Annotated in this window: 49 protein-coding genes, 1 tRNA gene and 1 pseudogene (1 of these 51 cut by a window edge); 27 read left to right on the top strand and 24 right to left on the bottom strand. The window is 66.0% G+C overall.

Translation table 11 applies throughout. The features are described 5' to 3' along the window. Positions 1-94: 94 nt before the first annotated feature. From MAAFP003_RS20605 to MAAFP003_RS20585, 5 genes are read right to left on the bottom strand one after another with little or no spacing between them, the layout of a single operon-like run. The gene (locus tag MAAFP003_RS20605) at positions 95-529 is read right to left on the bottom strand and encodes a DUF6262 family protein (RefSeq protein WP_011782546.1); all 435 of its coding nucleotides are present in this window, start codon (positions 527-529) and stop codon (positions 95-97) included. Next, complete coding sequence (locus tag MAAFP003_RS20600) at positions 526-2,751, bottom strand: tyrosine-type recombinase/integrase (protein WP_011777823.1); 2,226 nt, start codon at positions 2,749-2,751, stop codon at positions 526-528. Before MAAFP003_RS20600 ends, MAAFP003_RS20605 begins: the two co-directional genes overlap by 4 nt. Before the next feature lie 8 nt (positions 2,752-2,759). Beyond that, positions 2,760-3,959 (bottom strand): tyrosine-type recombinase/integrase, encoded by a 1,200-nt coding sequence (locus MAAFP003_RS20595; protein WP_011777822.1) that lies wholly within the window; start codon positions 3,957-3,959, stop codon positions 2,760-2,762. A 22-nt stretch (positions 3,960-3,981) separates the two neighbouring features. Next, on the bottom strand, positions 3,982-5,229 hold the full coding sequence (locus tag MAAFP003_RS20590; RefSeq protein WP_308212981.1) for an ImmA/IrrE family metallo-endopeptidase: 1,248 nt from the start codon (positions 5,227-5,229) through the stop codon (positions 3,982-3,984). 46 nt (positions 5,230-5,275) lie between these two features. Beyond that, complete coding sequence (locus tag MAAFP003_RS20585) at positions 5,276-5,998, bottom strand: hypothetical protein (RefSeq protein WP_011777820.1); 723 nt, start codon at positions 5,996-5,998, stop codon at positions 5,276-5,278. Positions 5,999-6,298: 300 nt separating this feature from the next. On the opposite strand from MAAFP003_RS20585, the gene MAAFP003_RS29965 reads away from it, so the two are divergent. Continuing rightward, positions 6,299-6,424 carry a hypothetical protein gene (locus tag MAAFP003_RS29965; protein ID WP_279304521.1) on the top strand — a complete coding sequence of 42 codons (126 nt, stop codon included), beginning with the start codon at positions 6,299-6,301 and terminating at the stop codon, positions 6,422-6,424. Here the strand turns inward: MAAFP003_RS29965 and MAAFP003_RS20580 are convergent. From MAAFP003_RS20580 to MAAFP003_RS20570, 3 genes are read right to left on the bottom strand one after another with little or no spacing between them, the layout of a single operon-like run. Beyond that, positions 6,421-6,828, bottom strand: coding sequence for a hypothetical protein (locus MAAFP003_RS20580; RefSeq protein WP_011777819.1), 408 nt, complete (start codon positions 6,826-6,828; stop codon positions 6,421-6,423). The two genes, MAAFP003_RS29965 and MAAFP003_RS20580, sit on opposite strands and share 4 nt — an antisense overlap. Positions 6,829-6,840: 12 nt before the next feature. Beyond that, entirely contained in the window at positions 6,841-7,620 is a 780-nt protein-coding gene (locus MAAFP003_RS20575) for a hypothetical protein (RefSeq protein WP_011777818.1), read from the bottom strand. Between the two features lie 5 nt (positions 7,621-7,625). Then, positions 7,626-7,889 carry an SHOCT domain-containing protein gene (locus MAAFP003_RS20570; RefSeq protein WP_011777817.1) on the bottom strand — a complete coding sequence of 88 codons (264 nt, stop codon included), beginning with the start codon at positions 7,887-7,889 and terminating at the stop codon, positions 7,626-7,628. A gap of 154 nt (positions 7,890-8,043) precedes the next feature. Between MAAFP003_RS20570 and MAAFP003_RS20565 the strand changes: the two genes are divergently transcribed. From MAAFP003_RS20565 to MAAFP003_RS29710, 4 genes are all read left to right on the top strand, one after another. Then, entirely contained in the window at positions 8,044-8,421 is a 378-nt protein-coding gene (locus MAAFP003_RS20565) for an ArsR/SmtB family transcription factor (RefSeq protein WP_011782545.1), read from the top strand. Continuing rightward, the gene (locus MAAFP003_RS20560) at positions 8,414-10,396 is read left to right on the top strand and encodes a heavy metal translocating P-type ATPase (protein WP_011777815.1); all 1,983 of its coding nucleotides are present in this window, start codon (positions 8,414-8,416) and stop codon (positions 10,394-10,396) included. The genes MAAFP003_RS20565 and MAAFP003_RS20560 overlap by 8 nt, the downstream gene beginning before the upstream one ends. A gap of 17 nt (positions 10,397-10,413) precedes the next feature. Continuing rightward, positions 10,414-10,821, top strand: a complete 408-nt coding sequence (locus MAAFP003_RS20555; RefSeq protein WP_011777814.1) for a DUF302 domain-containing protein — start codon at positions 10,414-10,416, stop codon at positions 10,819-10,821. A 176-nt stretch (positions 10,822-10,997) separates the two neighbouring features. Continuing rightward, positions 10,998-11,228: a hypothetical protein gene (locus tag MAAFP003_RS29710; RefSeq protein ID WP_233209490.1), complete on the top strand. Its 231-nt coding sequence runs from the start codon at positions 10,998-11,000 to the stop codon at positions 11,226-11,228. A gap of 73 nt (positions 11,229-11,301) precedes the next feature. Here the strand turns inward: MAAFP003_RS29710 and MAAFP003_RS20545 are convergent, their stop codons facing one another. Next, entirely contained in the window at positions 11,302-11,805 is a 504-nt protein-coding gene (locus tag MAAFP003_RS20545; protein ID WP_096289598.1) for a hypothetical protein, read from the bottom strand. A 479-nt stretch (positions 11,806-12,284) separates the two neighbouring features. Here MAAFP003_RS20545 and cysD point away from each other — a divergent pair. The 3 genes and pseudogenes from cysD to MAAFP003_RS20525 all read left to right on the top strand — a co-directional run. Then, positions 12,285-13,022 (top strand): annotated as a pseudogene (cysD, locus tag MAAFP003_RS20535) (sulfate adenylyltransferase subunit CysD); the annotation flags it as partial. After that, the gene (cysC, locus tag MAAFP003_RS20530; protein WP_096289597.1) at positions 13,022-14,875 is read left to right on the top strand and encodes an adenylyl-sulfate kinase; all 1,854 of its coding nucleotides are present in this window, start codon (positions 13,022-13,024) and stop codon (positions 14,873-14,875) included. The pseudogene cysD and the gene cysC, both read left to right, overlap by 1 nt. Positions 14,876-14,930: 55 nt before the next feature. Then, complete coding sequence (locus MAAFP003_RS20525) at positions 14,931-15,413, top strand: Rrf2 family transcriptional regulator (protein WP_096289596.1); 483 nt, start codon at positions 14,931-14,933, stop codon at positions 15,411-15,413. A 10-nt stretch (positions 15,414-15,423) separates the two neighbouring features. Here the strand turns inward: MAAFP003_RS20525 and MAAFP003_RS20520 are convergent, their stop codons facing one another. Both MAAFP003_RS20520 and MAAFP003_RS20515 read right to left on the bottom strand, forming a co-directional pair. After that, positions 15,424-15,813 (bottom strand): VOC family protein, encoded by a 390-nt coding sequence (locus MAAFP003_RS20520; RefSeq protein WP_096289595.1) that lies wholly within the window; start codon positions 15,811-15,813, stop codon positions 15,424-15,426. Between the two features lie 19 nt (positions 15,814-15,832). Beyond that, positions 15,833-16,246 (bottom strand): VOC family protein, encoded by a 414-nt coding sequence (locus MAAFP003_RS20515; RefSeq protein WP_096289594.1) that lies wholly within the window; start codon positions 16,244-16,246, stop codon positions 15,833-15,835. Between the two features lie 39 nt (positions 16,247-16,285). Between MAAFP003_RS20515 and MAAFP003_RS20510 the strand changes: the two genes are divergently transcribed. Further along, the gene (locus MAAFP003_RS20510; protein ID WP_096289593.1) at positions 16,286-17,164 is read left to right on the top strand and encodes an LLM class flavin-dependent oxidoreductase; all 879 of its coding nucleotides are present in this window, start codon (positions 16,286-16,288) and stop codon (positions 17,162-17,164) included. Here MAAFP003_RS20510 and MAAFP003_RS20505 read toward each other — a convergent pair. Both MAAFP003_RS20505 and MAAFP003_RS20500 read right to left on the bottom strand, forming a co-directional pair. After that, on the bottom strand, positions 17,161-18,885 hold the full coding sequence (locus MAAFP003_RS20505; RefSeq protein WP_096291296.1) for an NAD-binding protein: 1,725 nt from the start codon (positions 18,883-18,885) through the stop codon (positions 17,161-17,163). The genes MAAFP003_RS20510 and MAAFP003_RS20505 overlap by 4 nt on opposite strands. A 136-nt stretch (positions 18,886-19,021) precedes the next feature. Further along, positions 19,022-19,393 carry a nuclear transport factor 2 family protein gene (locus tag MAAFP003_RS20500; protein WP_096289592.1) on the bottom strand — a complete coding sequence of 124 codons (372 nt, stop codon included), beginning with the start codon at positions 19,391-19,393 and terminating at the stop codon, positions 19,022-19,024. Between MAAFP003_RS20500 and MAAFP003_RS20495 the strand changes: the two genes are divergently transcribed. Together MAAFP003_RS20495 and MAAFP003_RS20490 are read left to right on the top strand one after the other, a co-directional pair. Continuing rightward, a complete protein-coding gene (locus MAAFP003_RS20495) occupies positions 19,392-19,988 on the top strand; it encodes an NUDIX domain-containing protein (protein ID WP_207768561.1) in 597 nt (198 codons plus the stop codon). The two genes, MAAFP003_RS20500 and MAAFP003_RS20495, sit on opposite strands and share 2 nt — an antisense overlap. Positions 19,989-20,102: 114 nt before the next feature. Next, the gene (locus MAAFP003_RS20490; protein ID WP_207768560.1) at positions 20,103-20,612 is read left to right on the top strand and encodes an Rv2253 family sensor-like surface protein; all 510 of its coding nucleotides are present in this window, start codon (positions 20,103-20,105) and stop codon (positions 20,610-20,612) included. A gap of 19 nt (positions 20,613-20,631) precedes the next feature. Here MAAFP003_RS20490 and MAAFP003_RS20485 read toward each other — a convergent pair whose 3' ends face one another. Then, a complete protein-coding gene (locus MAAFP003_RS20485; protein ID WP_096289590.1) occupies positions 20,632-20,931 on the bottom strand; it encodes a DUF732 domain-containing protein in 300 nt (99 codons plus the stop codon). 405 nt (positions 20,932-21,336) lie between these two features. On the opposite strand from MAAFP003_RS20485, the gene MAAFP003_RS20480 reads away from it, so the two are divergent. Then, entirely contained in the window at positions 21,337-21,942 is a 606-nt protein-coding gene (locus MAAFP003_RS20480) for a DUF1345 domain-containing protein (protein ID WP_096291294.1), read from the top strand. A 16-nt stretch (positions 21,943-21,958) separates the two neighbouring features. Here MAAFP003_RS20480 and MAAFP003_RS20475 read toward each other — a convergent pair whose 3' ends face one another. The 4 genes from MAAFP003_RS20475 to MAAFP003_RS20460 all read right to left on the bottom strand — a co-directional run bounded on the left by MAAFP003_RS20475 (position 21,959) and on the right by MAAFP003_RS20460 (position 24,577). After that, positions 21,959-22,372 (bottom strand): hypothetical protein, encoded by a 414-nt coding sequence (locus tag MAAFP003_RS20475; protein ID WP_096289589.1) that lies wholly within the window; start codon positions 22,370-22,372, stop codon positions 21,959-21,961. A gap of 203 nt (positions 22,373-22,575) precedes the next feature. Continuing rightward, entirely contained in the window at positions 22,576-22,923 is a 348-nt protein-coding gene (locus tag MAAFP003_RS20470) for a DUF732 domain-containing protein (RefSeq protein WP_423790915.1), read from the bottom strand. Between the two features lie 74 nt (positions 22,924-22,997). Further along, on the bottom strand, positions 22,998-23,576 hold the full coding sequence (locus tag MAAFP003_RS20465) for a TetR/AcrR family transcriptional regulator (protein ID WP_096289588.1): 579 nt from the start codon (positions 23,574-23,576) through the stop codon (positions 22,998-23,000). 11 nt (positions 23,577-23,587) lie between these two features. Continuing rightward, positions 23,588-24,577, bottom strand: a complete 990-nt coding sequence (locus MAAFP003_RS20460; protein WP_096289587.1) for an NAD-dependent epimerase/dehydratase family protein — start codon at positions 24,575-24,577, stop codon at positions 23,588-23,590. Between the two features lie 93 nt (positions 24,578-24,670). Here MAAFP003_RS20460 and MAAFP003_RS20455 point away from each other — a divergent pair, with 93 nt between their 5' ends. Next, positions 24,671-25,483 carry an SDR family NAD(P)-dependent oxidoreductase gene (locus tag MAAFP003_RS20455; RefSeq protein WP_096289586.1) on the top strand — a complete coding sequence of 271 codons (813 nt, stop codon included), beginning with the start codon at positions 24,671-24,673 and terminating at the stop codon, positions 25,481-25,483. Between the two features lie 62 nt (positions 25,484-25,545). On the opposite strand, the gene MAAFP003_RS20450 is transcribed toward MAAFP003_RS20455, so the two are convergent. Continuing rightward, positions 25,546-26,334 carry an SDR family NAD(P)-dependent oxidoreductase gene (locus tag MAAFP003_RS20450; protein ID WP_096289585.1) on the bottom strand — a complete coding sequence of 263 codons (789 nt, stop codon included), beginning with the start codon at positions 26,332-26,334 and terminating at the stop codon, positions 25,546-25,548. A 45-nt stretch (positions 26,335-26,379) separates the two neighbouring features. Here MAAFP003_RS20450 and MAAFP003_RS20445 point away from each other — a divergent pair, with 45 nt between their 5' ends. Further along, positions 26,380-26,946 carry a carboxymuconolactone decarboxylase family protein gene (locus MAAFP003_RS20445; RefSeq protein ID WP_096289584.1) on the top strand — a complete coding sequence of 189 codons (567 nt, stop codon included), beginning with the start codon at positions 26,380-26,382 and terminating at the stop codon, positions 26,944-26,946. A 28-nt stretch (positions 26,947-26,974) separates the two neighbouring features. Here the strand turns inward: MAAFP003_RS20445 and MAAFP003_RS20440 are convergent, their stop codons facing one another. From MAAFP003_RS20440 to MAAFP003_RS20425, 3 genes are all read right to left on the bottom strand, one after another. After that, positions 26,975-27,550 (bottom strand): S1 family peptidase, encoded by a 576-nt coding sequence (locus MAAFP003_RS20440; RefSeq protein WP_243394161.1) that lies wholly within the window; start codon positions 27,548-27,550, stop codon positions 26,975-26,977. Positions 27,551-28,233: 683 nt separating this feature from the next. Further along, positions 28,234-28,902, bottom strand: a complete 669-nt coding sequence (locus tag MAAFP003_RS20430) for an aspartyl/asparaginyl beta-hydroxylase domain-containing protein (protein ID WP_165796445.1) — start codon at positions 28,900-28,902, stop codon at positions 28,234-28,236. 120 nt (positions 28,903-29,022) lie between these two features. Then, entirely contained in the window at positions 29,023-29,790 is a 768-nt protein-coding gene (locus tag MAAFP003_RS20425; RefSeq protein ID WP_243394133.1) for an aspartyl/asparaginyl beta-hydroxylase domain-containing protein, read from the bottom strand. A 517-nt stretch (positions 29,791-30,307) separates the two neighbouring features. On the opposite strand from MAAFP003_RS20425, the gene MAAFP003_RS20420 reads away from it, so the two are divergent. After that, positions 30,308-30,715, top strand: coding sequence for a hypothetical protein (locus tag MAAFP003_RS20420; protein WP_096289580.1), 408 nt, complete (start codon positions 30,308-30,310; stop codon positions 30,713-30,715). 152 nt (positions 30,716-30,867) lie between these two features. Further along, positions 30,868-31,779, top strand: a complete 912-nt coding sequence (locus tag MAAFP003_RS20415) for a fatty acid desaturase (RefSeq protein WP_207768559.1) — start codon at positions 30,868-30,870, stop codon at positions 31,777-31,779. A gap of 236 nt (positions 31,780-32,015) precedes the next feature. On the opposite strand, the gene MAAFP003_RS20410 is transcribed toward MAAFP003_RS20415, so the two are convergent. After that, complete coding sequence (locus MAAFP003_RS20410; protein ID WP_096289578.1) at positions 32,016-32,795, bottom strand: alpha/beta fold hydrolase; 780 nt, start codon at positions 32,793-32,795, stop codon at positions 32,016-32,018. Positions 32,796-32,875: 80 nt separating this feature from the next. Between MAAFP003_RS20410 and MAAFP003_RS20405 the strand changes: the two genes are divergently transcribed. After that, positions 32,876-34,642, top strand: coding sequence for a GNAT family N-acetyltransferase (locus tag MAAFP003_RS20405; protein WP_096289577.1), 1,767 nt, complete (start codon positions 32,876-32,878; stop codon positions 34,640-34,642). A gap of 46 nt (positions 34,643-34,688) precedes the next feature. Here MAAFP003_RS20405 and MAAFP003_RS20400 read toward each other — a convergent pair. Next, positions 34,689-34,764, bottom strand: a tRNA-Arg gene (locus MAAFP003_RS20400). Positions 34,765-34,888: 124 nt separating this feature from the next. Here MAAFP003_RS20400 and argS point away from each other — a divergent pair. The 10 genes from argS to MAAFP003_RS20345 all read left to right on the top strand — a co-directional run. Next, positions 34,889-36,553 (top strand): arginine--tRNA ligase, encoded by a 1,665-nt coding sequence (gene argS, locus MAAFP003_RS20395; RefSeq protein ID WP_096289576.1) that lies wholly within the window; start codon positions 34,889-34,891, stop codon positions 36,551-36,553. Next, positions 36,550-37,968: a diaminopimelate decarboxylase gene (lysA, locus tag MAAFP003_RS20390; RefSeq protein WP_096289575.1), complete on the top strand. Its 1,419-nt coding sequence runs from the start codon at positions 36,550-36,552 to the stop codon at positions 37,966-37,968. Before argS ends, lysA begins: the two co-directional genes overlap by 4 nt. A gap of 2 nt (positions 37,969-37,970) precedes the next feature. Further along, the gene (locus MAAFP003_RS20385; protein ID WP_096289574.1) at positions 37,971-39,296 is read left to right on the top strand and encodes a homoserine dehydrogenase; all 1,326 of its coding nucleotides are present in this window, start codon (positions 37,971-37,973) and stop codon (positions 39,294-39,296) included. Beyond that, on the top strand, positions 39,293-40,375 hold the full coding sequence (gene thrC / locus MAAFP003_RS20380; protein ID WP_096289573.1) for a threonine synthase: 1,083 nt from the start codon (positions 39,293-39,295) through the stop codon (positions 40,373-40,375). The genes MAAFP003_RS20385 and thrC overlap by 4 nt, the downstream gene beginning before the upstream one ends. 11 nt (positions 40,376-40,386) lie before the next feature. Beyond that, positions 40,387-41,322, top strand: a complete 936-nt coding sequence (gene thrB / locus MAAFP003_RS20375; RefSeq protein ID WP_096291291.1) for a homoserine kinase — start codon at positions 40,387-40,389, stop codon at positions 41,320-41,322. A gap of 268 nt (positions 41,323-41,590) precedes the next feature. Further along, on the top strand, positions 41,591-43,477 hold the full coding sequence (gene rho, locus MAAFP003_RS20365) for a transcription termination factor Rho (protein WP_096289572.1): 1,887 nt from the start codon (positions 41,591-41,593) through the stop codon (positions 43,475-43,477). A 229-nt stretch (positions 43,478-43,706) separates the two neighbouring features. Beyond that, complete coding sequence (gene rpmE, locus MAAFP003_RS20360) at positions 43,707-43,949, top strand: 50S ribosomal protein L31 (RefSeq protein ID WP_096289571.1); 243 nt, start codon at positions 43,707-43,709, stop codon at positions 43,947-43,949. 101 nt (positions 43,950-44,050) lie between these two features. Next, positions 44,051-45,124 (top strand): peptide chain release factor 1, encoded by a 1,074-nt coding sequence (gene prfA / locus MAAFP003_RS20355; protein WP_096289570.1) that lies wholly within the window; start codon positions 44,051-44,053, stop codon positions 45,122-45,124. Then, positions 45,121-45,966 carry a peptide chain release factor N(5)-glutamine methyltransferase gene (gene prmC, locus MAAFP003_RS20350; RefSeq protein ID WP_096289569.1) on the top strand — a complete coding sequence of 282 codons (846 nt, stop codon included), beginning with the start codon at positions 45,121-45,123 and terminating at the stop codon, positions 45,964-45,966. The genes prfA and prmC overlap by 4 nt, the downstream gene beginning before the upstream one ends. Continuing rightward, positions 45,959-46,248: the beginning of an L-threonylcarbamoyladenylate synthase gene (locus MAAFP003_RS20345; RefSeq protein WP_096289568.1), read on the top strand. 364 nt of this gene lie beyond the right edge of the window; only the first 290 of its 654 coding nucleotides appear in the window; it begins with the start codon at positions 45,959-45,961; its stop codon lies off the right edge, out of view. Before prmC ends, MAAFP003_RS20345 begins: the two co-directional genes overlap by 8 nt.

Here is a 46,248-nt window from a genome sequence, read left to right as displayed (position 1 = left end):
TTATCTGTAACGGGTTGTGGGGTGTGTAGGACTGTCACCCACGTGGGTTTTAGATGGGGTTTTCTCGTAGGGGACACTGTTATCTGTAACGGTGTCACCGACGTTGGCTCGCGGTGGGTGTTGCTGTGTTGCGGAGGCGGTGCAGTTCGCCGTGTGCGGTGGCGAGGGCTTGTTCGAGGGTTTTGTTCTCGGCTTTGAGTTCGGCGATCTCTGTCTGGTAGCGCTGCTTTTGGGTGCGGAGTTGTTCGCGCAAGGCGGTGACGATGCTGGATTCGGTGTCGGGCTGGGGTGTCGTGGGTGCCGGGTTGAGGGTGGGTTTGGCTGATTCGGCGTGGATCTGGTCGAGCAGGTTGCTGTGGTTGTAGACGCTTTTGCGGGAAACCCGTGCGTGTTTGGCGACGGTTTGCGGGTTGATCGTGAGCCCTTTTCGGCGCATGTCCTTGATCGCTTTGGCGATCTTGTTTTCGGTGGCGGCGTAGCGCTTCTTGGCGTGGGCGACGATCGCGTCGGTGGAGCGCGGTGTGGTCATTGCTCACCGGTGCGGGGTCGGCTGGCCTTGTCGAGGGCGGATTGGTGGGCTCCGCGGGTTTGGATCTGCAGCAGCGGCAGTCGTTTGCCTGTGCCTGGGCCGGCGACGGAGTTGTCGGCGGTGGCGGCGAGGCGGTCGATGATGGCATGCAGCGAGTCGATTTCGCGGTGTCGTTCGATGATCCAGATGTTGTCGTCACCAAGTTCGCGGCCGGCGCGTTGCCGGTATTGGTCGCGCCGTGTCGCGATGAGCGCCTCGGTCGCGGCGAGCTGGGCGCGCAGTTCGTCCAGGTGTGTGGTGTCGGTGGCGAAGTGCCCGCAGCCCAGGCAGGCGTTGCCTTTGTCGCATTGTTTGAGCGGGGGCAACAGACAGACCCCGTTGGGCAGGACGCGGTCGGTGCGGGCGGCCAGCTGGGTCATCTCGTAGATGTCGTGCGGGGTGATGTCGATGTCGGCACCGTGTGCCCCGATCTTCTTGTGTTTGAGGAATTCCGCTTCGGCGGTCGCGGCCAGCGTGGCGGCGTAGCGGGCGGTCATTTCGGGGCTTTTGTGGCCGAGGTAGCGCTGCACGACGTGGAACGGAACGCCATCGTTGAGCAGTTCGGTGGCCCGGGTGTGACGCAGCCTGTGAGTTTGGGTGAATCGCAGTGCCCGCCCGGCGCTGTCGGTGAGGGTGTGGCACTTGTCGAGTTTGTCGAGCATGGCCCGGTAGGTGGTGTAGGAGCGGGGCCGTTGCCCGCGGTGCTGATTCTTCAGCCCGAGAAACAGGTATTTGGATTGCAGCTGAGGGTATTTGGTGGTGAGCCATCGTTGTTGCTCACCGATGATGTCGACGATGGCTTGCTCGACCAGGATGGTGGGGACGATCCCGTCGACTTTGGTCTGTTGATAGCGCAGCCGCGCCACGAACGCCCCGTTGTCGGGTTCGGTGCCGACGGGCCGGTCCTGGCCCGGGATCGCCTCGAGCGGGTCGTAATCGAGCATCAAGATCTCCGAGGCCCGCCTGCCGGTGAGTGCTTGCAGCAGCCAGATCCGGGCGGCTTGGGGGTCACCGAGGCCTGCGAGGACCGAGAGGTCCCCGTCGGGGCCGGTGAGCACCACTTTCTGTTTGGGTTCTGCGGCCAAAACGTCGAGGTAGGCGAGCATGCGTTGCAGGTCGGCGGTGGAATGCCAGGTGAGTTCGCGTGCGCGGCGGCGGTGTTTGGGGGCGTTGATGGGCGACCATAACGCCGTGTGGGTCAGGGTGATGTCGCGCCAGCGTGCCGTGGCGGTGGCCGTCGCTGCCTCGGCGGCGTGGTCGTGCATGAACGTGTAGAACGACTGGGTTTGGGCTTGCAGGCTAGCGACCGTGTCGGAGGTGAGCCGCTCGGAATGGGTGGCGGCCTGCGGTGAGCGCAGGTAGTCGAGGTAGTCGAGGAACACCGTGCGCAGCTGGTCGGGGTCGGTGCTGATCAAGGGGTCTTGCAGATGACCTGCGGTGGTGGCGAAGTGGCCCAGCTGCGAGCCGAGGTTGCGGGCCCGGTCAACGACCGAGGACCAGGTGAGCAGGTCGTAGGTCAGGGCGCTGCGCAGCCAGAACCGCAGGCCTTCGCGCAGCCAGTCTGGGGTGATCCCGCGCAGCCGCACCGTCTGGTCGTGGCAGGGTTCGTGCGGGCGTTGCGGGATGCGGGGATCGGCGCGCAGATCCCAGATGTCGTGGGCCCACCACGGGGTGTCGGTGCACGATACCGACACGTTCAAGTGCAGGTGTTCGATGAGGTGGCTGATGTTGCGCCGCGATCCGGGTGAGGGCAGCCGGTTGTTGCGGCGCTGAAAGCTCAACGCGGCCTGGCGGATCAGCTCGGTGGGATCGAGCTCGGCGATACTAGTGGGCGCAGCGCCGGTGCGGGTGGTGTGCTCGGAGATGGCCGCGGGCAGGGTGCGCACCAGCCACGCCAGCAGCGACGGCTCGATCTTGCGCAGCTGCTGATCCCAGCACCACCACACCCACCAAGCGATTTCCTCGGCGAATCGCGGTGGTGCGGCGGGGGTGAAGTCGTGGGCGGCCCCGGCGCGGTTGCCCCGCAGGTAGAACTGGTTGCGCAGGAACACCTCCTGGAAGGGTGCGGTGTCGATCGGATAGACGGGCTTACGCCACTGCCCGGGCACTCGGGCCCATTGGGACTGCCAGGAACTGACCGCGACCGGGGATGAGGCCGCGCCCCGGGGCGGCGGTGGGTCCATCGGTGTGGTCACGGTGTGAGTCCTTTCCAGCCGGCCACGTAGTTGCGCCATTGGGCCAGGGTGCGCATCTCGGCGTCCTCGGTGACCCACCCGTAGGTGGAGAGGGTGGTTTGGATGTCGGCGTGGCCCAGGCGGCGCATCACCACGTGTGGGGCCGCGCCGGAGAGCAGCAGCGCGGTGGCGTGGGTGTGGCGCAGCCAGTGCGGAGACCACCCCTGTGGCAGCGCCCCGGCGGCGCGGCTGGTGACCGAATCGACTTTGGCGTAGACGGTTTCAGGACGCGTCGGCGCGAACGGTGTCCCCGCGGTCAGGTTGACGAACACGAAATGAGTGGTCAGGTCCGGCACTGCCAGATCCGCGCCGTGATCGATCAGATGCCACACGTAGGAGGAATACAGCGCCTCCAGGTCGTCACCGATATAGACCCGCCGCGGGGAGAGCGTCTTGCCGCGCGCTCCGCGGGGGTGGTCTTGGCGCGCGGCGATATCGATCCACGGGGTGCCGCCAGCGCCGATGTGGAAATCGTGGTGCCGCAACGATAATGCCTCCCCCAACCGCATCCCCGTTTCGGCCAGCACCGCGAACAACAAACGGTCGCGCAGCCCCGATGCCGGCCCGGACCACTCATGGCCGGTTTGGGTGGCGCAGCCATCGAGAATGAGCCCGACCTGGGCGGGCAGCAGCACCGGGGTGGCGGCGCGATTGCCGCGGCGCACCGTGTAAATGGGGCGGTCCTTGGCCGGCCGCGCCGCACCGACCCCGGCCAGCATCGGGATGTAACGTGACCGGCCACGTTTGCCGCGGCTGGTGTGCAGCCGCTGATACGGGCCGACGAGCCCGTGGGCGTCGGCGTGGTAGCGGTAGCAGGCCAGCACCGCCGCGGCCCGCAACGCGGTGCTGGCCGCGCCGAGCCAGCCCTCGGGGGCGCCGATGCGGGCGGTGCCCGGCAGGTCCCCGGTGCGCAGATAGGCCAGAAACTGCCCGAACAGGCTGGTGCTGATCTCACGCCAGTCGGTACCGGTGTGCTCCAGCACCGTCCACCAGGCCGCCAGCCCCGCGGCGTAGGCCTTCACCGTGTTAGGGGAGGCCTCGTCGTCGCGCAGAAACTGCAGGAACTCCTCGGCCGGGTCGATCGGCAGAAAATCCGGACCCACCACGGTGAACGTATCGGTGTCCTCGGCCAGGGCGATGCGTTGCGTGCGTGCCATCGCCGATGTCCCACGAATCCGTTCAGGCTTGCCGGCGCGACCGGAACCGCTCCGAGGCCGCCACCACCACCGTGTCACCACGGTCGGTGCCGCCCACCGGGGCCAGCGCAACATCGACCCGCGCCGGCCGCGGCGCGCTCGCCCCGCGCTGTCCGGCTAGGATGTCGGCCAGCAGATCGGCCGGGAAGATCAAATCCAATGCAGCCAGCATCTCCACCGACGTCGCGCCGTAGCAGGCCTCGACCCACTTGATCAGCAGCCGCGGCTGCTCGGGCAGGCGGGCGTCCCACCCAGGTTCGGTCTTTCCCCAGGTGCGCCCGGTCTCGGAGTTGATCCGGGTGTAGAGCTGGCGCTGCAGCATCGCCGCGCGGTGCTCATCGATCAGCTTGGATTCGCGCAGATGCATGATCAACGCGCCCAACGAAATTCCCCACTTCAACTTCACCGGCATCAGATGATTCAGGGTCGGGGCATCGGTGATCTCGGCCGCGATCGCCGCCGCCGGCGCCAAGAACTCCGACGCGAACCGCGACGCCTCGTTCTCCTGGTCATCGCTGACCTCGCCATGGCGGTGCAACACCAGATGGCCGATCTCGTGGGCGACCGTCCAGCGGCTGCGTTCCCAGGAGTCGATACTGCGCATCAACACCAGTGGGCGTTGCCGGAACTCCCCGGTCCGCGCCGAGCAGCCCAGATGCTTCTCGGTCAACCCACCGGCGGGTTCCTCGTCTTGGGTGTCCCAGTCGATGCGACCCGTGGAGCGAGAATGCTTGGTGCGCAACACCACCGGAACCCCGGCCGCTTCCAAGTCATAGGTCAGATAGCGGATCGGCTCGCACGCCTCGCGGCCCAGCCACGCCCTGGCCTTGGCCGCCGCGGTGACCACATCGGTGCCCACCGGCAACGGCTCCAGCGCCACCACGGGCCCCTTCTCCACGCCGTTGAGCTGATCGACCAGATCACCGACCACGTTGGCGAACACCGCCAAATACTCCTTCTCGGTGACCGTCGTAGCCTTGGGCGCCCGGAACAGCAGATCCCGCGCTGCGACCCGTGACACCGGTGCAGTGGTGAAAAACCGTGCCGGGAAACGCAACAACGCGACCAGCGCCTCGAACTCGAGGGCGTCCAAGGTGGCGGTCTCGGCCTGCTCCAGACGCGTCTGGCGCGGGGAACGCCACCCCATGTGCTCCATCACCGCCGTGGCGGTCATCTGCCGCAGCACCCGGGCCTGGCGGACCCGTGCGCCGAACACCTCGACCGTCATCACCGACCACCTCGTCCCCGGTAAACCCCGGCCGGTACCCCGCACTCATTTACGCGCCCGGATCCCCAGTGTCGGTGGACTTCTTGCCGAAAATCTCGTTGAAGTCCCCGTCGGGCTGGTAATCGGTGACTGCCTGCTGCTCCTCGGCCGCCGTCTTGGGCCGGATCGCCGGCGGCAACGCGGTGAACACCAGGATCCGCTCGTCGTTGGTGTTCAAGTCGGCCACCGCGGCCAGGATCGCACCCGCCACCGACGCCTTGTCCGGTGTCGGCCACCAGTAGACGATCAACTCGTATTCCTGCTCCAAGCCCGGCGGCCCCATCACCGGTTCGGCGGCACCGTCGTCGAGGAACAACTGCACCCCCGGCTTCGCCGCAGGTGTGGCCTGCGGCAGAAACAGCGCCAGACCGTCCACCACGTCGGGTGCCAGCTTGCGCACCCTGGCCATGGCCATATTCGAATCGCCAAGCCGTACCGACGTATTGGACCCCGAGGTCATCCGCAACGTGGAATCCGGGCCGCAGGACGCGCTCGTGGGCACCTCTCGCGTCGACTCGCCGGTACGGGTCAGCGCATCCATACCGTTCATCGCCAGCACGGTCGCCCGCACGTCCCCGCAGAGCATGCCCCCGGGGATCTGACGCGGGTCGGGAAACCGCCGCGCGTGCAGGGCCACCACTTCGTCGTAGGCCGCTTCGATCTCCCCGAGCAGCCGGGCGAAGGCGGAGCGATGCTGCTTCATCAGCCGCTCGACCAACTCCTGTAGGTCCATGGCTGAAATATTGCACGTCTATTCCTACATCGTCACGGAGGCGCGCCGTGTGTCGCGTGGACGATTTCTGCTGGTCAGGCACCTTCGTAGTATACATGTGTAAGAGGTGAAATGCTGTGCAAACACGGCCATTTCGACTGGTTTTAGGTGGTGCGGCGGTGTCGAATCCGCTGCAGTGAGCCGCCCCGAGCGAACCGACCCTGCGACGCTGCCGGGCGCCGAAGTCAGGGCCGCGCAGGCATCGAACACGTGTGTGAGTGTGACAGGTGAGACAGGTGTGATTGGTCAACCGGTGAGTGCGTGTCGCTCGACGCCGTCCGCATTCTCGCCGGATTCCTCGCGCCGACCGCGGATGCGCCTGGGCTTGACGTCACCGAACTCTCGGCGATCACAGCGGCTTCGGTGGTGCGACGGCAGCGCTGTTAGTAATCCCACGGCCCGGGGCCCATCATGCCCGGTCCGTACTGTCCAGGACCCCACTGTCCCGGGCCCATCATGCCTGGCCCCCACTGTCCCGGGTCCATCGTGCCCGGTCCGTATCCGCCGGGACCCATCATGCCCGGTCCGCCGTATCCGCCGGGGCCCGTCATGCCCGGTCCGTATCCGCCGGGACCCCATGGTCCGGGTCCCCAGCAATTGGGGTCCCAGCCGTTGGGTCCCCAGCACTGGTCCCATGGGCCCTGGACCGGCAGTGCGGGCCCGCTGGTCGATGAAACCCCGCCTGGGGGTTGTGCGAGGGTGGTCGTCTCGCCGCCGCTGAGCCCGATTGCGACCGATCCGGCTAGCGCGAGGATGGTCGCGGTGGTGATCGTTGCACGTCTGGTGAACATGGTTCGTCTCGCTTATTTGGGTGGGCTGGTGACGTCGAGTTCGGCATACATCCCGGCCCAGTAGTGGCCGGCGATGTTGCAGATCAGCTCGTAGCGTCCCGGGGTCAGGGTGATGGTGGTCCAGCCGGTGCCGCCAGGGCCGATGCCGTATTGGGGTGACTGTTCGTCACCTTTGTCGGCGCCGCAGGTGCGGGAGGCCTCACCTAGGCTGCCGGCCTCGTCGACCTTGCCGTCGGGACCGGTGACACGCCATCCGGGGTACTGGCCCTGTGCCAGGGGCAGCACGACGAGCTCGTGGCTCAACCCGCCGGTGTTGAGTACCCGAAACGACACCGGTCCCGCCGGAACGGAGGCCGGGGTGACGACGATGCGCATCATCCCCATGCCCGGCCATCGGTAGCCGGTTTGCCCCGGGCCATTCGGGCCGTTCCAGCCCGGCCCCATCATGCCGGGGCCCATCATGCCGCCGCGGCTCATCATGCCCGGGCCCATCATGCCGCCGGGGCCCATCATCGCTCCCATGTCGGCGAGGGTGACGTCGACCACCGCACCGGGTAGGGCGGGCGCGGAACAGGACGGCGGCGGGGCGGCCGGGTACCGCCAGGGGCCCATCATGCCCGGGCCCATCGAGCCCGGACCCCAGGCGCCTGGGGCGTTCGGGTAGGGGGCGTTGGCGACCGGTGTTTGGCGGCCGAACGGCCCGCCGGGGTGCCAGATCGCGGTGGTGGTGACCCCGAGGATCACCGATGCGATCGCGATGGCCAAGATCAGCCAGAGACGGTGGGAGCGCATCGCGGTCAACGGTGTTCACGCAGCAGGGTCATACGCCGCTGATATTCGTCTTCGTCGATCTCGCCGCGGGCGAAGCGTTCGGCGAGCAGCCCTTCCGCGCGTGCCGGCCCCGGTCCGGGCGGGTGCGCGCCGGTGTGCCGCGGACCGGTCAGGTAGCGGATGGCCAGGACCACGGCGGTGATCACCGCCGCCCAGAACAGCACCATCAGCACGGTCATCAGGATCCAGCCACCGGAGCCCATGCCGCCCCAGCCCCAGCCGTCATACATCATGGTCGTGTCCCTTTCGCCTGAAATACCAAGCCCCGCACCGGGGGCTGCTCAGGCCAGCCTGCTCGCGCAGTGCCGATGCCAGGTAGGGCCGATGGTCCTCAATGATCGGTGTCTTTCGGTATTACCAGCTAAAACACAGTATTATCGTCCAATGACGATGGATAGTGCGGGTTGTCTGGCCGGACCGGCGTCGGGTGTGGATGCGGCGGTGGCGTTGTTCCGTGGCCTCTCTGATGGCACCCGGTTGGCGATCGTGGGCCGGTTGGCTCACAGGGAGGCCCGGGTGGCCGACCTGGTTGCGGAGTTGGGGTTGGCCCAGTCGACGGTGTCGGCGCATGTGGGGTGTCTGCGCGAGTGCGGTCTGGTGGCGGGCCGTCCGCAGGGACGGCAGGTGTTCTATTCGTTGACCCGCCCGGAACTGCTCGATCTGTTGGCGGCGGCCGAAACACTGCTGGCGGCCACCGGCAACGCGGTCGCGTTGTGCCCCAATTACGGCACAGGCAGCGCATCGGGGTCTGCCTGTGAGTGACACCTGCTGCGGCCACGACGACCCCGGTGCCGAGCGCGATGAGCGCGAGCGGGGCCCGGAGAAACTGTGGCAGGTCAGCGAGATCCGGGCTGCCGCGCTGGCCGGGGTGCTGCTGCTGGCGGGTCTGATCGTGGGCTGGGCTGGCGGACCCGGGCCGGTGACGCTGGTGGCGGAGGCCGCGGCACTGGTGATCGCCGGTGTGACCTTCGTCCCGTCCACGTTGAAGCGGTTGGTGGCGGGCAAGATCGGTGTCGGCACGCTGATGACGATCGCCGCTGTCGGTGCGGTGTCCCTCGGTGAGGTCGGCGAGGCCGCGATGCTGGCGTTCTTGTTCGCGATCAGCGAAGGCCTCGAGGAGTACTCGATCACCCGCACCCGCCGGGGCTTGCGGGCGCTGCTGTCGCTGGTCCCTGCCGTCGCCACGGTGCGCCGCGGTGGGCGCGAATACCGGGTCGCCCCCACCGAACTCGCCGTGGGCGAGGTGATGGTGGTCAAACCCGGGGAGCGCATCGCCACCGACGGGGTCATCACCGCGGGCCGCAGCGCGCTGGACACCTCGGCGATCACTGGGGAGTCGGTGCCGATCGAAGCCGGCCCCGGTGATGCGGTGTTCGCCGGCTCGATCAACGGCACCGGGGTGCTCGACGTGCAGATCACCGCCACCGCCACCGACAACTCGCTGGCCCGGATCGTGGCGATTGTGGAGGCCGAGCAGGCTCGCAAGGGTTCCAGCCAACGCCTGGCCGACCGGGTCGCCAGCCCGCTGGTGCCGGCCGTCATGGTCGCCGCGGCGATCATCGCCGTGGCGGGCAGCGTGGTCGGGGATCCGCGGGTGTGGATCGAACGGGCGCTGGTGGTGCTGGTCGCGGCCTCACCGTGCGCGCTGGCGATCGCGGTGCCGGTCACCGTGGTCGCCGCGATCGGCGCCGCGAGCAAGATGGGTGTCCTCATCAAAGGCGGTGCCGCGCTGGAGGCATTGGGCCGCATCCGTGGGATCGCCCTGGACAAGACCGGCACGCTGACCCGCAACCAGCCCACCGTCATCACCGTGGTACCCGCCGACGGGGTTTCGGGCGGCGAGGTGATGGCGGTGGCCGCCGCGCTGGAGGCCCGCAGTGAACACCCGCTGGCCGCGGCCATCCTCGCCGCCACCGATCAGCTCACTCCGGCCCGCGATGTTGAATCGGTACCCGGTGCCGGGCTGTCCGGGTGGCTGGACGGGAGTCTGGTCCGGCTCGGGCGTCCCGGCTGGATCCAACCTGGCCCGCTGGCCGAGGTCATCGACCGGATGCAGCGCGCCGGGGCGACCGCGGTGCTCGTCGAACGCGACGGCGCCGTGTTGGGTGCGGTGGCGGTGCGCGACGAACTGCGACCCGAAGCCCCCGAGGTGATCGGTGGGCTGCGCGCCCACGGCTACCAGGTGGCGATGCTGACCGGGGACAACGAGCGCACCGCCCGGGCGCTGGCCGCCGACGCCGGCATCGACGACGTGCACGCTGACCTGCGGCCCGAGGACAAGGCCCGCATCATCGAGGAACTGCGCTCCCGGCGGCCCACCGCGATGGTCGGTGACGGCGTCAACGACGCCCCCGCCCTGGCCACCGCCGACCTGGGCATCGCGATGGGCGCCATGGGCACCGACGTCGCCATCGAAACCGCCGACGTCGCCCTGATGGGCCAAGACCTGCGCCACCTGCCCCAAGTGCTGTCCCACGCCCGCCGATCCCGGCGCATCATGCTGCAAAACATCGGCCTATCGTTGGCGATCATCACCATCCTGCTGCCCCTGGCCCTACTCGGTGTCCTCGGCCTGGCCGCCGTGGTGCTCGTGCACGAACTCGCCGAAATCGTCGTCATCGCCAACGGCGTCCGCGCCGGGCGCACCCAACCCCTAGCCGGGATCCCGCAACCACACGGCCGGCGGGTGAGCACCCGCCGCGCGACAGCACAGATCGGAAACGCCGCACACCGCTGAGCAGGAAAGAGACAACGATGACCAAACTGGCACTATCAACCACACTGCACACCTCCTTCGACGACGCGGTCACGCGAACCCGAAAAGCCCTGGCCGACCACGGGTTCGGGGTGCTCACCGAGATCGACGTGAAAGCCACCATGAAGGCCAAACTCGACGTCGACATGGCCGACTATCTGATCCTGGGAGCCTGCAACCCGCCCCTGGCGCATCAAGCCGTGCTCAGCGACCCCGAGATCGGGCTGCTGCTGCCCTGCAACGTCGTCGTGCGCGCCGACACCACCCACGGCAACGACACCGTCATCGTCGATGCCATCAATCCCGCGCTGATGGCCGACCTCAGCGACGCACCCGGAGTAGCACAGGTCGCCGAACAGGTCACCACCAAACTGCAAGCCGTCATCGACGCACTCGACCACACCTAACCCTCCCCCGGCCGCGTTCGCCGCGCGAACGATGACAAGTGCGTGCTGCTGGGGCGGTAGGCCACCGGCCACGCTGTTGGAGAACACCCGCAATCAAAGGCCGACCTGCACTCGTCAGGCCGGCTAATCCGATTGTCGTCGACGGCAACCCCGATCCGGAGGCGTGTTTATGCCGCTTGGATATCGCCGATGCCGTCGAATTGACCGAGCTGCTGCAGTTCGTCAACGACTGGCTCGCCTCCGACACCGGGCGCCTCGACGCATCACTGACCCACTACGTCGGTCATCCCGGCTGCACCGCCGATGAACTGCGCGCCGACCTGGACCGGTTCATCTTCCTACTCTGGCAACGACGGCGAACCACTCTTCGGACGCGCATAGCAAGAAGCACGCCGCCGATGCCCTAACGAGGTGGCTCCACCACCCTGTCGCAGCACAGCGGTAGGGGCTTGGTGCAGCCCAACCCGCGGGGTGAAAGGGCTACCGCTGAGGCGTGGTTGGGACGGCCGGAGTTGTGGTCGGCGATGGCTGCTGACCGGGGCCCATCATCCCGGGTCCCCACGATCCAGGCCCCATCATCCCGCCCGGTCCCCACGATCCAGGGCCCATCATCCCGCCGGGTCCTCCGGGGCCCATCATCCCGCCGGGTCCTCCGGGGCCCATCATCCCGCCGGGTCCTCCGGGGCCCATCATCCCGCCGGGCCCCATCATCCCGCCGGGCCCCATCATCCCGCCGGGCCCCATCATCCCGCCGGGGTAAGACATTCCGCGCCCGTCGCGGTAACCGCCGCCGTACTGCTTTCCGACGAAGAACCCGGAGAAGAAGATCACCGCGACGATGAACACGACACCAGCAACGATGCCCACCCATGCCGCGCTCTGGGTGAGCCTGTTGGGACGGTCCGATCCAGGCGACAGCTCCCCGCGCCCCTGCTCGGTGGCCACCGCGGTCGGTTCAGTCCGGGATTCGGGCGTTTCGGTCATGACTCGATCATGCCGATGCCACCCAGGCGATGAATCGAAACGCCGCGTTCTTCATCGAATCTTCACTGAACCACTAGCTCACCAATACCGATCGACGATGCCCCGGATCGATCTGGAGATCATGGGCGGTCGCCATGAGCGCTACGCAGGAGCGTTCACTTCAGTGGCGCCTGACTTCTGTCGACCGCCCATTGGACAACAGATCTGTCACGCGGGGATCCAAGTCAGACCCCTGACACACGTCCTACACATGCGTACGGATTAGCAGACCTACCCGGTCGGTAGTACACATGTAACTTACGTGCCTACCAGCGGCAGCGAACGGTTTCACAGTTCCCGTTACAGATAAGACAGCAACACCCACCGCGAGCCAACGTCGGTGACACCGTTACAGATAACAGTGTCCCCTACGAGAAAACCCCATCTAAAACCCACGTGGGTGACAGTCCTACACACCCCACAACCCGTTACAGATAAGGCGGCTGCCGTTTCCGGTCATGCATGTCGACACCGGCCACAACTTCGACGAAGTGATCTCGACCCGCGACGAACTCGTCGACGAGTTCGGGGTGCGCCTGGTAGTGGCATCGGTGCAGGAAGACATCGACGCCGGCCGGGTCGTCGAGACCATCCCGTCGCGCAACCCGATTCAGACCGTGACGCTGCTGCGTGCCATCCGCGAGAACAAGTTCGACGCCGCGTTCGGCGGCGCCCGGCGCGACGAGGAGAAGGCCCGCGCCAAGGAGCGGGTGTTCAGCTTCCGCGACGAATTCGGCCAGTGGGACCCCAAGGCCCAGCGTCCCGAGCTGTGGAACCTCTACAACGGCCGGCACCACAAGGGCGAGCACATCCGCGTCTTCCCCCTGTCGAACTGGACCGAGTTCGACATCTGGTCCTATATCGGCGCCGAGAAGGTGAAGCTGCCGTCCATCTATTACGCCCACCGGCGCAAGGTGTTCGAGCGCGACGGGATGCTGCTGGCCGTGCACCGCCACATGCAACCGCGCGCCGACGAGCCGGTGATGGAGAAGACGGTGCGGTTCCGCACGGTCGGCGATGTCACCTGCACCGGGTGCGTCGAATCGGAGGCCGCCACGGTCTCGGAGGTCATCGCCGAAACGGCGGTGTCCCGACTGACCGAGCGCGGCGCCACCAGGGCGGACGACCGCATCTCCGAGGCTGGAATGGAAGACCGGAAACGGCAGGGATACTTCTGATGGCTGCACCGACGACACTGCTCCGCATCGCAACGGCCGGCTCGGTCGACGACGGCAAGTCCACCCTGATCGGGCGGCTGCTGTACGACTCCAAGGCCGTGATGGAAGACCAGTGGGCCGCGGTCGAAAAGACCTCGAAAGAGCGCGGCCACGACTACACCGATCTGGCGCTGGTCACCGACGGCCTGCGGGCCGAGCGGGAACAGGGCATCACGATCGACGTCGCCTACCGCTACTTCGCGACCCCCAGGCGCAAATTCATCATCGCCGACACTCCGGGGCACATCCAGTACACCCGCAACATGGTCACCGGTGCGTCGACCGCCGCACTGGTGATTGTGCTCGTCGACGCCCGCCAAGGCCTGCTCGAGCAGTCCCGGCGGCACGCCTTTTTGGCCTCGCTGCTGGGCATCCAGCACATTGTGCTGGCCGTCAACAAGATGGACCTGATCGACTGGGACAGAGAGAAATTCGAAGCGATCAAGGACGAATTCCACGCCTTCGCCGCACGTTTGGACGTGCAGGACGTGGCCACCATCCCGATGTCGGCGCTGCACGGCGACAACGTGGTGACCAAATCGGACAAGACGCCCTGGTATGAGGGTCCCGCGCTGCTCTCGCATCTGGAGGAGGTCTATGTCGCCGGCGACCGCAATCTGGTCGACGTGCGCTTCCCGGTCCAGTACGTGATCCGGCCGCAGACCCACGAGCATCGCGACCACCGCAGCTATGCCGGAACGGTGGCCAGCGGCGTGATGCGTCCCGGTGACGAGGTGGTGGTGCTGCCGATCGGCAAGACCACCCGGATCACCGAGATCGAAGGCCCGAACGGCTCTGTGGGAGAGGCATTTCCGCCAATGGCCGTCTCGGTGAGCCTGGCCGACGACATCGACATTTCGCGCGGCGACATGATCGCCCGCACCAACAACCAGCCCAGGGTCACGCAGGAATTCGACGCGACCGTGTGCTGGATGGCCGACGGCGCGTCACTCGAGCCGGGCCGCGACTACGTCATCAAGCACACCACCCGAACCACCCGCGCGCGGGTCACCGCGCTGGACTACCGCCTCGATGTCAACACCCTGCATCGGGACAAGAGTGCTACGGCGTTGAAGCTCAACGAACTTGGTCGCATAACGCTGCGCACGCAGGTGCCGCTGCTGCTCGACGAATACACCCGCAACGCGAGCACCGGCTCGTTCATCCTGATCGATCCGAACACCAACGGCACGGTGGCGGCGGGCATGGTGCTGCGCGACGTCGCGGCGCAGAAGGCCAGCCCGAACACCGTGCGGCACAAGTCGCTGGTCACCGCCGATGACCGGGCGGCTCGCGGCCGGACGGTATGGCTCACCGGCCTGTCGGGTGCGGGTAAATCGTCGGTGGCGATGCTCGTCGAGCAGAAGCTGCTCGAAAAGGGCACTCCCGCTTATGTTCTCGACGGCGACAACCTGCGCCACGGCCTGAACGCCGACCTGGGCTTTTCGATGGCCGACCGCGCGGAGAACCTGCGCAGGCTGGCTCATGTCGCGACGCTGCTCGCCGATTCCGGCCAGACGGTGCTGGTGCCCGCGATCAGTCCGCTGGCCGAGCACCGCGAGATGGCTCGTAAAGTGCACGACGACGCCGGATTTGAGTTCTTCGAAGTGTTCTGCGATACCCCGCTCTCGGAGTGTGAAGCGCGTGATCCCAAGGGGCTGTATGCCAAAGCCCGCGCGGGCGAAATCACGCATTTCACCGGCATCGACAGTCCGTATCAGCGGCCCAAGAATCCGGATCTGCGGTTGATCCCGGACTGTTCGCTCGAGGAAATGGCCCAGCGCGTCATCGACATGCTGGAGTTGCGCGCCTAGCCCGCAGACCCAAGCATCCGCAGCGCAACGGGCCGATGGTGGCACAATCCTCAACGTGCGCATGTCGGCAAAAGCGGAGTACGCGGTGCGGGCGATGATTCAGCTCGCCACCGCGGACAGCGGCACGCTGGTCAAGACCGACGATTTGGCGCAAGCGCAGGGCATACCACCGCAGTTTCTGGTCGACATCCTGACCAACCTGCGTACCGATCGGTTGGTGCGCAGTCACCGCGGCCGCGACGGGGGCTACGAGCTGGCCCGTCCGGGTAGCGAGATCAGCATTGCCGACGTGCTGCGCTGCATCGACGGGCCGCTGGCCAGTGTCCGCGACATCGGCCTCGGTGACCTGCCGTACTCGGGGCCGACGGCACCCCTGGCCGACGTGTGGCGTGCGCTGCGCGCCAGCATGCGCTCGGTCTTGGAGGAGACAACGCTGGCTGATGTGGCGTCGGGCGCCCTGCCCAAACACGTGGCCAAGCTCGCCGACGACTATCGCGGCCAGGAAAGCCTGCGGCATGGCGCTCCGCGCGCCGACTAGCCCGGTTGGCTCAGCTGCCTGACCCATAGGGCCGAGTCAAGATCTCCATAGCGTGCCCGGCGGGATCCAGGAAGTAGACCCCGCGGCCGCCGTCGCTGTGGTTGATCTCGCCGGGTCGGCTTTGCCGTGGATCGGCCCAATGCTGCAGGCCGCGCGATTGGATCTTGCCGTAGATCGTGTCGAACTCCGGCTCGGACACCAGGAACGCGTAGTGCTGGCGCCGGATCTCATCCCCCTCGGGGGCGTCGGCGTAATCGAGGCTCACCCCGTGCTCGAGTGCGACGACCATGAAGTGGCCGAATGGCTTCGGGGCGGGCAGGTCGAAGAGCTCGGCGAGGAATTCCGCGGATTCGTGTTTGTCGCGGGCGGCGACGATGGTGTGGTTGAAACTGATGGACATAGTTCTTTCCAGTATTCACCTATTTGGGCGCGGTCAGCTCCAGCGCGATGTTGTCCGGGTCGCGGAATTCCAGAATGTAGGACGGCCCGATATCCTTGATCGGCTCGTGCTCGACGCCCAGTTCGTCGAGATGTGCTGCCGCGGTGTCTAATTCGTCCAGGCTGGCGAGCCGGAAAGCGATGTGGTCAAGACCGCACCGGTCTTCGTGAAAGCGATCCGAGGCGACCGGCCGCAGCCCGAGCAGCGTGCCGCCGAGGTCGTAGATGACGCCGCCGTACAAGAAGGAGAACTGGTTGCGGGTTGCCTCGTCGGCATTTTCGGGAAGTTCCAGCAACACCGGCCAGCCGAACACGCTCTCGTAGAACTGCCGCGATCGCTCGATATCGGTGACGGTCAGCCGGACATGTGCGATGGAGGTACTGGCTAAGGGCACTTACCCGAGCATGCCAGAATCGCCGTCGTGCGGATAGCAATGACGATGCCGGTGATGGAGCCGGATTTGGATGCCGCGGTGCTCGAGACCTGGGCGCGCGCGATCGACGAGGGCCCCTTCTCGTCGCTGTGCTGGGGTGAACGCATCGCGTTCGAAAACCCGGACAACCTCACGCTGCTCGGTGCGCTCGCGGCCTGGACGAAACGGGTGCGCCTGATGACGACGGTGATCGTGCCGCAGCTGCACGATCCGGTGATGTTGGCCAAGGGCCTGGCGACCGGCGACATGCTGTCCGGCGGCCGGTTGACCGTCGGCATCGGCGTGGGTGGCAGGCACGAGGACTACCACGCGGTGGGCGCCGACCCCGCGTCGCAGACCATGCGCGACATGGCCGATCGGGTCGCGGTGATGAAGCGGGTATGGGCCGGTGAAAAGATCACTGAGTCGGTGCTCCCGGTCGGACCGGCACCCGTCCAGCCCGGTGGTCCGCCGTTGTTCGTCGGCAGCATCGGACCGAAGACCATCCGCAGCGCGGCCGCCTGGGCCGACGGGCTGGCCGGCACCACCCTGGACCTGGACGTCGGCAAGCAAAATGAGCTCTTCGACGTCACACGGGAAGCGTGGGCGCGGGCCGGCAAGCCCAAACCACATCTGGTGACGTCGTTCTGGTTCGCGTTCGGCACGCCCGAGGAGTCGCGCGCCCAGGTACACCGGCACCTGCGCCGCTACATGAACTGGATCCCGGCGGAGTACGTGGACGCAATGGCCCCGATGACCGGCTGGGCCGGCGACGAAGACGAGCTGCTCGCGGTCCTGCGCAAATTCGAGGAGATCGGCACCGACGAGGTTCAGCTGATTCCGACCAGTTCGGATGTCGGCCAGGTGCGCCGGGCCGCCGACGTCGCCGCGCGGCTCTAGGCCGGTAGCCGCTCGCGACCGACCTCCGGCTGCGGGGGTTGGCCCTTTTGCAGCGTCGCGACCAGCTCGCGGTAGGGGCCGACGAGGTAGACGGTGTCGCCGGCGCGCAGCCGGGCGTCGCGTCGCGGGTGCAGCTGGACCGGGGTGTCGTCGCGGGTGATCGCGATGACGCGGGTCTGCGTGGACAGTTCGAACATCCGCATCCCGTCGAGCTCGCTGCCCGCCGCCACGTGCATGCCGCCGACCATGAAGTAGCGCTGCCCGACCGAGAACGTCCCCAGCACCTGCAGGCCCATCGCGGCGCCGACGAACCACGGAGCGGCCAGTGCGACGGTCGAACGCACGGTGTCAAAACCGAACCGTTCGGCCACCGCGCTGCCGAGCGCGTGGTCGAAAATGCGCAGCACGATCGGCACATCGGGCCGGATGACCCTCGGGATCACCCGCGGACCGAGCATCTCGCGCAGCACGATCCCGGTCTCGATATTGGTCATGTCGTCGTGGGTCAGCACCGCGATCGCACGTGCGGTGTCGACCCGGGCCGCCTCCAGCGTCTGGCGCAGCGTCGCATCCCCGAAGATCACCGGCACCTCGGCAGCGGTCGACAGGTAGCGGTTGTTCTCGTCGATCTCGATCACCGCGACCTCGTATCCGGCGGCGGTCAGGTCGGCGACGACGCGGCTGCCGAACGAACCCAGTCCGACGACGACGATGTGGTTGCGCAAGTGGCGCGCCCGCCGGCGGCCGGCGGTGTGGGCGAAGCGCTGCGAGATCAGCAGGTCGGCGATGAATGCCACCAGGACCGCGGTGGTCATCAGGCCGCCGAACATCAAACCGATGCTGAACAGTCGCAGCCAGGTGGGCTGCGTCAGGAAGCTGAAGTCGCCATAGCCGACCGTCGCGATCGTCTCGGTGCTGAAGTACAACGCGTCGACCCAGGTCATCTTCGCCTGCGGTTGGTAGCAATAGCGCAATAACACCGTCGAGCCGATCAGCACGGTCAGCACCGCGGCGACCGCACGCATGAACATCGGGTTGACGTCGTTGCGCAGGCCGCGGGCGACGTCGATGGCCAGACGCACGCGGCGCTGACGGCGCCGCGTCGTGTTGGGCCGCGGGGCCTTGATGCCGCGCGCCGTCAGCTCGTCGACGGTGCCGATCATCGCTGTCCAGTCGCCGGCGCGGACCTTGAGGTCGCGGCCAGGACAGGTCTCCAGCAGCCCGGGCGCGGGCGAGTTCTCGCCGTGGATCACCGCGACCGGGGCCAGGTCGGCGTAGATCTCGCGCAACGTCGCGTCATAGGGTGCCTGCGAGCCCGAGACGAGAAACTCGATGCCGGCCGCTTCGAACGGGTGCACGGTATGCGCCAGAGCAGCCTCGACCACCGACGGCGCCGCCAACTCGGCGACATCGAGGATCGCTCCGGGACCGTTGTCGTCGGCGACCGCTTCGCGCAGTACGTCGTTGGCCAGCCGGGCGACCACGCGCACATTCGGGTTGGCTTTCCTTGCCAGTAAAGCGATTTCGAGGTTGATCGCGTCGTCGTCGCCGGCGCAGACCACGGCGGCCGCGCGGACGATCCCGGCCTCGATGAGGTCTTCCTTGGTGTCGGCGACGGAGTCGTCGATGAGCTTGACCACGGTGGCGCCGGCGTTTTCCAGCTCCTCGGCGATCGTCGTCGCCAGCGCGTCGTCACCGCTGACGATGATATGGCCGTGCATGCTCACCTGCCTCCCGGGAACGTCACATTGCTATGACTATCGGCTACTGTGCCGATTTCTGCCAGCGCAACACCCGCTATGGCGACGGCCAGCCCGGCGCCGAATCCGTATTTTCTTGGGCTGTAATGGTTTTGCGCTAGAGGACACGGACGTCGGACGGCCCCCAGAACGCCCGCATCGACGTGATCTTCGCGTCGTCGTCGAACGTCATCAGCGAGATGGGCGAAATTCGGGTGCGGGTGTCGCCGGCATCGAGTGTCAGGTGCCAGTAGAACGCCGCCTCGTTGCCGCCGACGCGTATTTCGGCGAGTTCGGTGTCTTTCTTGGCATCTTGGAACGCCGTGTAGAACTCGCGCACCGCGTCCTGCCCGTGCCGGACTTCCGATCCGGCGGGATCCTCGATGGTGGCATCGGCGGAGTAGAGGTTCACAATCTCGTCGGTGGCGCCGCTGGCGACGTGGGCGAGGTAGCTGTTGACGGTGTGGGTGATGGCTTCTTGGGAAGGCATGGCTCCGGACGCTACCTGTTCGCCATGGCGGTCGCTTCGGGTTGGTGATACTAGCAACGTGCCTTTCATCGAACGCCTCGCTTCGCGTGAGATCTATCGGAATCCGTGGCTGATCCTCCGGGAGGACGACATCCGCCGCCCCGATGGCAGCCCCGGCATCTACGCCGTAGTGGATAAGCCGACCTATGCGCTGGTGATGCCCTATGACGAACGCCGGTTCCGGCTGGTCGAGCAGTTTCGCTATCCGGTGGGCGCCCGGCGCTGGGAGTTCCCGCAGGGCACGGCGCCCGATCTGGCCGACACCGAGCCCGCCGAGCTGGCCGCGCGCGAGCTGCGCGAGGAAACCGGGTTGAGCGCGACGTCGTTCGAGGCACTCGGCCTGCTCGACGTCGCTCCCGGCATGACCAGTCAGCGCGGCTGGGTGTTCCTGGCCACCGGGATCTCCGAGGGGCAAGCAGCCCTCGAGCACGAGGAGCAGGACATGCGCAGCGCATGGTTTTCCCGCGAAGACGTCGAGGAGATGATCCGCTCAGGGGTGATCGCCGACGCGCAGTCCGTGGCGGCCTACGGGTTGTTCCTGTTGCACGGGCGATGAGTTTCGGGGCGGGGCCGGTTGGAACCGTTCGGCGCCACGAAGTTTCGGCTGGACGCGGCATTACCGTGCGATCGTGTCCGTGCCGATATCGCATCGCGTCATCGAGTCCGCACCATGGGCACGGTGTGCGCGCGTTACCTGGCCGCGGTGCTCGCCGTCGTCGCGATCCTTGGCGTGCCCGCTATTTCGGCGCACGCCGCGACGCCCGTGTGGAATGGCAAGTACTCGTTGGTCAGATACGCCGTGAACAAGACCGGCACCAGCGTGGCGGCCGGTCAAGCCGAACCCACCTTCAGCGCCGACTACGTCTTCGTGACGTCGTGCGCGTCGGGCAGGTGCGTCGCGACCGCGACGAACGGGCCGGTCCCGAAAAACCCGACGCTGCCCCAACCGTCCCACTACACCTGGGACGGAGCCCGCTGGGTGGAGCACTTCAATTTTCAGTGGGATTGCTATATGGGTGAAGGCGTTCCGAAAGTCTGGGCACCCGCGACGTCATGGGCGTTCTACGCGCCGCAACCGGACGGTTCGCTACGTGGCACCTGGCACACCGACATCTCCAGCGGCCCATGCCGCGGGACGGTGGAGATGCCGGTGGCGGCGTTTTCAGCGGGCCCGCAATAGCCGCGGCCCGCTCAAGTCATTAGGGGCAGTAGTTGGATTCCGCGGCGCTGACGACGCCGGTCGCGTCGCTGAGGCTGATCCCCGGGTTCTTGCTCTGCACCACCTGCGCCAGCTGGTCCGGGGTCTCGCCGTTGGCGCGGTCGACGCAAATCAGGTGCCCGAGCTGGATCAACCCGGTGGGGTCTCCGGTGAGGCCGATCTTCTTGATCTGTGCGAGATAAGCGTCGTCGTCGGCGACCGCGATCCCGGTGCCCACGGTCAACGCGGCGGCAGCAATGGCGGGGACCGTCAATAAGCACAGTTTGCGAGCGGAAATCATGGTCGTCTCCTTGTTTGGGAGGGGCGGTGCAACCGCATCATTATGCGATTCTTAACGCGGCTGTGCGCGCCGAATTGACGCAGCGGGCAAAGATTAGCACCGTACTCGTCGCGCGGTCGGCGCGCTTGAGAGCACGATGTTTCTGACGGATACGTTGCTGGGCGCGGCGTTGGTGAGGCCATTCGACGGCAAAGCGGGGACCGCAATTGGTTCGGTGTCGTCCTGGCCGGCAGCAAATGGGCAGGCTACGACATGAAAAACTGTGAAATTCCCATACCCACGAAATAGTGAACATCGGCAATGATGTCTTTTTCGGAGTTTCTCCCGAGTGTCGCTATCGGATGATGGTTAGGTCGGGATGTGGCGTCTTGGGTGAAATTGTTCCGCGACACCGTCGCGGTTCGGATGGCGGTAGTCGTGGTGCTCGGCGTGGTCGTCGCCATCCTGGTGGGACATGCCCTCGGTTCGCGGTATGCGCTGGTCGGCTGGATCACCGCCGCCGGGGTGTATGTGGTGTGGACGCAGCTCATCCTGCGCGGAATGGACGCTGACCAGACCCGCGAGTGGTCGACGCGAGAAGACCCGACCCGGTGGCTCGCGGACGCGATCATCCTGACCGCAAGCGTCGCGAGCTTGGGTGGCGTCGGATATGTGGTGGCCGCCGGGTCACGCTCCGGCGCCGAGGCCCTCCAAGCGGCCGTCGTCGGCATTCTGAGCGTGGCGGCGTCCTGGTTCGCCGTGCACACGCTGTACACCGTGCACTACGCGCGGCTCTACTACTCCGGCAATCCCGGCGGCATCGATTTCCATGATCCGGAGCCGCCGCGATTTCAGGACTTCGCGTATGTCGCCTTCACCGTCGGCATGACGTATCAGGTGTCAGACACCGAGATCAATCTGACGTCCATTCGCGCCGCGGTGTTGCGTCAGGCGCTGGTGTCTTACCTGCTCGGCGCGGTGGTTCTGGCGGTCACGATCAATTTGATCGCGGGGCTGGGCTCCAAGGTGTGATCGAAAGGTGTTGCAGCTAGCCGATTTTCGTCAGGGTGAAGATGTCGTGCGAGTCGGTGAGGCCGCATGGCGCGGTGCTGTCCAAGAAGACGGCAAGGCCGGTGAGCGTGAGCGGGTCCCACGATTGTTGGACGGTGACCGGATGCAGGCTGTTGTCGTTCGGACAGATCGCGGCCTCCGGGATGGTGCGCGTCACGCTGTACTGGCCGTCGATCAGCGGGGCGTTGAATCCTTGACCCGGAGCGGTCGTCACGTGAGCCACGCAGACCTGCTTGCACGTGGTGTTGATCGTCCACGTTCCGGTGTCACCGTCCTCGTCCGCGTAGTGGTAGACACCGTTCAATTTCGTGTCGTCGGGAGCGGCCAGTGGCTCGGCCGAGGCTGGTAGTGCCGGCAACGTGGCCGCGCCAGCAAAGAATGCGGTCGCCACGATTAATCCGCTTGCCCTCATCTTTTCCGTCCTCATCTCCTGGTTTCACCGCCGCGCGGGCCAGACGAGAACGTATCAGCAAACTGAAGCGGAGTATCCGTTTGCTCCGAGACGCATAGCGAATTGATAGAGAAATTGGTCGGCTGTCCCGAAATCTTCTATGAAGTCGACATGCGTCCCGGATCGCTACCGTGTCGCGGCATTCAGCAGTGCGGGGCCCAGCACCTCTGGTTAGGGCAATAGGTCGCGTGCGCGATGCCGACCATGGATGCGACGTCGCCGATCGTAATGCCTCTGGGGTCCAAGTTGGCGTGCACGTCCCGGGATATCTGGTCCGCCGACCAGCCCCAGCCGAGATCGTCACAAATGAGCTGGGCCATCCCGATCAGGGCGCCCTCGTGTCCCGGTGGCCAGGACAGGCCGGCGGCGCGTAGTTGAGCAAGGTATCCGTCATTGACGGGATCGGCAGTCGCCATCGGTGCGCTCGCAACCAGGGCGGCACTAATCATTGCGGGAGCGGTAATTCTGACCAGCCAGGCAGATGTGGACATGGAGTCAGTGTGCGCCAAATGTGTGAAGAACAAAGAAAGTCGGGATAGCCGTTGAGCTCTGACAATCTTGGCCATCATGGGCGGGGGCCGCCGAGACCGGCGGCGGCCCGGATCTGTCGACGAGCCGCGCCGCGATCAGTCTCGGGAAATATGTAGTGGCTCAAGGCAGTCCGTGCGATGGCGCCGGCAAGGTCGCGGGGATCCACCGTCCCGGCCAGCGCCCCCTCGCGGGCGCAGCGCTGCAAGACCCCTATCAGCCCTTGGGTGATCATGGGTAGTGCCGCGGCCATCTGGTCGTGGGCGAAGCCCGGCTCGAGGTCGAGCAGCCGCCCGGGCGGCTGAGCCTCGAGGAATGCTGCGACGACGTCGAGCGCCGCCTCCAATCGTGCGACACCGACGACTCCCGACATCGCGTCGTCCATCGCCGTACCGAACCGACGGCGTTCGCGTTTTCCCATCGCGTCGATCAGGTCTTCTTTGGACACGAAGTAGCGATAGATGGTGGGTCTCGACACCCCGGCCAGCGTTGCCACGTCCGACAGTGACAGTTTGCGGGCGCCGGTCCGGAAGATCAGCCGCTGCGCCGCGTCCAGGATTCGGTCGGACAGATCTCCGTGATCTGAACGGGGTCTGCGCGATTCGGCGGTCGACACCGTGGCGGCCCCTACAGCTTGCCGAGTTTGCGCAGCCACGAGATCAACAGCCGCAGCCCATCGTCGAAGGACATCGGCACATACCCGAGGCGCCGGGCGGTCAGGTTGTCTTTGGTTCTGGGCTTACGCTCGCTGCGGGCCGCGGCTTCCGCGATGGCCATCAGGGTGGGCCCGAATTCGGCGGTCAGCGCCGCGGAATCGGTGCGGTAGTCGAGATCCTCGACGCGGTGCTCGATTCCGGCCACCTCGCAGGCGCGGTTGATGCCGCCCGCCGTGCTGAAGGTGTCCTCGGGCCGGCCGACCAACAGGTAGCGCTCGCCGGCCACCCCGTTGTCCAGCGCGGCGATCGAGCCCTTCGCGACATCCGCTCCGGCCACCCAGGTCACCGGAAAAGCCAAGTAGCGCTTGATCTTTCCGCGCATGCCCGCCAACAGCACCCGATTGAAACTGGTGCGGTGCAACGCGCGTTCCACCACCAGGCCGGGCCCGAAGATGGCGCCCGGGTGACACGTCAGCACGTCGTCGCCGGCGTCCGCGCGCCGGTGGGCCTCCTGAAAGGCGGCGAGCTTGGTGACGGTGTAGGGGTCGTTGGGCGGGTTCTCGAGCAATGGCGCCTCTTCGAAATCGACGCCCGTGCTCAGGTCGAGGAAGGTGGCGGTGCTCAGGGCGACGACTCGGCGCATGCCGTGCGCCTTGCCCGCGTCTAGGACGTTTGTCGTGCCGTCGACATTGACGGCCTTGAAGTCGTCGAGGTCCTGACTGGCACCGCCCAGCAGCGCGGCGCAGTGGATCGCGGCCTCGGCGCCCTTGGCCGCATGGAGCACATCATCGGTGTCGCTGATATCGCCCTTGACCAACTCGACGCCGATCTCGGCCAGCGCGACCGCGTCGTCGGGATTGCGCACCAGGGCGCGGACGTGGTCGCCGCGCTCGATCAACTGCTCACAGACGTTGCCGCCGGTCTGACCGGTGGCGCCGGTGACGAAGATCGTGCTGGCCATCGCAGCCTCCCTGGAACTAGCCATGCGTTACATATCGAACATATTTAGTGAGAACTGTAAGCCTTGAAGTGGGATTGTTCTATAGTCGACTCCATGGCACTCACCCCCGCCAGCGTGCTGCTGACCAACCGCGTCGCGGTCGTCACCGGCGGCGGTGCGGGCATCGGGCGCGGCATCGCGGCCGGGCTGACGGCATTCGGTGCGCGAGTCGCGATCTGGGAACGCAACCCCGATACCTGCGCGGCCGCCGCCGACGAGATCGGCGCTCTGGGCATTCCGGTGGACGTTCGGGACAGCGCCGCGGTCGACGCCGCGCTGGAACAGACCGCGGGCGAGCTCGGGACGGTGTCAATCCTGGTCAACAACGCGGGCGGTGTCTTCTGGTCGGGAATCCTCGACACCAGCGAGAACGGCTGGGATGCCCTGTACAAGTCGAACCTGCGGCATGTCTATCTCTGCACGCAGCGAGTGGCCCGCGTCCTCGTCGAGCAGAAGCTGCCCGGCAGCATCATCAGCGTCACCTCGATCGAGGGCGTGCGTGCCGCACCCGGCTATGCGACCTACGCGGCCGCCAAGGCCGGTGTCATCAACTACACCAAGACCGCCGCGCTCGAACTCGCACCGCACGGCATCAGGGTCAACGCGCTGGCCCCCGACATCACCTGGACCGAAGGTCTCGAGCAGATCGCGCCGCCGGGATCCCAGCAGCGGATGGGCTTCACGGTCCCGATGGGACGCGCGGGTCACGTCGACGAAATGGCCGGGGCGGCAGTGTTTCTCGCCTCCGACATGTCCAGCTACGTCACCGGCCAAACGATCCACGTCGACGGGGGCACCCATGCCGCCAGCGGCTGGTACCACCACCCGGAAACCGGGGCATACGCTCTCGGACCGACAACTCAATAACGATTCGTTAATTCACGTCCGCCGGTCGCCATCGCGGTTGTGTTGATAACCGCTGCGACTAATTAATCGCCGGTATTCATCGAGACATGCGCTGACATCCCGCCGTCAATAGAAATCATTTGTCCCGTGATGTAGCGGGACTGCTCGGAAGCCAGAAAAAGAACAAGTTCTGCGACGTCTTGTGGCTGTCCTACGTACGGCGTCAGCGTGGCCCGGCCCAGGCCGTCGAGGATGTCGGGGGACAGGTGCGCGCGCACGGCGTCGGTCAGGATCAAGCCGGGCACGATCGTGTTCGCCCGGATGCCGGCCTTGCCTTCGCTGGTGGCCACATACATCGTCAGGGCGTGCACCCCCGCCTTCGAGACGCCGTAAGCCAGGCGGGTGCGGTCACCCGAGAGCGCCGCGCCCGACGACATGTTGACGATGGAACCGCCACCGGTGCTTCGCATTTCGGGCACGGCGTGTTTGCACATCAGCAGCTGACTGCCGAGGTTGGCCTCCATGGATCGCTGCCACACATCGAGAGGCATCTCGGAGACGGTGGTGTCGCGGGCCAGGAAGCTGCTGGCCGTCAGCGCCGCATTGTTGTGCAGGACATCGATGCGCCCGAACTCTGCGACGGTGGCGTGCACCACCGAGCGCGCCACGTCTTCCTCGGCAAGATCGCCGCCGAGGCCGATTGCTCGCGCGCCGCTGTGCCGAATCCGGTCGGCGACCTCTTCGGCTTTGACTTCATCGATATCGACGACGGCAACCGCCGCGCCTTCACGGGCCAATTCGGCCGCGGTCGCCGCACCAATCCCGCCAGCCCCTCCGGTAACTATTGCGACCTTTCCGGCGAGTCTGGACATCGATTTCTCCTTTTCAGTGCCGCACGCAAAAGATAGCCTGAATTAATGCCGCGTATTGCACCAATCCCGATGGAAGAACTCAGCGCGCACTCGCGCGAGATCGTCGATGCCGGCGTGGCCGCCGGGCTCTACGCGACGCCGGTACCGTTGCAGATCTTCGCCTATCGCAGCGCGCAGCTCGAACAGGTGAACACGGCGCGGACCCACCTCGGTGCCGGCACTCTGCTCGGCGGACGCATTCTCGAGCTATTGCGCATCCGCAGCGCCCAACTCGGTGAATGTGAGCCGTGCAGCCAGTCGCGCAAACATGATTCGATCACCGACGAGGACGTCGTCTGCCTGCTCGCGCCGGGCCACGACACGCTCACCCCACAGGAGCAGCTGGCGGTCGAGTTCCTCGATCTGCTCTCGGCGGACCATCATGCGATCGACGACGAGTTCTACCAGCGGCTGGGTGAGCACTTCACCGCGGCACAGATCATCGAACTCGGGTTCACCTGTGCGGGCGTCATGGGGTTGCATCGCTTTATCCACACCCTCAACGTGTACGGCGATTCGCCACCTGTCATCGAATACGGCCGGGACCAGGTCGACGCGGCCAAGGCGGTGTGAGAATGCCAAGCCGATCCTTCAGCCATGCTCAGGGGAGAATGCGCAAGCCCCACCGGCCGAGCAGTGGATACACGAGTGTGAAGTACGTCGTATGGTCGTCACCTTCCGGTGAAGACATCAAGATGCCGACTGCGCTAACGCTGCCGTCCGCGTTCTTCACGAAGCCAGGGCTCCCGCTGTCGCCTTTCAAGCTGTAGACGCTGGCTTCGACCACTCCGTCGTCGACGCTCTTGACGGTGCCGCAAGTCTCACCGGTGACCGCGCCGAGCTTGCAGAACGGCGTGCCCACCTGAATCTGGGAGGGACTCAGGACATCTCGGACCGGGTACTTGCCGCCGACATCTCCCACCGGTACCCCGACGCTCGGGTCAAGGCGGATGATGGCGGCGTCCTTGTTATCGCCATCGTTCTCGCTCGCGGTGATTCTTCCCAGCGGGACATCCTGCTCGTAAGTCCATATCGAACCGTCGTGCGCATCGCAGTGCCCACTGGTCAACAGGTAGTAGCTGTTATCGCTGCCTTGAGTCGCGAAACCCGCTGTGCATCTGCCGCTTTCATCGTCGACCTCGACGCCCGGCATCGGAGGTGCGGCGGCTCGCGCCATGGCGGCGAGCGCCGTGGCCCCAATCAGCACGGCACTTCCGATCGCGAGACTCCGAAACCATACTGCCGTGGCATGGACCGAGACGCGGCTTGTGCGCTTCACCGACTAGTCCAGAGGAGTTGCGACGCAGTCACTGATGCCCCGCAACATAGTGAGGCGTTTCTCAAGTTCTCGCTTGGCGACCTCACACGCCGAGCCGGGATCGTCGGCGGCGGTGTCTGGCACGGTTAGCGTGACTCTGCGCTGTGTGCCACCGATGGATTCCCAGTCGGTGAACATCGGCGATTGCTCGACAAACGGTCTTGCGGGGCCCTGGTGAGGGATGTCCGCATAGATGATCACACGCCAATTCATGTTGTTGACCCCAACCGTCGGGCCGTCGCGGCTACCAAGGCGATGGCTTTCGGTGATGCTGTAAGCGGGCCCGCGCCGGAAGGGTGCTGAATCCGGATCCGACGCGGGCCCATCTGGGTGCCTGCTGACTTGCGCCCAGAACCCCATCGTCGCGTCGGTACCGGACCGGCCACTAGGGACTAAAGACTCCAGTTGTCTGCGAATGCTGACCCGCCCATGACCCACGGCGCTTAGGGGATGTGGCCGCTCGGGACGATGTCGGGTGCGTACGGGCGATTCAGGGTGGCGGTGACAATCTGTCCGCCGACAGTCACGACGAAGGCGCACCGTTAATCCATTGCGGCAGCTTGCCTCTGGTGCCACCGCTCAATATTGCGCACCCCGTCGCGCACGAAAGGACTCGCCCGTAACAGACCGAACAAGGTGTCGCGCACCAGCGAGCCGGGGAAGCGCAGCGGCCGCTTCACGTGAAGCAGCAGGATCACGCGGTGATCCTCGGTGTCGTTCCACACCTCGTGCGGGAACATGTCGTCAAAGATCGCGATGTGGCCCTCCTGCCACACCACCTCATGGTCGCCGATCGTCATCCGACAGTTCTGGCGGTCACGCGGCACGGTGAGGCCCAGATGGGCGGTGACGATGGCCTTGGTCGGCCCGGTATGGCGCGGCACGTGTGCGCCGGGCAGCATTACCGAGTACATGGCGGTCATCAGGCCCGGGATGCGCTCGAGGGCCCGCGCCGTCTCTGGGCAGCGGCCGCAGTTGACCTCGCTGCGGATCCCGTAGCCCCAAAGGAAAAAGGAGCGCCAGCGCTCATCGACCGCGATCTTTTCATGATCGACCGAAATCTCGCGCAACGCGGGAACCGACATCGGGTCGCGCATCACCTCCCGGGCCTCGTCGCGGATGGCGGTCCAGCTCTCGGCGAGGTCGGTCGTCCAGGGAAACACTTCGTTCGGGAAGACCTGGTATTCCTCAGTCGCCGCGAACCGCATCATGATCCAGTCGATGATCGGTAACAGCCAGAGGCCGAAGGCGATGATCAGTTCGCGGCCGGACTTGAGCCCTACCATCTTGTATTCGGCTGTCCTAGAGAACATTCCGCTCGCTCGTACGGCTTAAACCGCACGGCTCGAGCGTTGCGTCGGGACAACGGCGGGCGCTGACGGCGCGGCAGTGTCCAGCGAGTCCCCGTTTCGGTAAAAGGTCTTCTCCCATTTCTTGTGCGCCTTCTTTCCCTCCCTGATGAACGGGGTGAAGGCGGCGATGTTGAGGAGCAGCCAATTGACGAGGGAGGCCGGGAAACGCAGCGGCTTGACGAAGTCGACGAACAGCACGACGCGGGTTTCGTTGGAGCGGTTCCACGCCTCGTGCTCGTATGAGTCGTCGAAGATCAGGATCTTGCCTTCGTCCCACTCGCAGACGGTGTCGTCCACGCTGATCGCAACCGTGCCGGGCGCGGCGTCCGGCACGAGCAGGCCGAGGTGGAGGCGGAGCACGCCGTTGTAGGGTCCGCGATGTGGCTTGAGGTGCTTTCCCGGCTCGAGGACCGAGAACATCGCCGTCTTCATACCCGGGATCGTGTGCAGGATGCGCCACGTTTGCGGGCACCGGCGAATGGCCTCGGCCGACTTGGCGCCGTAGCAGGCCAAGACGAACGTTTTCCAGTCGCGGTCGGTGCTGATCGAGCGCAGCTCACTCAAGATCTCGTGGCAGCCGGGCAGCTCCTCCTTGCGGATTAGCAGGCTATCGAGTTCGGCGCGGACCTGGTGCCATTCACGCTCGATGTCCATCGCCCACGGAAACTCCTCGACGTCATACATCGGTCGATTACCGAGTTTCGCGTACTTCTCGTTGAGCTCCTGGGCCCATTCGACTATATGCATCAACGCACGATTTATGAGTCCAGGCCGGTTCAAAGTGTCTTCGATTCCCGCGGTGCGCCGGACGGAACCTGCCATGAATTCAGCCTTTCTGTGGCCGCTATCTCGCAATACATATAGGGCCGATCCTGTCCAGGTCCCGAAGGGCCCGACCCGACCCTAGCCGCAACCTCGTTATTCGCTCAACACACGCGCCGGCCAACATGTTTCGTCACCGACCGGCCATGTAATGGCAACGGGACTGACAGGTTATCTTGCCCGCCGGAGGGCTACCACTGGCTCGAGACGCGGGAATCGGAGCCGATGTCATTGCGGATTAGCCACTGCGATGCGAGGATGTTCGCGAAGAATGCAATAGCGGCAAGATGAATCAATGCTTAACGTACCCAAGAAAAAGGGTTGTCATGCGTACTGCGGTTTTCGACGAGATAAATTCTCTCACCATCAATTCACCTTCCATCAAATTGCATGTCACAGAACTGCTCGCGTCGATCGGGTACCGGCCACCCGCTGTGGGCGCGTGAGGGAGCACGCCCGGCCAGTGTTGGCCGCGCTGATCGGGGGCGGGGCATACGGTTGCTGGGCGGCGTTTACTCACCACCGGCTCGGCTTGGAGGTCGCGGTGCGCGCGGGCTTCGCACAGCTGGCACTGAGCGTGATCGCGACCCTGGTGGCGGTGCTGGTGCTCGAACGGCTTTTCCGCGTGCCGTCGAATCCCGTGCGCGGCTTCTGGTTGGCCGCGCTGGGAACTTCGACGCTGAGTGCGATTTGGCTGTACGTGGGCCACGAGCTGGCGGCCACACCCGACATCGCGGTGACGATTGCACCCCCCGTGATTGTGGGCACCGCGTCGGACTTCCTTTACGCCGGTGCGCTGCTCGTGCTGGCCAGAAGGGGCGCTGGCACCAAGGGGGCGTCCGTTCGCTGAGCGCGCGGCCGCCACCGTTCGCGGCGGGGTCCGGCCCGTATCGCGTCAACCGATCCTGAACAGGGGAGCAGGCGGTCATGGCAGTAATCCAGTCGTCGACCTGGCGAGCCGAACAAGATGGCAAGTCTGGCCGCGTCACCTCGTGCGTGTTAGTGGCGGTGGCGCTGGCCGGCCTATGCCTCCAGCTATTGGTCCTGCCGCTCTGGTTGCTGCCGGCGGATCCGGGCTTCGGATGGCTGCTGGCGCCGATCGCGCTGCTCTCGATGCCGTTCTGGTCGCTGATCCACGAGGCCATCCACGGCACATTGATGCGGCAAAGGAAATGGAACGATGGCTGCGGTCGGGTGCTTGCCATCGGCTATGGCGCGCCATTTGTGCTGCTCAAGTCCGCTCATCTGTTGCATCACCGGTACAACCGGACCCGCCGGGAGCGGACCGAGGTCTTTGATCCGGCAACCTCAAGTTGGGCTGCGGCGGCTCCCGCGTACTACCTGCACCTTCTGGGCGGGCTTTACGTCATTGAGGCCGCTTCAGTGTTGCTCGTCGCCGCGCCGCGCCGGCTCTGGCGCTACCTGGGGCGCCTGCTCGACTCGCCCGACACGTTCGGCGGCATGTTGCTCGAGGGCATCAGCCGACGGCACCTGGGGGAGTTCCGCTCGGACGCGGTTTTGGTGGGCGCGGTGTATGCGGCCGCGGGCTTCGCCTACGGTCGGCACGTTTGGATGCTGGCCGTCGCGATCGCTGCGCGCGCGGTTTTGATCTCTATCGCGGACAACGCATACCACTACGGCACCCGGCTCGACGCGCGGTTGGAGGCGCTGAATCTTCGGCTGCCGCGAGCTTTGGAACGATTCGTCCTCGCATTCAATTTGCACAGCGTTCATCACCGGCATCCGGGCCTGCCCTGGTACGAACTTCGCTCGGCATTCTTGGCCGACGGTGACGAATTCCACCTCGGCTGGTTCACGGCCGCGGCGCGGCAACTGCGTGGGCCGATCTCGGCTGATTCGGCCGACCTTCGGCAGCCAACATTGCTTCGAAAAAACTCAATCGAGCGAGGCTAAAAGGCAAGCGAGACAAGGACTGTGGCTCCGTTGTTGCGGACTTCGCCGGCGCCGGTCCGGGAGCGGTTACGGTTGGTCGCCTGGGGATCCATCAGTTGGTACATCTGGTTCAGGTCTGAGCTCGTTGTGCGACAACCGGTCCCAATCTGGTCACCTGACGACGTCGCCGCCGCGTTGGGCCGACGTCGTGGTCGGGCGGTGCGCTCAATAGCAGCGGTATTCATCGGCCGAACAAGTCAGCCTCTGCGGGCGACGTCTTGGCTCAGGATCTGGGGCCAGGTCTCGACATCGGCCGGGACGTGCGCCACGGTGAGCGTTGACCGCGGCATCAGTGTCGCAAGCGATTCCGCCGTCGACATCGGATGCGCCGGGTCACCGACCCAGGCAAGAATCGTCGTCGGTACATCGATTCGTGCGACCGCTTCGCGAGCGGGCAGGTCGCTGAGAGCCGCGCCTCGAAACAGTGACGGCAGCAGTGCATCGGCCACATCCGGAACTGTTTCGGGCGCGCCGACCGTGGCTGGCGGCGGAGTCGCCCCACGCGCCGACGCGATGAACGCCCCGACTCCCTCGGTTTCGATAAGTTCGGCCGCAGCCCGGTAGATGGCCGCCTGCGCGGGCCGGGTTTCCCACGCGGTGGCCGGGACCATGAGCGTGAGGCCGGCGAAGCGGTCCGGCTCGCGGGCAGCCGCGTGCAGCAGCGTGCCGGTACCCATGGACGGGCCGACTCCGTGCACCCGTTCGCCGGGAAACCATTTGTCGAGCAGCTGCAGAAGATCCTCGGCAAGGCTTTCCCATCGGTAATCCTCGTCGACCTTGCGCCCAGTCGACTTGCCATGGCCGCGTGCGTCGTACCGCAACAGTCGGGTCCCGCTGAGGCCCCTGCCGAGGTCGAGATTGAGTACCCGGTCACGCGCGCGGCTGGAGGTAAGTCCGTGCAATTGAACAACCGGATGACCACCCTCGTCGCTCAGTTCAACCGCAAGCTCTGCTCCAGGAACCACGAAAGTGGACATCACGCAACTCTTTTCACGACCCGACGGCTCGCCCCGCGCTGACCGAGCATTCAGGCTATCTGGGGCGTTAGGGTACCGCCATGCGGCTGACCAACGTGGCGCACCTGCGGCTACCCTTCGGACGACTCTGGGGCTACGACGTGTCGGTGTCTGACCTCGGCCGGCAGCTCCCGGTGTCTTTTGACCAACGCATGCACGTTGGTGCGGGCCCACGGCCCGGTTCCTGGATGGCTCTGTCCATTCGGTTGTCTGCGGGGGTCAGCCGCCAATCGTTGGCCGATGCGTGGCTGGCGGTGATCGCCCGTCACGGCACGCTACGAACGGCATTCACACCCGGGCCGGACGGCGAACCGCAGCTGCATGAGATCGATATTCACCCGGACAGATGGGTCGAGCATGAGATCACTCCGGGCCAGGCGGTCAACGACGCATTGCGAGTAGTTCTCAATGCGGCGTGCTCGCCCTATGCGCGGCCCTCGCATCGGTTGTGTGTGTTGGAGACTGCCGCCGGATTGACGGTGGTGATCGCCGCCGACCACGCCCACGTGGACATGTGGTCGATGCTGGTGATTGCCCGGGACCTGTTGTCGGTGCTCGCTGACGCGCGCATCGGTCGTAAGCCGTTGCTGCAGCCGCCGCCGGCATTTGTCGTGCACACGCAAGCACTGTTGGACCGTCCTGCGGCACCGGACCATGTGCGCGCCCGATGGGCACAAATCATCAACGACAGCGGTGGGGTCATGCCACGGTTTCCGCTGCCGTTGGACGAATTCGGGCCGCATCCCGAACGCGTTGAAGTGCGTGACGTGTTCGACGTCGATGATGGCGCCGCGTTTGCCGAGCAGGCACGCGAGGACGGTGTCTCGACGCTGGCGCTTGCGGTGGTCGCCATGACTGCGGTGACCCGCGAGTTGGCCGGGGTCCCACTGCGCGCGGTGTTCCCCGTGCACAGCCGATTTGAAGAAAAATGGCACGACTCGGTGGGCTGGTTCATCACCAATTCGGTATTGGAGTCGGCGGTGGCCGAGCCGTCCGCCGCGGCCGCCGCCGTCAAAGAAGCGGTGCAGCTGGGTTCCTGGCCACTGGCCGACGTACTGGCTCCGTGGGGTGGAATGCCCGTTGCGCCGGGCATGTTCGCGATTTCCTGGCTGGACCAACGCAAACTTCCGGTGCGCATCGACTCGGTCGGACTCGACGCCCAGTATGTGAGCGCGAGCGTTGACACCGACGGCGTGATGCTCTGGTTCATCCAGGACGAGTCGGGGCTGCATCTGCGATGCCGCTATCCAGATACCGCGGAGGCACGAACCAACGTGGGGGCGTGGCTGGACCTGTTGGTGGCGCGCCTACAGGCGCTGGCACAGTCCTCGGTTCGAGGACTGCTGCAGGTGTCGGGCCGCACATTCCGTGTGCAGCGCGCGGCGCGCGAACACGTGGGGGTGATCGCCCAGCTGCTCTCCGACGACGAATTCAGTCAGGATCGCGAAGACGCCCAACTCGAACGCTACGAGACGGCCTACGACCTCGTCGTTCGCAACCGATCCAACTATCTCGGAGTCGTCCTGAACAGTTCCGACATGGTCGTCGCGACGGTGCAATTGACCGTCATTCCCGGCCTTTCCCGCGGCGGTGCCACCCGGCTGCAGATCGAGGGTTTACGGGTCGCCAAAGCCGAGCGTGGACAGGGCCTTGGTACTGCACTCGTCGAGTGGGCGCACAACTACGGCCGAGCACACGGGGCGCAGCTGGCGCAGGTGACCACGGACGAGGCTCGCGAAAGGGCGTTGGCGTTCTATCGCCGGCTCGGGTACCACGCCGCCCACGTCGGGCTGAAATGCACCATCTGATTAGCCGAGCTGACTAACCGGCACATCGTCTGACCTGCGTAAATCCTGGTGCCCCCGGCAGGATTCGAACCTGCGGCCTTCTGCTCCGGAGGCAGACGCTCTATCCCCTGAGCTACGGGGGCGCACGATATACATGCTGCGCCGATGGGCTTGAAACTATCCGGGACAGACTAACGCATCCGGGTGGCCGAGCTGACATCCAATGGATTCGGGGCATAGGCACGCTAACCAATAGGATGGACGCTCGTGACCCCTGCTGACCTGGCTGAGCTGCTCAAAGCCACCGCATCCGCGGTGTTGGCCGAGCATGGCCTCGACGCGTCGGCGCTCCCGGCGACGGTCACGGTGGAGCGGCCCCGCAATCCCGAACACGGCGATTACGCGAGCAACCTGGCCATGCAGCTGGGCAAGAAGGTCGGCGCGAACCCACGCGAGTTGGCAGGATGGCTGGCCGAGGCGCTGGCCAGCGCCGACGGTGTCTCCTCGGCGGAAGTGGCCGGACCGGGCTTCATCAACTTGCGCCTCGAGGCGTCGGCCCAGGCCAAGGTCGTCAACGACGTGATCGACGCGGGCGACCGCTACGGATACTCCGACACACTGTCCGGCACCAAGATCAACCTGGAATTCGTCTCGGCCAACCCGACCGGACCGATCCACATCGGCGGTACTCGCTGGGCGGCCGTCGGCGATGCGCTGGGCCGGCTGCTCTCCACGCAGGGCGCCGACGTCACGCGCGAGTACTACTTCAACGACCACGGCGCCCAGATCGACCGCTTCGCCAACTCGCTGATCGCCGCGGCCAAGGGCGAACCCGCGCCGCAGGATGGCTACGCCGGCAGCTACATCAACGACATCGCCACTCAGGTGTTGCAGAAGGCGCCCGACGCGCTGGGGCTGCCCGATGCCGAGATGCACGAGACCTTCCGCGAGATCGGCGTCGACCTGATGTTCAACCACATCAAGGAGACGTTGCACGAATTCGGCACCGACTTCGACGTGTACACCCACGAAGACTCGATGCACACCAGCGGGCGCGTCGACGAAGCCATCGCCCGGTTGCGTGCGGTCGGCAACATCTACGACAAGGATGGCGCAAGTTGGTTGCGCAGCAGCGCTTTTGGTGACGACAAGGACCGCGTCGTGATCAAGAGCGACGGCAAACCCGCCTACATCGCCGGGGACATCGCGTACTACCTGGACAAGCGCCAACGCGGGTTCGACTTGTGCATCTACATGCTCGGAGCCGACCACCACGGCTACATCGCGCGGCTCAAGGCCGCGGCGGCTGCGTTCGGTGACGACCCCGCCACCGTCGAGGTCCTGATCGGGCAGATGGTCAACCTGGTGCGCGACGGCCAGCCGGTGCGGATGAGCAAGCGGGCCGGCACCGTGATCACGCTCGACGACCTGGTGGACGCGCTCGGTGTCGACGCCGCCCGCTACAGCCTGATCCGCTCGTCGGTGGACACCGCGATCGACATCGATCTCGCGCTGTGGTCCTCTGCGTCGAATGAAAACCCGGTCTATTACGTGCAATACGCGCATGCCCGGCTCTCGGCGCTGGCCCGCAACGCCGCCGAGCTCGGCCTGATTCCCGGCGGTGCCGGTTTTGAAGGGCATCTCGAATTGCTCAGCCACGACAAGGAGGGTGCGCTGCTGCGCACCATCAGCGAGTTTCCGCGGGTGCTCGACACCGCCGCGTCGCTGCGCGAACCACACCGGATCTGCCGTTACCTGGAAGACCTTGCCGGTGACTACCACCGGTTCTACGACTCGTGCCGGGTATTGCCCCAGGGCGACGAACAACCCACGGACCTGCACATCGCCCGGCTGGCGCTGTGCCAGGCCACCCGGCAGGTTATCGCCAACGGACTGGCAATACTCGGCGTCAGCGCCCCGGAGAGAATGTGAACGTCCATCCGGCCGGTCCCCGGCATGCCGAAGAGATCCGTCACGCGGACAGCCCGCCCCGACCGCAGTCTCCGGAGGAGCTGCTGGCCTTGGCTCCGAATGTCTGGCCGCGCAACATGGTTCGCAACGATGCCGGGGTGGCCGTCATCGCCGGAGTCCCGGTGACCGAGCTGGCCCAGGAATACGGAACTCCACTGTTCGTCATCGACGAGGACGACTTCCGCTCCCGCTGCGCAGAGATCGCGTCGGCGTTCGGCGGCGGCGCCAATGTCCACTACGCCGCAAAGGCGTTCCTGTGCAGCGAAATTGCGCGCTGGATCGACGAAGAGGGCCTCTGCCTTGACGTCTGCACCGGCGGGGAACTGGCCGTTGCGCTGCACGCCAACTTCCCGCCGGAGCGAATCACCCTGCACGGCAACAACAAATCCGTCGCCGAGTTGACGACCGCGGTCAAAGCAGGTGTGGGCCACATCGTCGTAGACTCGATGACCGAAATCGAGCGCCTCGAAACCATCGCGGGGGAGGCCGGCGTCGTCCAGGACGTCTTCGTGCGACTCACGGTCGGCGTCGAGGCACACACCCACGAGTTCATCTCCACCGCGCACGAGGACCAGAAGTTCGGCCTGTCGGTCGCCGGCGGCGCGGCGATGGCTGCGGTGGAGCGGGTGTTCGCGACCGATCACCTGAGGCTGGTCGGCCTGCACAGCCACATTGGTTCGCAGATCTTCGACGTGGCCGGATTCGAGCTGGCCGCACGCCGAGTCATCGGCCTGCTGCAGGAGGTCGTCGCGGTGTTCGGGGTCGAAAAGACCGCGCAGATATCCACCGTTGATCTCGGTGGCGGCCTTGGCATTTCGTACCTGGCCTCCGACGACCCGCCGCCGATGTCCGAACTCGCGGCCAAGCTGAGCGCGATCATCAACAACGAGGCCGCGGCCGTGGGGCTGCCCACGCCCCGGCTGGTGGTCGAGCCCGGCCGCGCCATCGCCGGACCCGGGACGATCACGCTCTACGAGGTCGGCACCGTCAAGGACGTCGAGGTCAGCACGACGGCCATCCGGCGCTATGTCAGCGTCGACGGCGGCATGAGCGACAACATCCGCACCGCGCTCTACGACGCGCAGTATGACGCCCGGCTGGTGTCCAGAATCAGCGACGCACCGGCGGCGCTGGCCCGTATCGTCGGGAAGCACTGCGAGAGCGGCGATATCGTGGTGCGCGACGCCTGGGTGCCCGGCGACCTGGGGCCGGGGGACCTGCTCGGGGTGGCCGCGACCGGTGCCTACTGCTATTCGCTGTCGAGCCGCTACAACATGATCTGCCGGCCTGCCGTGGTCGCGGTTCGCGATGGGCGGCCCCGCCTGATCCTGCGCCGCGAGACGGTCGACGATCTGCTGAGTCTGGAAGTGAGGTGACTGTGTCGGGTAATGCAAAGCCAGTCGGCGTAGCGGTACTCGGGTTGGGCAACGTCGGCAGCGAAGTGGTCCGCATCATCGAGGAGAGTGCGGACGATCTCGCGGCCCGGGTCGGCGCCCCTCTTGCGCTGCGCGGCATCGGGGTACGGCGCGTCGCCGACGACCGTGGTGTGCCCGTTGAACTGCTCACCGACAACATCGAAGAGCTGGTCTCGCGGGAAGACGTCGACATCGTCGTGGAGTTGATGGGGCCGGTCGAGCCGTCGCGCAAGGCAATCCTGGCCGCACTCGAGCACGGCAAGTCGGTCGTGACTGCCAACAAGGCTCTGTTGGCCACCTCGACCGGCGAGCTGGCTCAGGCCGCCGAAAACGCGCATGTCGACCTGTATTTCGAGGCGGCGGTCGCGGGCGCGATCCCGGTGATCCGTCCGCTCACCCAGTCGTTGGCCGGTGACACGGTGGTCCGGGTGGCCGGCATCGTCAACGGCACCACCAACTACATCCTGTCCGCGATGGACAGCACCGGAACCGACTACGACAGCGCCTTGGCCGACGCGAGTGCGCTGGGCTACGCGGAAGCCGATCCCACTGCGGACGTCGAAGGCTACGACGCGGCGGCCAAGGCCGCGATCCTGGCGTCCATCGCCTTCCACACCCGGGTGACCGCCGACGACGTCTATCGCGAAGGCATCACCAAGATCACCCCGGCCGACTTTGCGTCCGCGCATGCGTTGGGCTGCACGATCAAGCTGCTGTCGATCTGCGAGCGCATCACGACCGACGATGGTCAGCAACGGGTTTCGGCGCGCGTCTACCCCGCGCTGGTGCCGCTGGAGCATCCGCTGGCCACCGTCAACGGCGCGTTCAACGCAGTGGTGGTGGAAGCCGAGGCAGCGGGCCGGCTGATGTTCTACGGCCAAGGGGCCGGCGGTGCGCCGACCGCATCCGCGGTGACCGGTGACCTGGTGATGGCCGCTCGCAACCGGGTGCTGGGCAGTCGCGGGCCGAAAGAGTCGAAATACGCCCAATTGCCGGTCGCACCAATGGGTTTCATCTCCACGCGCTACTACGTGAGCATGAACGTCGCGGACAAGCCCGGGGTGTTGTCCTCGGTGGCGGCCGAATTCGCCAAGCGCGAGGTCAGCATCGCCGAGGTCCGTCAGGAAGGCGTCGCGGACGAGGGCGGGCGACGGGTGGGGGCTCGCATCGTGGTGGTCACGCACAGCGCCACCGATGCCGCACTATCGGAAACCGTTGATGCGCTGGCCGATTTGGACGTCGTGCAGAGTGTGGCAAGCGTGCTGAGACTGGAAGGAACCAGCATATGAGCACGCCGCGAACCGCCGTCCACAAGCCCTGGCCGGGTCTGATTGCCGCCTACCGCGACCGGTTGCCGGTCGGCGAAGACTGGACGGCGATCACGCTGCTCGAGGGTGGCACGCCGTTGATCCCGGCCGCCCGGCTGTCGGAGCAGACCGGCTGCACGGTCCACTTGAAGGTGGAGGGGCTCAACCCCACCGGCTCGTTCAAGGACCGGGGCATGACGATGGCAGTCACCGACGCCGTGGCGCGCGGACAGCAGGCCGTGTTGTGCGCATCCACCGGAAACACCTCGGCGTCGGCGGCGGCCTACGCGGCGCGCGCCGGCATCACCTGCGCGGTCCTGATACCCCAGGGCAAGATCGCGATGGGCAAGCTCGCGCAGGCGGTTATGCACGGCGCCAAGATCATTCAGATCGACGGCAACTTCGACGATTGCCTGGAGCTGGCCCGCAAGATGGCCGCCGACTTCCCGACAATCTCGTTGGTCAACTCGGTCAACCCGGTGCGTATCGAGGGCCAGAAGACGGCCGCGTTCGAGATCGTGGACGCGCTGGGCACCGCGCCGGACATCCACTCGCTGCCCGTCGGCAACGCCGGGAACATCACCGCGTACTGGAAGGGCTACACCGAGTACCACCAGGACGGCGTGTTCGAGAAGCTGCCCCGCATGCTGGGCACCCAGGCGGCCGGAGCGGCGCCGCTGGTGCACGGCAAACCCGTCAAGAACCCCGAGACCATCGCCACCGCGATCCGGATCGGTTCGCCGGCGTCATGGACTGCCGCCGTTGCGGCTCAGGAGCAATCCAATGGACGCTTTCTGGCAGCGACCGACGAGGAGATCCTGGCGGCCTACCACCTGGTGGCCGAATCCGAGGGCGTGTTCGTCGAGCCCGCCTCGGCGGCCAGCATCGCGGGCTTGCTCAAGTCTGTCGAAGACGGTTGGGTGCCCCGCGGGTCGACCGTGGTGTGCACGGTCACCGGCAACGGTCTGAAGGACCCCGACACGGCGCTGAAGGATGTGCCCAGCGTTTCCCCGTTGCCGGTGGATCCTGTACTCGTCGTCGAGAAGCTCGGGCTGGCCTAGTCGTGAATCAGCTGCTGCCCGCCGGGCTGGTGGCCAGCGCCGTGGTGTCGGCGTCCAGCGCCAATCTTGGCCCGGGTTTTGACACCATCGGCCTCGCATTGAGTCTGTACGACGAGATCGTGCTGGAGACAATCGATTCCGGCTTGGTCGTCGAGGTCGAGGGCGAGGGCGCCGGCCAGGTGCCGCTGGGGCCCGAGCACTTGGTGGTGCGCGCCATCGAGCGCGGGCTACAGGCCGCCGGGGTCCGTGCCCCCGGCCTGGCGGTGCGCTGTCGCAATGCCATCCCACATTCTCGCGGTCTCGGGTCGTCCGCGGCGGCTGTGGTCAGCGGTCTTGCCGCGGTCAATGGCCTTGTCGCGCAAACTCATTCCGCCCCGTTCAGCGAGGCGCAGCTGATCCAGCTGGCCTCGGAGTTCGAGGGTCACCCCGACAATGCCGCGGCCGCGGTGCTGGGCGGCGCGGTGGTTTCGTGGACCGAGCGGGCCGACGACGCACCGGCTTACTCCGCCGTCCCGCTGGCGCTGCACCCTGATATCCGCCTGTTCTGCGCGATCCCGGAGGAGCGGTCATCGACCGCCGAGACGCGGGTACTGCTCCCCGCTCAGGTCAGCCACGAGGATGCACGATTCAACGTCAGCCGCGCCGCATTATTGGTGGTCGCGCTGACCCAGCGCCCGGATCTGCTGATGGCGGCCACCGAAGACGTCCTTCATCAGCCGCAACGAGCCCCGGCCATGCCGGCGTCGGCGGAATATCTGCGGCTGCTGCGGCGTCTTAATGTGTCAGCGACGCTTTCTGGGGCGGGTCCGTCCGTTATCGCATTGACTACCGAGTCGGAGTTGCCTTCGGAGGCGTTGGACTGCGGCGTTGCCAACGGATTCAGGATCACCGAGGTGACGGTCGGCGAAGGGGCTCGCTGGAGCCCGGGTGTCACAGTCGCTGGTTAATCCACAAGCTCGCCGGGGGGTTTGCTTGCTTCGAGCACAGATGCGGGTTATCCTCGGCATCGTCCAGCAATCGCAGCATCTGCATCTGCATACATACTGCCTTGCCGCTGGGATAACACCAATTCTTCTCGTGGACGAGGTTCGCCGTTTTCTCCGCCATCCCAGGCGATCACCGTTGCAGAGTCGATGATTGGGTGCACTCGGCAATTTGGCTGAATGCGACGAACCCCTCGTATGACGTGATCAGCGAGGGAAAGAAAGGAAATCCGTGACTGATACGGACCTGTTCACGGCTGACGAGAGTACGGACAGCAATCAGCTGCCGAACGCCGTGACCACCGACACTCCGGACGTGAAAACCAACGTTTCGGCCGGCTCCCTGTCCACCATGGTGCTGCCCGAACTGCGTGCGCTGGCTAATCAGGCCGGCGTCAAGGGCACGTCGGGGATGCGTAAGAACGAACTCATTGCCGCGATCAAGGAAATCAGGGGACAGACCAACGGCAAATCCGCCGCCACCCCGTCCGAGGACACCGGCAAGTCCGAACAGGACAAGAACCAAGAGAAAACTGCCGCCGAAGAACCGACTGCCCAAGGGGAACAGAAGGATTCGGCGAACGAGGGCAGCCAGCGCCGGGAACGGCGCGGCGCCTCCCGCGAAGCGGGATCGGCCCCCCGCACCGCCGACGAGGCGGACGGCGAGGGCTCGGAGAGCCGCAACGGCACCGCTCCTCGCGAGACCGACAAGCGCGACGGCAACCAGGCCGACAAGCGCGACGGTGGCCAAGGTCAAGGCCACAAGGAATCCAAGAACGACGACCGCGGATCAGATTCCGGCGATCAGCAGGGCTCGGGCGGCCAGCAAGGCCGCGGCGCCTCGAACCAGCAGGATGACGACGGCGACGGCCGTGGGGGCCGGCGTGGCCGCCGGTTCCGCGACCGCCGGCGTCGCGGTGAGCGCTCCGGCGAGGGCGGCGGCGGTGGCGAGGCCGAACTGCGTGAGGACGACGTCGTCCAACCGGTAGCCGGCATTCTTGACGTCCTCGACAATTACGCCTTCGTGCGCACTTCCGGATATCTGGCCGGCCCGCACGACGTCTATGTGTCCATGAATATGGTGCGCAAGAACGGCCTGCGCCGCGGCGACGCCGTGACCGGCGCGGTGCGGGTGCCCAAAGAGGGCGAGCAGCCCAACCAGCGGCAGAAATTCAATCCGCTGGTTCGCCTGGACAGCGTCAACGGTGGACCGGTCGAAGACGTCAAGAAGCGTCCCGATTTCCAGAAGTTGACGCCGCTCTACCCCAACCAGCGGCTGCGCCTGGAAACCACCCCCGACCGGCTGACCACGCGAGTCATCGATCTGATCATGCCGATCGGTAAGGGTCAGCGTGCCCTGATCGTGTCGCCTCCCAAGGCCGGTAAGACCACGATCCTGCAGGACATCGCCAACGCGATCACCAAGAACAACCCGGAATGCCACCTGATGGTCGTGCTCGTCGACGAGCGACCTGAAGAGGTCACCGACATGACGCGTTCGGTGAAGGGCGAGGTCATCGCCTCAACCTTCGACCGGCCGCCGTCAGACCACACGTCGGTCGCCGAGCTGGCGATCGAACGCGCCAAGCGGCTCGTCGAGCAGGGCAAGGACGTCGTGGTGCTGCTGGACTCGATCACCCGCCTGGGTCGCGCGTACAACAACGCGTCACCCGCGTCGGGCCGGATCCTGTCCGGTGGTGTCGACTCCACCGCGCTGTACCCGCCGAAACGGTTCCTCGGCGCGGCGCGCAACATCGAAGAAGGCGGATCGCTGACCATCATCGCCACGGCGATGGTCGAGACCGGGTCCACCGGTGACACGGTCATCTTCGAGGAGTTCAAGGGCACCGGTAACGCCGAGCTCAAGCTGGACCGCAAGATCTCCGAGCGCCGGGTGTTCCCGGCGGTCGACGTCAACCCGTCCGGTACCCGCAAGGATGAGCTGTTGCTCTCGCCCGACGAGTTCGGCATTGTGCACAAACTGCGCCGCGTGCTGTCGGGTCTGGACTCCCACCAGGCCATCGACTTGCTGATGTCGCAGCTGCGCAAGACCAAGACCAACTACGAATTCCTGGTCCAGGTGTCCAAGACGACACCGGGCAACATGGACAACGACTAGCGTCCCGACGTGACCACCGCTGAGGCGACACTGTAACCACGCAGACGACACGCCGATCCGTGTCTGCGTGGCTACAGTCTCGGCGTACCGGCCGCCGGGAATGCGCGGGCGTATCTCGCTGTTTGGGCTGATGTAGGTTGACCTGGCATAATCGACGGTCGACTACCCCCGAGGACCAGTTCAGGTCCCAGGAGTTCGCGCCGGGGCGACAACGATCGAAGAGGACATCATGAAAGCTGACATTCATCCCGCATACGGGGAGACCACCGTGCTCTGCGGTTGCGGTAACACGTTCAACACGCGTAGCACCAAAGACGGCGGTCACATCACTGTCGAGGTCTGCTCGCAGTGCCACCCGTTCTACACCGGCAAGCAGAAGATTCTGGACAGCGGTGGCCGCGTGGCGCGCTTCGAAAAGCGCTACGGAAAGCGCAAGGGCGGAACCGACAAGGCCGAATCGGCCGACAAATAGCTGCCTTACCGACGCCCGAACTGTGCACGAAACTGCGCAGGCCGGGCGTCGGTTCGCGTTTGCGGTAAATAAGCTCGCTGGGACCGGGGAGGAGGTGTGAAATGACGCAGCCGGTACAGACGATTGACGTGCTGCTGGCCGAGCACGCCGAACTGGAGCGGCGACTGGCCGACCCTGAGCTGCACAGCAATCCCGACGAGGCGCGCAAGGCCGGCCGTCGATTCGCGCGGCTGGCCCCGATCGTCGCCACGCATCGCAAGCTGGAGTCGGCACGCGACGACCTGGAGACCGCCCGCGAACTGGCCGCCGACGACGACTCGTTCGCCGACGAGGTCGTCGAACTCGAAGCGCGGGTGGCCGAACTGGACACCCAGCTCACCGACATGCTGGCGCCGCGCGATCCGCATGACGCCGACGACGTCGTGCTCGAGGTCAAATCCGGTGAAGGCGGCGAGGAATCGGCGTTGTTCGCTGCCGACCTGGCCCGGATGTACATCCGCTACGCCGAACGGCACGGCTGGACGGTGACGATGCTGGACGAAACCACCTCCGACCTGGGCGGCTACAAGGACGCGACGCTGACGATCGCCAGCAAGGGCGACTCGGCCGACGGGGTGTGGTCGCGGCTGAAGTTCGAGGGCGGCGTGCACCGGGTGCAGCGCGTCCCCGTCACGGAATCCCAAGGGCGTGTGCATACTTCGGCCGCCGGGGTGTTGGTCTACCCAGAACCCGAGGAAGTCGAGCAGGTGCAGATCGACGAGAGCGACCTGCGCATCGACGTCTACCGCTCGTCCGGCAAGGGCGGGCAGGGCGTCAACACCACCGACTCCGCGGTGCGAATCACCCACCTGCCCACCGGAATTGTGGTCACCTGCCAAAACGAGCGATCGCAGCTGCAGAACAAGATCCGCGCCATGCAGGTGCTGGCTGCCCGGTTGCAGGCACTCGCCGAGGAGCAGGCATCGGCCGACGCGTCGGCGGACCGGGCCAGCCAGATCCGCACCGTCGACCGCAGCGAGCGAATCCGCACCTACAACTTCCCGGAGAACCGGATCGCCGACCATCGAATCAACTTCAAGGCACACAATCTCGACCAGGTTCTCGACGGTGACCTGGATGCGTTGTTCGACGCATTGAGCGCCGCCGACAAACAGGCCCGGTTGCAACAGGCATGACCGTCCTGCGGCGCGCAATCGACTCTGCTGCGGCGGTGCTCGCCGAGGCCGGAATCGATTCTGCGCGTTGGGATGCCGAGGAATTGGCCGCTCATGTGGCAGGTGCCGAGCGTGGTCGGCTGACCTTGGTTGAGTCGATCGACGACGAGTTTTTGGTGCGATACCACGACATCGTCGCCGCCCGCTCGCGGCGAGTGCCGTTGCAACACCTGACCGGGACCGCGGCGTTCGGGCCGGTCCTGCTGCACGTCGGCCCCGGAGTCTTCATCCCGCGCCCGGAGACCGAGGCCATCTTGGAGTGGGCCGTCGCGCGGCGGCTCGACGCAGCGCCGGTGATCGTCGACTTGTGCACGGGATCCGGCGCGTTGGCGGTGGCACTGGCCCGGCATCGGCCGACGGCGCGGGTGATCGCCATCGACGATTCCGATGCGGCCCTGGACTATGCCCGGCGAAACGTGGAGGGCACCGCGGTCGAGCTGGTCCGCGCCGACGTCACCGAGCAAGGTCTGCTGCCCGAGCTGGACGGACGAGTCGACCTGGTCGTGGCCAACCCGCCTTACGTGCCGGATGACGTTGCGTTGGACCCCGAAGTCGCTCAGTACGATCCGGCGCACGCGGTGTTCGGCGGCCCGGACGGCATGACCGTGATCAGCGCGGTGGTGGACCTCGCTGGACGCTGGCTGCGTCCCGGCGGCGTATTCGCCGTCGAGCACGACGACACCACCTCGTCGCGGACTGTCGAATTAATCGAATGCACAGGTTTTTTCGAAGACGTCCGGGCACGGCAAGATCTCACCGGCCGGCCAAGATTCGTGACCGCGTGTAGGAGCGCCCGTGACTGAGGTGTTCAATTGTGCTGAGCCCGAACAGCGTTCGGCTGGAATTAGCTCGGCTGTCGGAGCGCTCAAGGGTGGACGACTAGTCGTGATGCCGACCGACACCGTGTACGGCATCGGCGCCGACGCGTTCGACAACACCGCGGTGGCCGCGCTGCTGGCGGCAAAGGGCCGCGGGCGCGACATGCCGGTCGGCGTGCTGGTGGGTTCGTGGCACACCATTGAGGGCCTGGTCTACACGATGCCGGACGGGGCCCGCGAACTGATCCGCGCGTTCTGGCCAGGTGC

Source organism: Mycobacterium ahvazicum (genome assembly GCF_900176255.2).
Taxonomy (GTDB): domain Bacteria; phylum Actinomycetota; class Actinomycetes; order Mycobacteriales; family Mycobacteriaceae; genus Mycobacterium; species Mycobacterium ahvazicum.
This window is presented reverse-complemented; position numbering and strand designations above follow the sequence as displayed.

Coding starts and splice junctions, on each gene's coding strand:
- MAAFP003_RS20605 (WP_011782546.1), bottom strand. CDS start 529: ATGACCACACCGCGCTCCACCGACGCGATCGTCGCCCACGCCAAGAAG.
- MAAFP003_RS20600 (WP_011777823.1), bottom strand. CDS start 2,751: ATGGACCCACCGCCGCCCCGGGGCGCGGCCTCATCCCCGGTCGCGGTC.
- MAAFP003_RS20595 (WP_011777822.1), bottom strand. CDS start 3,959: ATGGCACGCACGCAACGCATCGCCCTGGCCGAGGACACCGATACGTTC.
- MAAFP003_RS20585 (WP_011777820.1), bottom strand. CDS start 5,998: ATGGACCTACAGGAGTTGGTCGAGCGGCTGATGAAGCAGCATCGCTCC.
- MAAFP003_RS20580 (WP_011777819.1), bottom strand. CDS start 6,828: ATGTTCACCAGACGTGCAACGATCACCACCGCGACCATCCTCGCGCTA.
- MAAFP003_RS20575 (WP_011777818.1), bottom strand. CDS start 7,620: ATGCGCTCCCACCGTCTCTGGCTGATCTTGGCCATCGCGATCGCATCG.
- MAAFP003_RS20570 (WP_011777817.1), bottom strand. CDS start 7,889: ATGTATGACGGCTGGGGCTGGGGCGGCATGGGCTCCGGTGGCTGGATC.
- MAAFP003_RS20565 (WP_011782545.1), top strand. CDS start 8,044: ATGACGATGGATAGTGCGGGTTGTCTGGCCGGACCGGCGTCGGGTGTG.
- MAAFP003_RS20555 (WP_011777814.1), top strand. CDS start 10,414: ATGACCAAACTGGCACTATCAACCACACTGCACACCTCCTTCGACGAC.
- MAAFP003_RS20545 (WP_096289598.1), bottom strand. CDS start 11,805: ATGACCGAAACGCCCGAATCCCGGACTGAACCGACCGCGGTGGCCACC.
- cysC (WP_096289597.1), top strand. CDS start 13,022: ATGGCTGCACCGACGACACTGCTCCGCATCGCAACGGCCGGCTCGGTC.
- MAAFP003_RS20520 (WP_096289595.1), bottom strand. CDS start 15,813: ATGTCCATCAGTTTCAACCACACCATCGTCGCCGCCCGCGACAAACAC.
- MAAFP003_RS20510 (WP_096289593.1), top strand. CDS start 16,286: ATGACGATGCCGGTGATGGAGCCGGATTTGGATGCCGCGGTGCTCGAG.
- MAAFP003_RS20505 (WP_096291296.1), bottom strand. CDS start 18,885: ATGCACGGCCATATCATCGTCAGCGGTGACGACGCGCTGGCGACGACG.
- MAAFP003_RS20495 (WP_207768561.1), top strand. CDS start 19,392: ATGGCTCCGGACGCTACCTGTTCGCCATGGCGGTCGCTTCGGGTTGGT.
- MAAFP003_RS20500 (WP_096289592.1), bottom strand. CDS start 19,393: ATGCCTTCCCAAGAAGCCATCACCCACACCGTCAACAGCTACCTCGCC.
- MAAFP003_RS20490 (WP_207768560.1), top strand. CDS start 20,103: ATGGGCACGGTGTGCGCGCGTTACCTGGCCGCGGTGCTCGCCGTCGTC.
- MAAFP003_RS20485 (WP_096289590.1), bottom strand. CDS start 20,931: ATGATTTCCGCTCGCAAACTGTGCTTATTGACGGTCCCCGCCATTGCT.
- MAAFP003_RS20480 (WP_096291294.1), top strand. CDS start 21,337: ATGGCGGTAGTCGTGGTGCTCGGCGTGGTCGTCGCCATCCTGGTGGGA.
- MAAFP003_RS20470 (WP_423790915.1), bottom strand. CDS start 22,923: ATGTCCACATCTGCCTGGCTGGTCAGAATTACCGCTCCCGCAATGATT.
- MAAFP003_RS20460 (WP_096289587.1), bottom strand. CDS start 24,577: ATGGCCAGCACGATCTTCGTCACCGGCGCCACCGGTCAGACCGGCGGC.
- MAAFP003_RS20455 (WP_096289586.1), top strand. CDS start 24,671: ATGGCACTCACCCCCGCCAGCGTGCTGCTGACCAACCGCGTCGCGGTC.
- MAAFP003_RS20450 (WP_096289585.1), bottom strand. CDS start 26,334: ATGTCCAGACTCGCCGGAAAGGTCGCAATAGTTACCGGAGGGGCTGGC.
- MAAFP003_RS20445 (WP_096289584.1), top strand. CDS start 26,380: ATGCCGCGTATTGCACCAATCCCGATGGAAGAACTCAGCGCGCACTCG.
- MAAFP003_RS20440 (WP_243394161.1), bottom strand. CDS start 27,550: ATGGCGCGAGCCGCCGCACCTCCGATGCCGGGCGTCGAGGTCGACGAT.
- MAAFP003_RS20430 (WP_165796445.1), bottom strand. CDS start 28,902: ATGATGCGGTTCGCGGCGACTGAGGAATACCAGGTCTTCCCGAACGAA.
- MAAFP003_RS20425 (WP_243394133.1), bottom strand. CDS start 29,790: ATGCATATAGTCGAATGGGCCCAGGAGCTCAACGAGAAGTACGCGAAA.
- MAAFP003_RS20410 (WP_096289578.1), bottom strand. CDS start 32,795: ATGTCCACTTTCGTGGTTCCTGGAGCAGAGCTTGCGGTTGAACTGAGC.
- MAAFP003_RS20405 (WP_096289577.1), top strand. CDS start 32,876: ATGCGGCTGACCAACGTGGCGCACCTGCGGCTACCCTTCGGACGACTC.
- thrC (WP_096289573.1), top strand. CDS start 39,293: ATGAGCACGCCGCGAACCGCCGTCCACAAGCCCTGGCCGGGTCTGATT.
- rpmE (WP_096289571.1), top strand. CDS start 43,707: ATGAAAGCTGACATTCATCCCGCATACGGGGAGACCACCGTGCTCTGC.
- prfA (WP_096289570.1), top strand. CDS start 44,051: ATGACGCAGCCGGTACAGACGATTGACGTGCTGCTGGCCGAGCACGCC.
- prmC (WP_096289569.1), top strand. CDS start 45,121: ATGACCGTCCTGCGGCGCGCAATCGACTCTGCTGCGGCGGTGCTCGCC.